The organism is Variovorax sp. 350MFTsu5.1 (assembly GCF_048302515.1).
GTDB lineage: Bacteria > Pseudomonadota > Gammaproteobacteria > Burkholderiales > Burkholderiaceae_C > Variovorax > Variovorax guangxiensis.
Map to the genome: position 1 here is coordinate 2,655,487 of NZ_CP157620.1, position 56,432 is coordinate 2,711,918.

Genomic DNA, 56,432 nt, shown 5'->3' on the forward strand with positions numbered 1-56,432 from the left:
CGGCTTGAGCGACTCGACCGGGCCGTCCTTGCTTTGGTAGATCTTCGAGACGCCGCGCGCTTCGATCAGGTTGACTTGGGACATGGAATGCGTGAGAGGTGACTACTGCGGAAGGCGCGCGGGGTTCAGGACCGAAGGAAGGTCAGGGGAGGAAATCCAGAGTGACGTAGTCCTCGGGCTTGCCGCGCGTGGAGGCATCCATGCCGCCGTACTGCACCAGCAGGTCGAGCGAGTCGTTGACGTTCTTCATCTGCACGCGGAAGGGGCGCTGGTTGGCGGTTTCCTTCGTGTGGTAGAGCGCCACGCTCTGCTTCATGCCCACGATGAGCGTGTCGCGCACGCCGGCCTTGGGGTTGGCCTTGAGCATCGCGTCGACCGCGGCCTCGGGGCTCTTTTCGGCAGCTTCGGCGGCCTTGGTGGAGGCGCGCATGAAGCGCTTCACCAGGTCGGGGTTCTCGGTCAGCAGGTTCTTGTTGGCGATGATCCCGGAGCTGATCTGGTTCACGCCCGAGTCGGCAAAGCGGATCGGCGTCACCGGCTTGCCGGTGGCGTCCTGCAGCTTGATGGCCTGGTCCATCACGTAGCCCAGCAGCAGGTCGGCCTGGCCGTTGGTCACGGCATTGAGCTTGGTCTGCGCGTCGCCCGAGACGGTCTTGATCTGGTCGGGCTTGATGTCGTTGACCTTCAGGAAGAGCGGCCACATCTGCGACATCGAGTCGCCAGGCGTCACCGCCACGGTCTTGCCGATGATGTCCTTCGGCGTCTTGATGTTCTTCTCGGTGAAGCCCATCACCGACATCGGGCTCACCTGGAACAGCACGCCCGTCGACTTCAGCGGCGCGCCCTTGGCGGCGGCCTTGATCATGGTCGTGACGTCGATGTAGCCGAAGGTCGCCGACTTGGCGGCCACCGCCTGCGCGGTGACGGCGGAGCCGCGGCCTTCCTGGATGTCGAGGTCGATGCCCTCCTCGGCGTAGAAGCCCTTTTCCTTGCCGAGGAAGAAGGGCGCGTGCTCGCTGTACAGATACCAGTTGAGCATCAGCGTGACCTTGTCCTTGGGCTTGTCGCCCTGCGCATGGGCAGGTGCGATGGCGAAGGTGGCGAGCGCGGCCGCGGCGAGCAGCGTGGGAAGCAGTTTCTTCATGGTCTTGTCTCCGGGAGTTGTTGGCTTTGCGAAGGAACTCGGTGAAATCAGTGCGTGTGGCGCTGCGAGGCGTGCCAAGGGATCATCACGCGCTCGACCAGGTCGACGGCGACGAAAAGAATGACGCCGATGCTCGAAAGCACCACCAGCGCCGCGAACATCAGCGGCAGGTCGAAGTTGCCGTTGGCCACCTGCAGCACGTAGCCGATGCCCGAGTTGGAGCCGACGAACTCGCCGACCACCGCGCCTACCACCGCCAGCGTGACCGACACCTTCAGGCCGCTGAAGATCTGCGGCAAGGCCTGCGGCAGGCTGATCTTGAAGAAGGTCTGCAGGCGGCTCGCGCCCATGGAGCGCGAGAGGTCGAGCATGTCGGGCTCGACCGACTTGAAGCCCATCACCGTGGACACCACCACCGGGAAGAAGCCCAGCAGGAAGGCGCTGATGACCTTCGGGAAGCTGCCGAAGCCGAACCACACCACGAAGAGGGGCGCGATCGCCACCTTGGGAATGCTCTGCGAGAACACCAGCAGCGGATACACGTACGACTCGATGACGCGCGAGTAGGCGATGACCATCGCGATCGGAATGCCGATGAGGATCGTCAGCCCGAAGCCGCCGAGCGTGGCGAGCGTGGTCTTCCAGCTCTCGGCGAGCAGGCGCGGCCATTCGGCGACGAGCTGCTTCACCACCTCCCACGGCGGGGGAATCAGGTAGGCCGGAATCCTGAACAGGCGGATCGCCAGGTCCCACAGCACCAGCAGCAACAGGATCAGGAGGAAAGGGCGCAGGGCCGGGGAGAGCAGGAGCTTGCGGAACATGGCGGGAGCCGGGGCTTTCGGGAGAGCGAAGGGAGCGTGCTTGCGTTGCTTACTGTTGGACCGAGAGGCCGGCCGCCTTCACGAGCTGGGCGTTGCTCGCGATTTCTTCCTTGATGTAGGCGTCGAACTGCTCGGGCTTGAGCGTCCAGGCGTCGGCGCCCAGCTTGGCGAAGCGCTCCTTCACCTCGGGCGTGGCCAGTGCCTTCGCCACCTCGGCGTTCAGGCGCTCGACGATGTCGCGCGGCGTCTTGGCCGGCGCCATCATTCCGATCCAGAAGTTGAACTCCGAGCCAGGCACGCCGGCTTCGCTGGTGGTGGGCACGTCGGGCAGGGCGGCCGCGCGCTTGGGCGAACCCACGGCCAGTGCCAGCAACTGGCCTTCCTTGATCTGGCCGATGACCGGTGCGATCGGCGAGAAGTAATAGTCGACGCGGCCCGAGAGCACCTCGGTCACGGCCTCGCCCGATCCCTTGAAGGGGATGTTGGTCGCGTCGATCTTCGCGGCCAGCTTGAACTTCTCTGCGTTCAGGTGCGTGGCGCTGCCCTGGCCGGCGGAGGCGAAGTTCATGCTGCCGGGCTTGGCGCGCGCGGCGGCCAGCAGCTGCGGCAGCGTCTTGATGTTCTTGCCCGGCGAGATCACCAGCGCGTTGGGCAGCGACGAGATCGGCGTGACGCCCGCGAAGTCGTGCACCGTGTCGAAGGGCAGCTTGGCGAAGGTGGAGGGGCTCACCGTGTGCGACGACGAATGGATCATCACCGTGTAGCCGTCGGGCGCGGCCGTGGCCACCGCCTGCTGGCCGATGGTGCCGCTCGCGCCGCCGCGGTTGTCGACTACCAGCGTCTGGCCCATGCTGGCGCTCATCTTGTCGGTGATCGCGCGGGCAATGATGTCGGTGGTGCTGCCGGCCGCGAACGGCACGATCACGCGGATCGGCTTGTTCGGATAACCGTTCTGCGCCGCCGCCAGCCCCGGCAGCAGCGCCGCGATGCAGGTCAGCGAGGCAAGGACGGTGGTGCGTACGGCACTGCTGGCAATGAACTTCATGGATGTCTCCGCGCGGTCGGGCCGCATTCTTGAAATCGATCAATTCACCATTGAGTGAATTACTGATTTTAGGAACGGCCGCGCGGGAGCGTCAACGGGCGCTCCCTAGTGAATACCCGCAGGAGGAGGTTCAGTGGTTTTCAGGTGCGACTGCGCAGTGCACGGTCGTCGGAACCGGCACGGGCCAAGGTCGGGAACACCGTGGAACCGGCTTTGCCGGGCCACCGGTGTTGCCCCCGGTAGGGGGTGGCGAAGCGACACGAAGTGCGCGAGCCTGGGGGCGAGCCCAGCCTTACCGCGGAACCGGCTTTGCCGGGCCGCTGGTGTTGCCCCCCGGAAGGGGGTTGGCGTAGCGCACGAAGTGCGCGAAGCCTGGGGGCTATTTCAGTACATAGCCGAGAACCAGGTCGGTCATGTGCGAAAGCCGCTGCGCCATCGCCTTGGGCGCACGCAGGTCGCGACCGAAGATGGCCGATAGCGTGTGGTTGTTCGAGAGGTAGAAGTAGCAGAGCGACGCGATGGAGATGTAGAGCTGCACGGGGTCCACGCCCGCGCGGAACAGGTCGTCGCGGCGGCCGCGCTCCAGCACGGTGTCGAGCAGCTGCACCAGCGGCGAGTTCATCTCCTGGATGCGTTCCGAGCGCTTCAGGTGCGCCGCGCAATGCAGGTTCTCGCTGTTGAGCAGCGTGATGAACTCCGGGTGCTCGAGGTAGTAGTTCCACGTGAACGACACCAGCTGGCGGATCGCCTCCACGGGGTCGATCTCTTCGAGGTGCAGGCGCTGTTCCGCCTCGCGGATGTCCGCGTAGACGCGCTCCAGCACGGCAAGGAAGAGGTCGTCCTTGCTGCCGAAGTAGTAGTAGATGAGGCGCTTGTTGAGGCCCGCGCGCTCGGCGATGCTGTCCATGCGCGCGCCCGCGAGGCCGCGCGCGGAGAACTCGTCGCGGGCCGAGGCGAGGATGGCCAGCTGCGACCTGTCCGCGTCGCGCGAGCGGGGTTCCATGGCCTCGATGGCGATGTCGGGCGTGGGGTCCTTGGAGGCCTTCATGGCGCGAATTTAACCATTTGGGGAATTAACGCAAGGCGTCCGAGGTGGGCGCACATAATTGCCGGAGACATTTGCAGCTGAGGTTCCTACTTCCCATGAGTACATCACAACCCGCAGGCCACCTGATCGTGGAGTGCCTGGTAGAGCAAGGCATGGAGATCGCATTCGGCGTGCCGGGCGAGAGCTTCCTGGCGGTGCTCGACGGCTTCCACACCTACCGCCACCGCGCGCGCTTCATCGTCAACCGGCAGGAGGGCGGCGCCGCCTTCATGGCCGAGGCGCACGGCAAGCTCACCGGGCGACCGGGCGTGTGCTTCGTGACCCGCGGGCCGGGCGCGACCAACGCATCGATCGGCGTGCACAACGCCTTCCAGGATTCGACTCCGATGGTGCTGTTCGTGGGCGATGTCGGCAGCGACTTCCGCGACCGCGAGGCCTTCCAGGAGGTCGACTACGCGAGCTTCTTCGGCCCGAGCACCAAGGGCTTCGCCAAGCGGGTGGAGCGCATCGACGACGCGAACCGCATTCCCGAATACATCGCGCGCGCCTTCGCCACCGCCATGAATGGGCGGCCGGGGCCGGTGGTGCTGGTGCTTCCCGAAGACATGCTGCGCAGCGAGACCGCCGCGCGTCCGCTGGCGCGGGTGGAGGCGGTGGAGCCATGGAGCGACCCGGGCGCGCTGCGCACCCTGCGCGAGTTGCTGCTGAAGTCGCAGCGTCCGCTGGTGATTGCCGGCGGCGGCGGCTGGACGGCGCAGGCCGCGCAGGCGCTGCAGCGCTTCGCCGAGAACTGGCGCCTGCCGGTGGCGAATGCCTTCCGCTTCCAGGACACCTTCGACAACCACCATCCGCAGTACGCGGGCGACGTCGGCATCGCCATCAACCCGAAGCTGGCGCAGCGCGTGAAGGATGCCGACCTGATCCTCGCCATCGGCCCGCGCCTGGGCGAGATGACCACCAGCGGCTACACGCTGCTCGAGGCCCCCAAGGCGAAGCAGACGCTGGTGCATATCCACGCGAGCGCCGAGGAGCTCAACCGCGTCTACCAGGCCGACCTGGCGATCAACGCCGGCATGAGCGCGGCCGCGCGCAGCCTGGAAGTGCTGAGCGCGCCGCCGACGCTGCCCTGGGAAGACTGGACGCTGCAGGCCCATGCCGACTACGAGGCCAACCTCGCGCCGCAGGCGCTGCCCGGCATGCCTGCCGAAATGCCGCGCGGCCCGGTCGACATGGCGCAGGTCGTCGCGCTGCTGCAGAAGTACCTGCCGGCGGATGCGGCCATCACCAACGGCGCGGGCAACTTCGCGAGCTGGGTGCACCGCTACTTCCGCTACCACGGCCTGGCCAAGGGCGCGAAGACGCAACTGGCGCCGACCAGCGGGGCGATGGGCTACGGCGTGCCGGCGGGCATCGCCGCCAACCTGGCGACGGGGCGCGTGGCCTTCACCATCGCGGGCGACGGCGATTTCCTGATGACCGGGCAGGAGCTGGCGACGGCTTCGCAGCACGGAGGCAAGAGCATCATCGTGCTGCTCAACAACGGCATGTTCGGCACGATCCGCATGCACCAGGAGCGCGAGTACCCCGAACGCACAAGCGGCACCGCGCTGCGCAACCCCGACTTCTGCGGACTTGCGCGTGCCTACGGCTACGCGGCCGAGCGGGTGACGGAAACGGCGCAGTTCGAGGCGGCCCTGCTGCGCGCGCTGGAGGCCGACACCGGCACGCTGATCGAGATTCCGCTCGACCCCGAGGTCATCACCACGCGCGGCACGCTGTCGTCGATCACGCGTTCGGCGAAGCAGCAGCAGGCACAGGGCTGATCGCGGCGCGATGGCGGGCCACCTCCTCGCGCAGGAACGGCGAGCGCAGCTCGAAGACGTCGAACAGGCCGAGTGCGTCGAGGGTGGGGATCAGCGAGGCGAAATCCTGTTCGGCGGCCTGCCTGTCGGCGGCGGATGTGCCGGCGTCTTCGAGGATGCGCGCGTTGGCGAGGAAGGCGGCGACCGATCCCTTGCGCAACGTGCGGCCGTTGATGGTGGTGAAGTCTTCGCCGTCGGGGAGTACGTCCTGGGCTTTCATGGAGGCTGTTCCTTGGTTGGAGTCGAGAGGGTTTCGATGCTAGGCAGCGCCGCTTATTCGGGCTTGCGGGGCGGGGCCAATCGATACCTCCGGCGGGCCACCCATGGCTGAACGGACGCCTGCGACGCTGTGGATCAACGCCTACGAGGCGGCGCGCGTCACCGGATATCACTCGCACGAGACCGGGCAACTGTTCGCCTTGCGCGAGGGGTTGCAGGTCATCGAGACGCCGTCCGGCCGCTGGGTGCAGCCGCCGGGGTGGATCGGCTGGATCGCGCCGCGCTGCGCCCATGCGGCGCAGACCTTCGGCGCCACCGCGGGCTGGAGCCTGCACATCGATGCAGCGACGGCACAGGTGCTGCCCGGCGTGCCGCACGTGTTCGCGGCGACGCCGCTGGTGCGTGCGCTGGTGGACCGGCTGACGGGCATGGACGCATCCGAGCCCCTGCTGGAGCCCCGCCGCGGGCGTCTGGTGGGAGTGCTGGTCGACGAGCTTGCGGCGGGCGAGAGGCCGTCCCTTCATCTGCCGATGCCGCAGGACAGCCGGCTGGCAGGCATGGCTGCGGCGTTGGCCGACGACCCGGCGCTGCCGGACGGCATCGACCGATGGGCTGATCGCATCGGCATGGCACGAAGGACGCTCACCCGCCGATTCGCTGCGGAGACGGGACTGAGCTTCGCGCTGTGGCGCCAGCAGGCGCGGCTGCTCAAGGCGGTGGAACTGCTGAGCCTGCAGGAGAGCGTCACCGCGGTCGCGCTGACGGTGGGCTACAGCTCCGTCAGCGCCTTCATCGAGGCCTTCCGAAAGCACTTCGGCTCCACGCCGGCGCGCTTCTTCGAGGAGGGCGGGGCGATGCCGCAGGCGAAAAAAAAGCCCGCGTGAATCGGGCTTTTTGATTCAGGAGCGCGAGGCCCCTGAGGGCTTACTTGACGTGCTTGCCGATCAGCGCTGCCAGTTCGAACATCGACACTTGCGGCTTGCCGAAGATTTCCTTCAGCTTGGCGTCGGCGTTGATGTTGCGCTTGTTGGCCTTGTCCTGAAGGTTGTTCTTCTTGATGTAGTCCCACAGCTTGCTCACGACAGCGGTGCGCGGCAGCGGCGTGGAGCCGACGACGGCGGCCAGTGCCGGGCTGGGGGTCAGTGCCTTCATGAACGCGGCGTTGGGCGTGCGCTTCTTGGCGGGAGCGGCCTTCTTCGCGGGGGCCTTCTTGGCAGGAGCAGCCTTCTTCGCCGGTGCGGCCTTCTTCGCAGGAGCCGCCTTCTTGGCCGGAGCGGCCTTCTTCGCCGGAGCCGCCTTCTTTGCAGGAGCGGCCTTCTTTGCCGGAGCTTTCTTGGCCGGAGCCTTCTTTGCAGTTGCCATGGTTGATTTCCTTTTTTGGTTGAACACTCACCAATGAAAAACTTGCGTCTCCAGTGGCACTGCGGATGCTAAATGAGAAAAAACGCGTTTCCAAGGGAAAAAGCGCTTTTTTCATTGGGAGTTGTTGTTTTTTCAGAGGGGAGAAGCCCCGTTTTTCATGTTCGGCGCCCAGGCCACGTTGCAAGCACCACGCCGATGAGCGCAACGACGAACGCAACCAGCTGTGGGGAAGAGAGGCTTTCGCCGAGCACGAGCACGCCTACGAGGGCCGCGCTCACAGGCAGCAGCACGGCGAAAACACCCGCTTGTGCGGCTGGTACGTGGCGAAGTCCGGTCATCCAGAGCCACACCGTCCAGATGCTCGCGGCCAGTGCATAGGCCACGAGCAGTGCCCAGGTGCCGAAGCGCACGGCAGTGAAGTCGAACTGCAGCGCGAACCAGATGCCGAAGGGCATCGACAGCACGAAGCCCCAGAGGTTGATGAGCGAAGCGATGCGCTTGGGTCCGAGGCGCCCGGTGAGCGACTTGCCGATCACCGCATAGGCCGTCTCGCAGAGCACCGCGCAGAAGACGAGCAGATTGCCGAGCCAAGGCATCGACGTCGACGCAGATGCGGTCGCGGTGGAAGCCGGCGCATGCGATGCCGAAGGCGACAGCGCCAGCAGTCCGATGCCGATTGCCGCGCAGGCGATGGCCAGGCCGATGCGCACTGTGATGCGCTCGCGCAGGAAGAGCCAGCTCGCGACGGCGACGCACGCCGGGATCGACGCCATGATCACGCCCGCCGATACCGCGCTCGTCAGGCTCACGCCGAAGAGCATGCAGATCGAGAACAGGAAGTTGCCGAGGAAGGACTCGAGGAACACCAGCCAGCGCGTGCGCGTAGTCATCGGCGGTTCGTCCGGCGAGCGCTTGAGCCAGTGCGGCATGGCCAATGCCGCAATGCCGAAGCGCAGCCAGGCGAGCAGCAGCACCGGAAAGGCCGCGACGAGGGGTTTGGAGAGGGCGACGTAGCCGCCGACGAGCGACATGCTCAGGGCCAGGCAGCCATAGGCCACGAGGCGGCCTGATGCGGGGGCAGCGGAGTTCAATAGACTGGACGACGTGTTGTTGTGAAGGAAGGAGTGCGCTTTCGATGATGCCCCACGTTTTTGTCTACGGCACGCTGCGCGGCGGCGGACGCAACGACATCGCGCGCTACCGGCCCGCGCCGAAGTTCATCGGCCAGGCGTGCATCGCCGGCACGCTGCTCGATCTGGGCGCCTATCCGGGCATCGTGCTCGGTGGTGAAAGGCGGGTTAAGGGCGAGGTCTACGCCATCGAGCCTGCGGTGGAAGCGGCGCTCGACGTGCTGGAGGAAGTGGCGGACGACGATTCCGGCGAGTACATCAAGCGGCAGGTGCGCGTGGAGGTGAATGGGCAGTGGTTCGATTGCCTGGTCTATGAGATCCACCCGACACGCATCGCAGGGCTCGAAGTGATCGAAAGCGGCGACTGGATCGCCCATGCGGCACGCAGCGACGCCGCATTTTCACAACCGAAAGATTGATTGCGCATTACGGAATGCGCGCCTGCTGCGCCGCAATATTTTTTCTCGATATGGGAAAAATGATTCTGCATTGAGAAATATATCCGTAAGTTGTTGATTTTATTGGTGAAAAAATATGTCTTCTATAAGACATAAGAGTCTGCGGTGGAGTTACAGTAACTCCACGGCCGCAGCGCCAATCCTTCAATCAACCTCACGGAGTGACCATGCCCCAGACCCTCACAGAACAACTGAGCCGCGAACAGCAGATCGCCGCACTCGAGAAAGAATGGGCCACCCACCCCCGCTGGAAGGGCGTCAAGCGCGGCTACAGCGCGGCTGACGTCGTGCGCCTGCGCGGTTCGTTCCCCATCGAGCACACGCTGGCCAAGCGCGGTGCCGAGAAGCTCTGGGACAAGATCAACGGCGGCGCCAAGAAGGGCTATGTGAACGCCTTCGGCGCGATCTCCGCCGGCCAGGCGATGCAGCAGGCCAAGGCCGGCCTCGAGGCCGTGTACCTGTCGGGCTGGCAGGTCGCCGCCGACGGCAATACCTCCGAGACGATGTACCCCGACCAGTCGCTGTATGCCTACGACTCGGTGCCGACGATGGTCCGTCGCATCAACAACACCTTCCGCCGTGCCGACGAGATCCAGTGGGGCCGCGGCATCAACCCGGGCGACAAGGAATTCATCGACTACTTCCTGCCCATCGTGGCCGACGCGGAAGCCGGCTTCGGCGGCGTGCTCAACGCTTTCGAACTGATGAAGAACATGATCACCGCCGGTGCCGCCGGCGTGCACTTCGAAGACCAACTGGCCGCCGTGAAGAAGTGCGGCCACATGGGCGGCAAGGTGCTGGTGCCGACGCAGGAAGCGTGCGAAAAGCTGATCGCCGCGCGCTTCGCAGCAGACGTGCTGGGCGTGCCGACCATCGTCCTGGCCCGCACCGATGCCGAAGCCGCGAACCTGATCACGTCCGACCACGACGCCAACGACAAGCCGTTCCTGACCGGCGAACGTACGCAGGAAGGTTTCTTCCGCGTCAAGAACGGCCTGGAGCAAGCCATCAGCCGCGGCGTGGCCTACGCCCCCTACGCCGACCTGGTGTGGTGCGAGACCGGCGTGCCCGACATCGGCTTCGCCCGCGAATTCGCGCAGGCCGTGCACGCCGCCTGCCCGGGCAAGCTGCTGTCGTACAACTGCTCGCCTTCCTTCAACTGGAAGAAGAACCTCGACGACAAGCAGATCGCCTCGTTCCAGGAAGACCTGTCGGCGCTGGGCTACAAGTACCAGTTCATCACGCTGGCCGGCATCCACGTCAACTGGTTCAACACCTTCCAGTTCGCCCATGCATACGCTCGCGGCGAAGGCATGAAGCACTACGTGAACATGGTCCAGGAACCCGAGTTCGCCGCACGCGACAAGGGCTACACCTTCGTGTCGCACCAGCAGGAAGTGGGCGCTGGTTACTTCGACGACGTGACCACCGTGATCCAGGGCGGTTCCTCCAGCGTGAAGGCGCTGTCGGGTTCGACCGAGGAAGAACAGTTCCACTGATCCGACGGACAGTTTTCGCTGTCACTTTCAGCCCGGCCTCGTGCCGGGCTTTTTTGTTTCCGCTGCAGCGAGGTCAGGCCTCGAGCCGCACTTCGCGTACGCCGCGTCCCAGCCGCTGGCGCAGCAGGGTGCGCAGCGTGACGCCGTCGGCATAGCCGACCATGCCGGCGATCTGCTCCAGGCTCTTGTCGCTGGTCTTGAGCAGGTGCACGGCGCGCTCGACACGCAGGTCCTGCACGTACGAGAGCGGGCTCTTGCCCAGCACCTGCTGCATGCGGCGGGCCAGCGTGCGCTTGCTTGTTCCCGCGGCCAGGGCCGCCTCGTCGAGCGAGAAGCCCTCGGCCAGCCGGCCGCGCGCCCAGCGCTCGAAGCGCTCGACCAGCGGATCGGAGTGCGAGAGATGGTCGGAGATCACGTAGGCCGACTGCGACGGGCGCGAGTCGACGATCAGGTAGCGCGCCACCAGCGTGGCGAGTTCGGGGCTGGCCTGGCGGACGATCCACAGTGCCAGGTCGACATGGCTCAGTGCGGCGCCGGCGGTGACCAGATGGCCCGAGCTGACCAGCATGCGCGAGTCTTCCAGTTGCACGCCGGGGTAGCGCTGGCGGAACAGCGTGGCGAGCCACCAGGTCGTGGTCGCCTTGTGCCGGTCGAGCACGCCCGACTCTGCGAGCACGAAGGTGCCGATGCAGGCGGCGGCCACGTTGGCGCCTCGATCCGAGCGTTCTCGCAGTGCGGCGCAGGCGTCGCGCACGTCGGGGCGGGCTAGGGCGGGCTCCAGCGTTTCGGGCATCTTGCAGCCCAGCGCGGGAACGATCAGCCAGTCGGCCGTGCCGGCGCCGAGCGCGCGCGCGACCGGCACGGCGAAGCCCTGCGAGGTCCGCACGCGCTTGCGGACACCCGTCACCACGACTTCGAAGGGCGTCACGTCGAGCTGCAGCATGGCTGTGAGTTCGTTGGCGGTGGTGAATACATCGAGCACGGTGGACAGGCCGGTGTCGAACACGCCATCCAGGGCGAGTATGTCGAGTTTCATGGCCATAACGATATCAAAGATGTCAAAAACGCCAATGGCTACAGAGGCGGCGGCTGCCTAGAGTTCATGCCAACGCCGCGCAATGTCGCGCGCCGTTCAACACTCAGGAGATTGACCCATGATCAAGTACGCACTGTTCGCCCGCCTCGAAGCCAAGCCGGGCAAGGAAAGCGATGTCGAGAAGTTCCTGGAGGCCGGCCTTGGGATGGCCCGTGACGAGAAGACCACGCCGATCTGGTTTGCGCTGCGCCTGTCGCCGACCACCTTCGGCGTGTTCGATGCTTTCGAGAACGAGGCCGCCCGCCAGGCCCACCTGACCGGTCCGATCGCCCAGGCGCTGATGGCGAAGGCCCCTGAGCTGTTTGCCGCGCCGCCGTCGATCGAACCGATCGAAGTGTTGGGACTGAAGAACACTGCGGCCGCGTCCTGAGCGGGCAGCGGCTAGAATTGCCGGCTCTGCACTCCAACAAGAGCGAGAAAGGCACCTTGGTTATGACACCGCGAACTACCCGGCAAGGTTTCGGCGGCTTTTTCTTCACCGAAGGAAAAGGCCGGTAGCCCCGCGCTCGCTGGTTTTCGCCAGCTACACAACCAAGCAAAGCGCGGTCATCCACCGCGCTTTTTTGTTTTTCTCCCCGAGGTTTTCCCAAAATGATCCAGATCACGCTCCCCGACAACTCGCGCCGCGAGTTCCCTGGCCCGGTCTCGGTGGCCGAAGTCGCCCAGTCCATCGGTCCCGGCCTGGCCAAGATGACGGTGGCCGGCAAGGTCGACGGCAAGCTCGTCGATGCCAGCGACGTCATCGACCATGACGCGAAGCTGCAGATCATCACGCCCAAGGACGAAGAGGGCCTGGAGATCATCCGGCACTCGACGGCCCACCTGGTCGGCCACGCGGTGAAGCAGCTCTACCCGACGGCGAAGATGGTGATCGGGCCCGTGATCGACGAGGGCTTCTACTACGACATCGCCTACGAGCGCCCGTTCACGCCCGAGGACATGGCCGCCATCGAGGCGCGCATGCGCGAGCTGATCGCGCAGGACTACGACGTGATCAAGAAGATGACGCCGCGCGCCGAGGTCATCGAGGTCTTCAAGTCGCGCGGCGAGGACTACAAGCTGCGCCTGGTCGAGGACATGCCCGACGAGCAGGCCATGGGCCTGTACTACCACCAGGAATACGTCGACATGTGCCGCGGCCCACACGTGCCGAACACGCGCTTCCTGAAGGTCTTCAAGCTCACGAAGCTGGCCGGCGCCTACTGGCGCGGCGACGCCAAGAACGAGCAGCTGCAGCGCATCTACGGCACGGCCTGGGCCGACAAGAAGCAGCTCGACCAGTACATCCAGCGCATCGAGGAAGCCGAGAAGCGCGACCACCGCCGGCTCGGCAAGGAGCTCGACCTGTTCCACATCGACGAGGTGGCGCCGGGCGTGGTGTTCTGGCACCCGAAGGGCTGGGCGATCTGGCAGGTGGTGGAGCAGTACATGCGTGCCATCTACCGCGACACGGGCTACTGGGAAGTGAAGGGGCCGCAGATCCTCGACAAGAGCCTGTGGGAGAAAACGGGCCACTGGCAGAACTACCGCGACAACATGTTCACGACGGAGTCGGAGAAGCGCGAGTACGCGCTCAAGCCGATGAACTGCCCGGGCCACGTGCTCATCTTCAAGAGCGACCTGCGCAGCTACCGCGACCTGCCGCTGCGCTACGGCGAGTTCGGCCAGTGCCACCGCAACGAGCCCAGCGGCGCGCTGCACGGCATCATGCGCGTGCGCGGCTTCACGCAGGACGACGGCCACATCTTCTGCACGGAAGACCAGATCCTCGACGAATGCATCGCCTACACGGCCCAACTGCAGAAGGTCTACGCCGACTTCGGCTTCACGGACATCCTCTACAAGGTCGCGACGCGTCCGGAGAACCGCGTCGGTTCCGACGAGCTGTGGGACAAGGCCGAGCATGCGGTGATGGAGTCGCTGCGCCGGTCGGGCGTCGACTTCGTCATCGCGCCGGGCGATGGAGCCTTCTACGGCCCGAAGATCGAGTACACGCTGCGCGATGCCATCGGCCGCCAGTGGCAGTGCGGCACGATGCAGGTCGACTTCAACACGGCCGAGCGTCTTGGCGGCGAATACGTGACGGAATCGAGCGGTCGCGCGCACCCCGTGATGCTGCATCGCGCCATCGTCGGCAGCCTGGAGCGCTTCATCGGCATGCTGATCGAACACCACTCCGGCGCAATGCCCGCATGGCTCGCGCCGGTGCAGGTTGCGGTGCTGAATATCAGCGAAGGGCAGGCGGATTACGCTGCTGAAGTTGCGAAAACGCTGCAAAATCAAGGGCTTAGGGTCCAGCTCGACCTGCACAACGAAAAGATTACGTATAAAATACGGAAGCATTCGTTGCAAAAGCTCCCTTACATCGTTGTCGTGGGCGACAAGGAAAAGGAAGCAGGTGCCGTCGCAGTGCGCGCCCGGGGCAATCAAGACCTCGGTGCAATGTCCCTCGAATCGTTCGTGCAGCGGCTCGTTCAGGATGTTGCCGACAAGCGTTGATTTGTCCTCGAAACACCCCACATGTTTCCCTGCCAAATCGTGCCGCTTGTCCGCGAGGGCTGAGCGGCGTTCGCTACAGATTTTGTAGCAAACTTTGAAGGATTCTGACCATCGCTACTGCATTCCGCGACCGCCGCCACCGCGAGGAACGCCAACACCGCCTGAACCGGGAAATCATGGCCCCGGAAGTCCGCCTGATCGGCCCGGATAACGAGCAATTGGGTGTCGTGAGTCTTGCAGAGGCTCTACGCCTTGCCGGTGAGCAGGACGTGGACCTGGTGGAGGTCGTCGCGGCGGCCAACCCGCCCGTGTGCCGCCTGATCGAGTACGGCAAGTTCAAGTACCACGAGCAGAAGAAGGCGGCCGAGGCGAAGTCGAAGCAGAAGGTCATCGAGGTCAAGGAAATCAAGTTCCGGCCCGGTACCGACGATGGCGACTACAACATCAAGATGCGCAACATCCGGCGCTTTCTTGATGAGGGTGACAAGTGCAAGATCACGCTTCGCTTCCGCGGCCGCGAGATCACGCACCAGGAACTCGGCCTGGCCCTGCTGCAGCGCATCCGCGACGAGCTGGGCGACTCGATCATCGTCGAGCAGTTTCCGAAGCTCGAAGGCCGGCAGATGATCATGATGATCGCGCCGGGCCGCAAGAAGCCCGGCGGCGGTGGGCAGCAGAAGCCGGCAGCCGATGCCGGCGCCGCTCCGGCAGCGACGCCCGCTGCGGCCTGACGGGCCGAAGGCTGGAGCCGCGTTAGAGAGGTTTTGAAGGGATTTCGCCATTGCCCGCATTTCGAAAGAAATGCAGGCGAGGGCGGGATGAAGAAGTGTCTCGGGGCCAACAAGTCCGTGGAGCATCCATGGCGCCTCACGAGCACAAACTAAAGGAGCATTCACATGCCCAAAATGAAGACCAAGAGCAGCGCGAAAAAACGTTTCCGCGTTCGTCCCGGTGGCACCGTCAAGCGCGGTCAAGCCTTCAAGCGTCACATCCTGACGAAGAAGACCACCAAGAACAAGCGTCACCTGCGTGGTGCAGTCGCTGTGCATGAAACCAACATGGTTTCTGTCGCCGCCATGCTGCCCGGCCGTGGCATCTAACTCAGACGAACAAGGAGTACACACATGCCTCGCGTCAAACGTGGTGTAACGGCTCGCGCCCGCCACAAGAAAGTTCTCGCACTCGCCAAGGGTTTCCGCGGTCGCCGCGGCAATGTCTTCCGCGTCGCCAAACAGGCGGTGATGAAGGCAGGCCAATACGCCTACCGTGACCGCCGTACCAAGAAGCGCGTGTTCCGTCAGCTGTGGATTGCGCGTATCAACGCCGCCTCGCGTGAACTGGGCCTGACCTACAGCCAGTTCGCCAACGGCATCCGCAAGGCCGGTATCGAGATCGACCGCAAGATGCTTGCGGACATCGCCGTGCACGACAAGGCCGCTTTTGCCGGCATCGTGGAGCAGGTCAAGGCCAAGCTGGCTGCTTGATTCTGCACAGCGGGGCGCTGCCTTCGGGCAGCTTCCTGCGCCCACGGCTCAAGGGCTGGCGCTTGAAAAGGCTCCAGCTCTTTTTTATTTCCCCTCGAAGATTTTTGTTGCTATGAACGAGTTGGACTCCCTGGTCGACACCGCACGCGCCGCCTTCGCCGAAGCGAAGACACCCGCCGAGCTCGAAAACGCCAAGGCCCAGTTCCTCGGCAAGTCGGGCCGCATCACCGAGCTGATGAAGGGAATGGCCGCGCTGAGTGTCGAAGAGAAGAAGTCCCGCGGCGCCGCCATCAACGTCGCCAAGCAAGCCATCGAAGCCGCGCTGACCGACCGCCGCCAGCAGCTGGCCGACGAAGAACTCTCGCTGCAACTGCGCGCCGAGGCGCTCGACGTGAGCCTGCCCGGCCGCCGCCGCATTTCGGGCGGCCTCCACCCCGTGAGCCGCACCCTGGAGCGCATCGAGGAAATCTTCTCCAGCATGGGCTTCGATGTGGCCGACGGCCCCGAGATCGAGAGCGACTGGCACAGCTTCACCTCGCTCAACAACCCGCCGAACCATCCCGCGCGTTCGATGCAGGACACCTTCTACGTCGACCTGAACGGCGACGACGGCATCCCCTACAACCTGCGCCCGCACACCAGCCCGATGCAGGTGCGCTATGCGCATCAGCACATCAAGAAGTACGCCGCCGAGTTCTCGGCTGCCGCGGCCGACACCACCGGCACCGTGAAGGCGCCCGAGATCCGCGTGATCGCGCCGGGCCGCACCTACCGCGTCGACAGCGACGCCACCCACTCGCCCATGTTCCACCAGTGCGAAGGCCTGTGGCTCGGCGAGAACGTGAGCTTCAAGGACCTGAAGGTCGTCTTCACCGACTTCTGCCGCACCTTCTTCGAGCGCGACGACCTCGTGCTGCGCTTCCGCCCGAGCTTCTTCCCGTTCACCGAGCCGAGCGCCGAGATCGACATCCAGTTCGCGAGCGGCCCGCTGGCCGGCCGCTGGCTCGAGGTGTCGGGCTCGGGCCAGGTGCATCCGAACGTGGTGCGCAACATGGGCCTCGACCCCGAGCGCTACATCGGCTTCGCCTTTGGCATGGGCCCCGACCGGCTCACGATGCTGCGCTATGGCGTGAACGACCTGCGCCTCTTCTTCGACGGCGACCTGCGTTTTCTCTCGCAGTTCCAGTAAGCAGCAGCACCCCATCACAGAAAAAACCAGATCGAGATCGAAGAGATGCAATTCCCGGAATCCTGGCTGCGCGAGTTCTGCAACCCGCCCATCGACAGCGCCGCACTGGCCGAAACGCTCACCATGGGCGGCTTCGAGGTGGAAGAGCGCCGTCCGGTGGCGCCGCCTTTCACGCGCATCGTGGTCGGCGAAATCAAGGAAGCCGTGCAGCACCCGAATGCCGATCGCCTGCGCGTGTGCCAGGTCGATGCGGGGCAGGGTGCCCTGCTGAACATCGTGTGCGGCGCGCCGAATGCGCGTGTCGGCATCAAGGTGCCGTGCGCGCTGGTCGGCGCCGAACTGCCGCCGGGTGAGGACGGCAAGCCCTTTCTCATCAAGCTCGGCAAGCTGCGCGGCGTGGAAAGCCAGGGCATGCTGTGCTCGGCGCGCGAACTGCAGTTGAGTGAAGACCACGGCGGCCTGCTCGAGCTCGACGCCGACGCGCCCATCGGCGCCGACGTGCGCGAGGTGCTCAAGCTCGACGACATGCTGCTCACGCTGAAGCTCACGCCCAACCTGGCGCACGGCCTCAGCGTCTATGGCGTGGCGCGCGAACTGGCCGCGCTCACGGGCGCGCCGCTCAAGACCCCCGAGATCGCACCGGTCGCCACCTCGTTCGCCGACGTGCTGCCGGTGAAGGTCGAGGCGCCCGAGCTCTGCGGCCGCTTCTCGGGCCGCATCATGCGCGGCGTGAACACCAAGGTCGGGACGCCGGCCTGGATGGTCGAGCGCCTCGCGCGCTGCGGCCAGCGCAGCGTGACGCCGCTGGTCGACATCTCCAACTACGTGATGTTCGAGTACGGCCAGCCCAGCCACATCTTCGACCTCGACAAGATCCATGGCGGCCTCACGGTGCGCTGGGGCAAGCCGGGCGAGCAGCTGAAGCTGCTCAATGGCAACACGATCGCCGTCGACGACAAGGTCGGCGTGATCGCCGACGACCGCGAGGTCGAGTCGCTCGCCGGCATCATGGGCGGCGATGCCACCTCGGTGTCCGACGACACGCGCAACATCTACGTCGAAGCCGCCTTCTGGTGGCCCGAGGCCGTGCAGGGGCGTTCGCGCCGCTTCAACTTCTCGACCGACGCGGGACATCGCTACGAGCGCGGCGTCGATCCGAGCCGCACGGTCCAGATCATCGAGCGCATCACGCAGCTGATCGCCGAGATCTGCGGCGGCCAGGCCGGCCGCATGGACGACCAGACGCTGAGCGTGCCCGAAGCCGTGCCCGTCACGCTGCGCGTGGCGCGCGCCTCGCGCGTGATCGGCATGCCGCTGACGCAGGCCCAGTGCGCCGAGGCGCTGAACCGCCTCGGCTTCGCCATCACCGAAGGCGAAGGCACGCTGACCGTGACCCCGCCGCCGCACCGCTTCGACCTGCTGATCGAGGAAGACCTGATCGAGGAGGTCGCGCGCCTGATCGGCTTCAACAACCTGCCGACCACCGCGCCGCTCGCGCCCATCACCGCGCGCGTGCGTCCCGAGGCGCAGCGCAGCCGCTTCGCGGTTCGCCGCAGCATCGCCGCGCTGGGTTACCAGGAAACGATCAACTTCAGCTTCGTCGAAGCGCACTGGGAGCAGGACCTGGCCGGCAACGCCAACCCTGTGAAGCTGCTGAACCCCATCGCCAGCCAGATGAGCGTGATGCGCTCGTCGCTGATGGGGTCGCTGCTGCAGGTGCTCAAGTTCAACCTCGACCGCAAGGCGCCGCGCGTGCGCGTGTTCGAGCTGGGGCGCGTGTTCATGCGCGACGACAGCGTCGTCACCACCGACAGCACCGTGCGCGGCGTGAGCCAGCCGATGCGCGTGGCGGGCCTCGCATGGGGCGACGCCGACGAGGCGCGCTGGGACGGCAAGCCCGAGCGAATCGACTTCTACGACGTGAAAGGCGACGTCGAGGCGCTGCTCGCTCCGCTGCAGCCCGTCTTCGAGGCGGCCGAACATCCGGCCCTGCACCCGGGCCGCTCGGCACGCGTGCTGGTCGACGGCAAGGCCATCGGCTTCGTCGGCGAACTGCATCCGCGCTGGCGCCAGAAGTGGGATTTCTCGCAGGCGCCCGTGCTGTTCGAACTCGACCTCGACGCCGTCACCGCGCGCCTCGTGCCCGTGGCGCAGCCGGTGCCCAGGCACCAGGCCGTCGAGCGCGACATCGCCGTCGTGGTGGCCGAGGCCGTCACGCACGACGCGCTGATGCAGGCCATCCGCTCCACCGCAGCGGCCAAGGGCCTGCTGCGCGACGCCGTGCTGTTCGACATCTACCGTCCGCAGCCGCTGCGCGACGGTGCGGTGGCCGCGGCCGGCGCGCTGGCGCAGGGCGAGAAGAGCATGGCGGTGCGCCTGAGCTTCCAGAGCGACAGCGCCACGCTGACGGACGAGCAGGTCGAGCCCGCTGTCCGCGCGATCGTCGAACAACTGGGCGCCAAGCTCGGCGGCCGCTTGAGGGGGTGATGAGAATGAACGCTGCCGAATTCACGCTCGAGGCTCTGGAAACGCCTGCGCTCACCAAGGCGCATCTCGCCGACCTGCTGTTCGAGCAGATCGGCCTGAACAAGCGTGAGTCCAAGGACATGGTCGAGGCGTTCTTCGAGCTCGTGGCCAACAGCCTCATCGAAGGCACGGACGTGAAGATCTCGGGCTTCGGCAACTTCCAGATCCGCGTGAAGGCGCCCCGGCCCGGGCGCAATCCGCGCACCGGCGAAGCCATTCCGATCGGCGAGCGCCGCGTGGCGACGTTCCATGCGAGCGCCAAGCTCAAGGAACAGATTCACGGAAGCATCGATCAGGGCGGGACATCCGAAGTCGAGTGGAGCCTCGGCTCCGAATAAGTGCTTGGTGCTGCGCGGCCGCGTAGAGTAATCTCTGAGGTTTCCCGCGCACAGTCTTGATTTCAATGGAGAAAACGCTCCCTCCGATCCCCGTCAAACGCTACTTCACCATCGGTGAGGTTGGCGAGCTGTGCGGCGTCAAGCCGCATGTGCTGCGTTATTGGGAGCAGGAGTTCACGCAGCTGCGCCCGATGAAGCGGCGTGGCAACCGCCGCTACTACCAGCACCACGAGGTGCTCATGATCCGCCGCATCCGCGATCTGCTCTACGACCAGGGCTTCACGATCAGCGGCGCGCGCAACAAGCTGCAGGAACTGGTGCAGGGCGAGCGCGACCGCCGCAAGGCGGGCGAAGTGCCGCTCGAAGGCGTGGAGGCCATCGAGATCGACCAGGAAGAGTTCGACGCCGCCATCGTCGAGGATTCGCCCGCGTCCGCAGCCGTGCAGACGGCCGATCTTTCGCAGCTGCTTCACCTTCGTCGCGAACTATTTGAAATTCGTGAGCTGCTGACCGTCGGGCGCTGAATTTCCAAGGCTATAATCGAGAGCTTCGGTGTGTGGCGCAGCCTGGTAGCGCACTTGCATGGGGTGCAAGGGGTCGAAGGTTCGAATCCTTTCACACCGACCAACAAAACGTCCAAGGGCGTCCGGTTTTATCCACCGGACGCCCTTTTTCATTGGGGAAACGGCTAACACGTGTCCGGAGACGTACACTGAAATCCAGTGACTGCCAGCGCCAAGCGGGGGTACAGGTGGGGGTTCAAACCCTGCGAATCCCCAGGGCGGTAGTTTTTGTACCCCCAATTTCCTCGACGCTCCCATGCCATTGACTGATGCCGCGTGCCGCAATGCCACCTGCCCGCCTGACCGAAAGCAGGCTCGGTATGCCGACTCGGGTGGCCTCTATCTTGAGGTGTCGGCCTCAGGTTCTCGCCGATGGTTCTGGAAGTTCAGAATCGAAGGCGTCGAGAAGAAATTTGCCTTGGGCACCTATCCCGGCGTGACCCTTGCCGCAGCTCGAAAGGCACGCGACGCTGCCAAGGCGCAGAAAGCCTCCGGGATCAACCCGATACAGGCTCGCCAGGTCGTCAAGCTCAAAGCCGCCGTGACCACCGGCGACACCTTCCGTGAGACGGCCCTCGAGTGGTACCAGAAGCACCATACGCGCTGGAGCGGCCATTACAGCATCCGCGAAAAGCGCAACCTGGAAAAGGATCTGTTTCCGCACTTCGCTGCTCGTCGCATCAGCGAGATCGAACCCATCGAGTTGTTGGCGGCACTACGTCGCGTTGAGGAGCGCGGCGCCCTCGACGTGGCCGGCCGCGTGCTTATGACGTCACGTGCGGTCTGGCGCTACGCCGTGGCGACTGCGCGAGCGCCACGTGACATTACGGCCGACCTCAAGGGCGCGCTGACGCCCCACAAGAAGCGGCACTTTGCAGCGATCACGGAGCCCACCAAGCTGGGCGAACTGATGCGCGTCATCCGAGCTTACCAAGGCGGTCACATCGTGCGTACCGCCTTGCAGTTGGCCCCCATGCTCTTTCAGCGCCCCAACGAACTGAGGGGCGCAGCCTGGTCGGAAATCGACCTGGACAACGCGTTATGGACGGTGCCAGCCGCGCGCATGAAGCGGCGCATCGAGGGCAAGGAAAACGGCGATCCCCATCTGGTCCCGCTCCCGACACAAGCCGTAGAACTGCTGCGCAAGCTGTATCCCCTCACGGGGCACGGCACGCTTGTCTTCCCTGGCGAGCGCAGTCATGACAGGCCCATCTCGGACAACACCCTGCGCGCAGCGCTTCTGACGCTTGGATACGGCCCCACCGTGCAGACCGTTCACGGCTTCAGGGCGACGGCACGAACTCTGCTGGCCGAGGTCTTGGAGGTCGATCCCTTGGTGATTGAGGCCCAACTGGCGCATGCCGTCAAAGACGCCAATGGGCGCGCCTACAACCGCACGCAGTATTTCAAGCAACGTGTGCAGATGATGCAGCGGTGGGCGGATTACCTCGACGGGTTGCGGGGGCCGAAACTTGCACCCGCTGAAGCGCTCGCGCCACGCCCCCCAAAGGCGGAAAACCGCGAGAGTATGGCGAGTCTGATGCGTGATTTCTTGAGCGATGCAGATGGGGTGGATCGCTCGCCTGAGGGGGCCAGGAGGGCTGTGCAACCGATCAAGAAACGCGAAGGTGGAGAAAGCATGGCGGAACTCTTCGTCTCTCGCACAAGTCAGACGAGGTAGATTTTTCCAGGCAATCACGGAGAGCCGCTCACTAACCGTGGTGGGCCAAGCCATGTAGAACTATGCTGTATTTGTTCATTTGTGCAGGACGGCTTTAGCCGTCTTTATGCCGTCCTTCGGATAGGGAGGTTGGCGGGTGATTGCTTGGCGTACGCAAGAGGCTAAGACCAGCAGCAGAGCCGTGCACCCGTAATTCGTGCACAAACAGGACGTTCTCGGATAGAATCTCTTCACAACGAGATCTTGTCCAGCTCACGCAGCTGGGGTTAGACGACAAGGGTAACGACGGCCCTTGTTGATATCTCTCCTTACTACAGTCCCCGCACTCTTTTCAGAGTTGCCAGGGACGGGGAACTCTAAGGCGACTCAGCCTGAGTTCTCTTATACACAGGTAGCGCGGTGTGCATATCGAGCAAGCACCACGCGGTGGCAGCGGGCCGTTCGCAGCCTTCTCGGCTGATTGCAACGGTTCAATTGCTTGGTTCGTCCTGAAGTTTTTCGAAAACTTCGGGTCCATGCGGTCCAACCTGGAAATTTAAATGTTAACTTCCGAGAAATTCGGCTCGGCTTGTCGAGCTGTGAATCATGAGCTTCTTCCAAGCTCCGGCAATACCAACCACCTGTCGCTCGTTGGCGTCGACTTCAGTCGACTCCTGGAGAAGGTGGAAAAGCCGCAGATCTTTCTGCTGCCCATCAAAGGGGTGTCGCAAAAAATTGCGCGCAGCCGCGCGGGAATCTACGACATGCTCAATCCGAAGAGCGGTTCGTACGAGCCGCTGATGCCCAAGCCTATCCGTATTGGCCGTCGTGTTTACTGGTTGCGTCATGAGATCGATGCGTTCCTCGAAGTCATGATCGCCGCCAACCGCCAGCCACCATTAGCGGAGCGCTAGACACCTGTAAAAGGATATGCGCCTCGTGGACCTCGGAAGGGGTGTGCAAGGCGCAAGTAAGGCGATCTGAACACAAGTTCGGTGAATAGCTCGCGTAGTTAGGTGTTCGTTGATTCGCTGGACGCGTTGAGACAACGACACTGCCTTCGTTGAGCGCACACGCGTCAGGAATGACCTTTTCCGACGCATTACTTCGTATGTTGGAATGATGGCGAGATTGCCTCATTTCGCCGCGATCACCGGCATTCAGATTTCATTGATGCCGGCAGTCGCCGGATCGAGGATTTAGGTTATTAATATTATTGCAATTGCATTGCGATAGTGCGGTTCGATGGCAGTGAGGTAAAGAATCGCCATAAGCATTCGACCTTTGCAGTCGCAACCATGATGGCCTGAACTCCGATCGCCAAGCTTTTCACCAGTTCGGAGAACTGCAAATCCCTCATCAGAAACTATCGGAACATCATGTACCCCAAACTCAAAACCAAACCGGAAATCCCACATACGCATCTCTCGTCAAAGGAGATGTACAACCAGCTGCTAATCGATTCGAAAATCCATCGCACGACCCTCGAGGGACAGAACATCACTCATGTTGGTCAGCCGATCTCGGTGCATATCGCTGCGATTGACGAATTCGTCGGCATAGTTGCCCAGACCGACGGCTCGGCCTTTGCTTTCGTCACGCAGGTCAATGGTGACGTCCAAGTCCTCGAAGGCGAGTTTGCTCAGTTCTTCTACAAGCTCCCCGGCTTCCTTTCTGCCCGATCCGAGCACTTCATTTACAGCGACAATGCGATGCTGTTCTTCGAGTGCATCGACGAGTTGGGCTGGGGGCAAGGCCAGCTGGGGGGTGATCCGGGACGGTTCTTCCTCGAGACCGGCAAGCACGCCGGGCAGCACTTCGACGAGTTCTTGGAGCTGCTTCGGCGCAAGAGTCGCTCGGCCTTCTTCCGCAAGCGCGTGAGCCGCCGCAAGCAGAACTCGCGTCGCAACTTCGAAAGCCTGAAGAAATATATCGATGCGCTCTTTGAGGTGTACAGCAAGCTGCTGGTCATCCGCATCGACGTGGGCTACCGCATGAAGGATGCCAAGTCGATGAGCCTGGAGGAAGTCCAGGCTCATCTGCAGCGCTTCCTGAACAATCGCCGCAGCAACGAGCTCTTCAAGCACGTGGTCGGCTACATCTGGAAGCTGGAGGAAGGCGTGCACCGCGGCCCGCACTACCACCTGTGCCTCTTGCTTGACGGCAACCAAGTCGAGAAGGACGAGTACTACGCTGACCAGTTCTGCAAGTACTGGGTCGACGACATTGCCGATGGCCGTGGCACGGGCTTCAACTGCAACCGCGACAAATTCAATCGCTACAAGAACTGCGGCATCGGCATGGTGCGCCATGATGACCACGCCAAGCGTGCCATCCTCATGGACGCGATCAGCTACTTGACGAAGGTCGAGCAATACTTGATGTCGAGGATCCTGCTGAAGACGCGTACGCTGGGTCGCGGGGAGATGCCGAAGGTGGCTGCGGTTCGCCGCGGTCGTCCGCGCAATACTGTCGCTGCGCTGGCGCTGAACAAGGGCGCGAACCCCGCAGGCTAAGGGGCAAGGAGCCCGAGGGCATTAACAGTTGAGTCTGTTGATGCCCTCGGGGTCGTTGACCGGCCGCACGATGAGCCGCTCTGAGCATGCACCGCATCGAGCCGGTTGGCGGCGTTGGCAGAGCCATCGGCCATCTGCGAACGGTTGATAAGTTGGCTTGAATTGTGATCCGCGGCGAGGGGGCGACTGCACCAGTATCATGAGCATGTTTGCAACTCCAAGGAAATCAAACATGTTGTCGCCCAAGCAAATGGATGAAGCAGTGGAAGCCGCCCAAGCAGACACGGATCGTGCAGTCAGGGAGTACTTCCGCCGTCAACAAGAAAAAGAGAAGAAAAATCCGCCTTCAACCGGCGGTGCCGTGGTTCCCACGAAGTAACAAAAGGCCTCCTCACACAAGGCGGTTGCTTCTCCCTTGCAAGGCATCGGCTCGATGCTCTGCATATCTTCTGCAAACACTGCACAGCGACCGCAATACACGCATCACACAACAAAAAAAAGAGGACCCCGCGGTCCTCTTTTTTATTTCGCCTTGACCGCGCAGCCGGTGGTCGGGTCGGACCAGCGGTAGTAGCACTCGATCGGAAAGGCCTCTTGGTATCGGCCTCGAGCATCGATCGAGACCTTGTCCTTGAAAATATCCCGAAGCGAAGCTTCCATTGCCTTCGGGTCATAGAGAAACGAAGGCATCAGGATGCTAGCGGCAACGGGGCGGTCGTCCAGAAGCCACTCGATTGCCGACGGCGTGATGGCCGACTTGTTCGGGACGGCAAACTGGATCCGCAATTTGAATGTGTGAGCTCGCCCATAGTGGTCGCCGATCTCCTTCTCGACACTGCTCCGGGTCGTCTTCACCGCGTCGACGTACTTCTTCTCCCAGGAGAGGGCGCTATCCAGTTCCTGCTGGGCCTTGGCGATCGCGCCTTCGGCCTGTAGCTGGTTGGTCGGCGCTTCTTTTTCGATCTGGGCTTTCAGCTCCTCGTACCGCTGCTGCATCTGAGCCAATTGTTGTTGGGCCGTGCGTTTCCAGTACGCATTGTCGATGGGACTTTTCAACACCTCATCGACCTCCGCCTGATAGGCCTGCAAGGCTTTGGCTGCCGCCTCGAGCTTTTGCTTCTGCTCCAGGCTCACGCCATCGCCTGAGGCCTTGGCGGCCGTCAGCTTTTGCTCAAGCGCGGTGATCATTTCCGGGTATGCGCTTGCCTTTTCCCGGGTGACGATCTCCAGGTCGGCCAGGCTCTTCTTCCTGGCTTCCTGCGTGATGTCATCGAAGACTTGCGCCGTGCAGATGTAGGTCACCACGGGTCGGCCGTTCCCGTCGTCGTGGCGCTCCCACGCGGTGTCCTTGCAGCCCTTGGCGTCGTCCAGCGCTTCACCGAAAGTGAAGTCACTGCGAGCCAGTGAGCCATTCTTGACGGCCGTGATGTTGGAGTCGGTGCAAGCCGACAGTGCGGCGCAAAGGACGCCGAGAAGAATGAGCGTTGCTGCTCTGATCGATTTCATGTGAGTAAAAAGATGTGGGTGTCGTTGGTATGAGTCCGGGCGCTCGCGGGGCTGCGCGCCCCCGGTGCGCCTAGCAGCGGTGCTTGAGATTTCGTGGGCGACGCGGGTCGGTGCCGAGCACGGCCCCCTCCTTGGTCATGCACACGCCGTCAGCGCAGGCGTAGCCGGGGGTCTTCAGTACCGCGCGATCGGCATCACCGATTTCGCAGCGCAGTTCGTCGAAGTCGAACTCCTTGTATGGCTGCACGCGTTCAGTGGTCGTGTAGTACACGCCGCCGGCACCGGCTTGGACCCGGATGGGGTAGACCGGGTACTTGAGATCGCGGCTCCAGCCCTGGATCTGGATTTCCATGGCGGAGCGATCGATCTGATGCCTCACAGCATCGGGGTTGATGAGCGGATCGATCCCGTTGGCAAGAGCCAAGGGGGTCAGGACGATGGCGGTGAGCATCGCAAAGGCGGCGCCGAGCATGGTTTTCATATCAAGCCTTGTGAAAGGTGGGTATGGGATGGAAGCAGGCCGGGCTGAGCCGGCCGTGGTCACTCAGCCGAGCTTGGTGTCGGTGGCGTTGGGCGGAATCAGCTGCGGGGTGTTCCAGTCGGCCGGAAAGTCAGCGACAGGCTTCCAGCCATTCTTCACGTAGCTGCGCGCGGAGAAGCGGTTCCCGAAGTAGCCCACGAGACTGCATGCGGCCGCGATTGCGAGCACGCGCGCAACCTCATCGCTCAGGTCGAAGACCACGATGGTGATGAAGCCCGTGAGCATGTAGGCGGCATACATGGCCCCCGCGCATGCAGCGGCCAGTAGGAACTGGCTGCGCATGGCGAACGCGATCGGACCGAAAAAGAAAATCTGCCACGAAAAGCCGTGCTTGACGAAGCGGGTCTGGTTGTTCTTGGTGAAGTGGATATTCATGGTTGAGGTTTGAAAACTGAGAGGGCATCTCGCCCAACTGAGGCTAAGGAATCCTTAGCATAAGAATACGCCAAAACTCAGACTATCTGAGGATGCCGCGTGCCAGCCGTGCTCAGATTGACCCTGCGTTGCCCCTGTTCGCCCGGCGGCTCAAAGCTGCACGACTGCGCAGCAACTTGTCCCAGGAGCGACTGGGCATAGAGGCTGGTGTGGAGGAGTTTTCTGCCAGTGCCCGCATCAATCAGTACGAGCGCGGCAAGCACACACCGGACGCCCTGACGTCCACGCATTTGGCAAAAGTCCTTGATGTGCCGCTGTCGTATTTTTGGGCTGCAGACGAGGATGAGGCGGAGCTTTTGCGGCTTTATCACCGCCTGGAGGTGCGGCTGCGTGAGCAGGTTCTGCGCTCGGTACAGGACCTGGTGAACCCAAAGTAAGCGTGTGCTGGTGTCGATGGCCCGGTTTGCCCATCGCATCGATTCGATCACTGCACTGCCTCACAAGGAGGAAGCGCATTGGCGCATCTACACAGACTGGGGGACTTGGGACTTCTGCTTCAGCTTGGTGGCCAAGTCCATCTTCTCATCCGTACCGGATGGACGCTTGAACGATCCCACCCCGGTGCTGTCAGGGTAAAACTCCTCGACGACAGCAACTCCGTCTTCTTCGGATTCCTCGAATGCCCCCTGCGCGAAGCCCTGCCGTGCAGCTTCGTCCAGGGCGGCCTGATCGAAGCCAGATGCCTTGCGGGCGTCTTGCTCCGCTCGTGCAGCATTTCCGGCCTCGGCCAGCGACATTCCCTCGCGCACGGTCAAATCCACGTAGTAGATCGGCGCGCGGTGCGATTGCGTGGTCGACTTCCCGCGCAGCCGAAGCTCCAGCGGCAAGGTGGACAACAGCCCACCGGACACGGCATGGAAGTACCGCAACCGCGCCGATAGAGTGCGGATGCTGTTGAAACCGGTCGTGCGGAACAGGAAGCTGCCGAGTTCGTCGCCCGCTGCCGCATGATCAATGCGCACGTTCAGCCGCCCGCAGGGCTTGCATTGCCCGCCTCGGGCCAACTCACATCCCTCCGGCGCCGGGCAAGGCAGGTGCTGGATGCCTTCCGGCGTCGAGCGCCGGCATGTCTCGCCGTTGCCCACGCACAATGGCCGTCCCGTCTTTCGGTCGAACAAGCTGTAGTTGGCGCGCAGGCTCAGCTCCGGATCGTCGAAAAGCAGCCGAACGGGGATGCTGCGCAGCTTGGCGCCGGGCGTCTTGCGCAACACCTCGTCCAGCGGATGGTTGATCCAGCCGTCGCGTCCTTGTACCTGGCTGGTGATGGTGAACCCATCGTCCTTCTCAGGCAGGCGCCGCCCGTCCTTCTCGACAACCTTTCCAATCGAAATCCGTCCGATTACCGGTGGCGTGAGCGCCAGTCCTTTGAGCATGCTGCTCTCCTTGAAAAATGAATGGATGAGTGCGCGGCGGTCAGTCGAGCCATCGCGCGAGCTTTGTCTGCACTTCGATCGCGCAGCCGTGCCAGGCGTGACCGCTCACAAGGCTGGTGTCCAGCCCCTGTGGGCTCGCAGCCGCAACCGTCTTCGCGTACTGACCGAGCGCCTGGAGCACGAAGGCCTGAATCAGCGCTCCGTACGCCGAGTGCTCCATCAAGTCGGTGACGAACTCGACGTTGGTCAGTCGTTGGGAATGAAGGTCCATGACAAGGCCTCCGAAAATCTCTGTGACAAGCCCACCCCTTCAATCCGCATGGGGCGGGCCGCCGTGAAACCCCTGCGGACACGGGGCGGGGCCATCAAGCCGGCCGACTCGATGGCGATGTGAGGAACCGGCGGTGCGGGCGCCGATCGGCGTCAGTGACGTGCGCGCGAATACGCGTGGAAGTAGCCCCGGAAGTGCCACCCGAGGCCGAAGCCAAAGAGGATCCCCGTGGCGAGCACCAGCGCGAAGGCCGTGAGGTACTCGATCGGGCCGAAGAAGATGTTCATGGCCGCACCTTCCCTATTCATCGGCCGCCGCCGCCGATTCGTGCGTCTTGACCGTGAACCGCCGCGATCCAGGGCGGGGTATGCCGTATGCACTCGCAAGCTCGGGCTGAGCCGCCAGAAGGCGATCGATGTCCACGGCCGTGGAATCCTTGCTGCGCTTCCAGCGCACTTCGCCCGCATCGAAAAGTGCGGCGGTCGCCTCGCCCATGCGCTGCTGAATGCGTTGCTTGACTTGCGCTTCGCGGGCCGTTGCGTCGGCCAGCACCTGGCGCAGCGCCAGCAGATCGGAAAACGCCGACGACATCGCCATGTCGCCCGTGAGATCCAGCACCTCTCCGTTATCCCGGGGCCAGAGCGCGCGCAAAGCCACATTAGCCGACTCCGAGCCGTCGGCCGGCGGTGCCGTATCGGTTTCCACGAAATGCCAGAACCGCCGCTCCAGCTCGATGAGCTGGGCAATCATGGTCTCGTCTCGCTCGATCCGGTAGATGCGCAACTCCTGGCCGCAGACCAGCACCGCCACATCCGCCGCGCGCTTGCCCGTGACGGCGAGCTGGTGCATGACCTGCAGCTGGGCGTATTCGGGCACGCCGTCCTCCCACAGCCGGGCGCCGTGGTAGCCGGCCGTCTTGCATTCCAGGATCTGCACATCCGGCGCGCCGACGACTTCCCGATCGATGTTCGCCAGCATCCAGGGATGTCGGGAGTGCTGTAGCACCGCGTTGATGCGGCGCACCCGCAACCCTGTGCGCCGGGTGTAGTGCGCCGCCACGATGGGTTCGAGCAGCGTGCCCCAGTACATCGGGCTGGTCTCGTCGTTCGGATCGGTCTGGGGCAGATTGGCATCCCGCCCGGTCTTTTCCATCCAGAGCTGCAGGGGCGACTTGTAGGGGTGAAGACCGACGGCTGCACCCGCGTCCGAGCTGCCGATGCCGCCCTGGCGCACGGCCAGCCATTGATCGCGGCTGAGGTCCTGCGTCTTGACCAGCTTCAACGCTGGCCGGTGTTTGGCGGGGGAAGCCCCCGCCGCCTGAGGTTCCGCCATGGCGGTGTCCTTTCTTTGTTATTGGTCAGTGAGGCTCCTGGGGCACCCCAGAAGCACAAAGCCCCGGTCCCTTGAGGGGAGCCGGGGCTTTGTGCCGTCGGGGTGAGAGGATGAGGGTGGGAACGACGGGGTGAAGGTCGGTGTCGGAGTGGCTTCACGAAGCCAGCAGCAGCGCCGCGTCCAACGCCCGCTGCTTGAGCCCGGCCCCTTGACCGAACCAGGCGCTGTCGAGGCGGTATTCCTGATTGCGCGCACGGCGCTCGTGATCGACGAACTCGGTCACCGCGCACAGCAGCCCCCAGGCCGTGCCCTTGGCGGCGCCGAGTTCCGCACCGCGGCCCCGGCCTTCGTAGAGTTCCTGCACCTTCTTCAGCGCCCGCTCGTTGGTCAGGGCCTGACTGGCTGCATGCTCGTCGGTCTGGCACATGACGCGCAAGAAGAAATTCAAGGCCTCGTGGGTCTTGACCTTGCGCTCCGCCAGCGTCTTCATCCGGTACATGAAGGTGTCCCAGCCGGAGACGGCGATGCCGAGCTGCCTCTTGACCGCCTGTGCATCGAAGGTGGTGCTGTGCGGTACTCGCACGGCGCTGCTCGCGCCGTTGAGTGCGATCGACAGCGTGTTGTTGCACACGACCCTCACGGTCGTCGGCGTGGCAGTGGTGGCCAGGGTGCCGTCGCAGGAGGTTGCCAGCAGGATGTAGCCCTTGACGGTGTCATTGCCCTTGAGTGCTGTTTCCTTGCCGGTGCGCGCGAGCGCCCAGAACTTCCGGCCAGCCTTGAGGACGCCGGCGGTCTCCAGTTCGAAGCCGGAGACCTCGGTGAGGTCCCGGTAGAACTCCAGCACGTCCCGGGGCTGCACGATCTGGTAGCGGCTGCCGACGACTGACAGCGGTGCCTTGGTGTCGCTGCGGTAGAGCACCTTCTGGTCCTCGAAGGTGCGGATGGAGCCTAATGCGCCGGCTTGCTCGGCCATGTAGCGCACGGGCGTCTCGCAGATGCGCCAGTCCATGCCGGCTTGGCGGGCCCAGACTTCAAGGGGCTGCTTGGGCGGCAACTGGTTGCCCAGTTCGTGCCATGGGGTCTGGCCGACGTAGGCCATTTGCTGGAGGAGGTGTGCCATGGGAGATTCCTTTGTGGGGTGAGGGATGAAGGAAGGAGAAAAAGAGAAAAGCCCGCACGGGGCGGGCTTCGGATGGAGAGATGCCGTTCTGCGGCGGAATCGACGAGTTCAGCTGACGATGCGGCCGGCGGCCTGGGCTATGCGCACATAGGCGCTCAGGGGCTTGTCGGTGCGCCAGTTCAGGTCGCGCTCGATGCCCAGGGCGCCGCGCATCAGCCGGATGGAAGTCAACTCCCGAACCGACACGTGGCCGGTCTCGGGGCAGCCCATGCCCAGGTCCGCGAGGCCGTAGGCGATGTCTTCGTCGTTGGGGTCGAGTTCAGTGATCAGCCAGGTGGCGGCCCCACAGGGGTTGAACCACTTGAGCACAGGCCAAGGATCGAGGTGTGGGTTATCACGCGCGGCGTGACCGTTGGCCAGCAACTGGATGCGCAGTTCGGGGGTGATGAGGTCCAAGGGAAGTCTGAGAGAAAAAGGGAAAGAAGGGGGAGGGGGTACGAAGGAATGACGATCAGCGGCGCGGGACCGAGAAGGTGTGCCCGCAGGCCAGGCAGCGGCGGTTGCGCAGGATCGCGTCGTCGACGGCTTCGCCGAGCGCTGCACCGACGGCACAGCCGGCGATGCCGCCGCTCAAGGCCCCGAGGACGGCGCCGGCGATGACGCCGAATGGCGTCGCCACCGTGCCTGCGACAGCGCCCACGGCCATGCCGAACTCGGCGCCGGTGATCGCGCTCGAGAGCGCTCCGGAGATGCCACCGGCAGCGCCGGCGAGAGTGCCGATGGCGGCACCGGCGTTTTTACCGGTCGTGCGCGGCGTGGTTCGCTGCGACTGGCAGGCTGGACAGCCGAAGTTCGGCTGCGTTGCGAATGTCTCGTGCTGCTGAAAAGCTGCATCGTCAAAAGTGGTGGATGGGAAATCGTGGTCCATGACGGGATGTCGGTGGGGCGCGGACGAGCGCCTTGGAGGGGATGGAAAGCACGCCTGGCGAAAGCCAGACGGCACAAAGCCCAGCCTGGCGGTGAGACCGGGCTGGGCTTTGTTGATGAGGAGGACGTTCTAGCGTCAGTCCAATGCGGTCATATGTGGCTGAGAATTCCTGGAATCGGCTAGCTTCCTTTGCGCGTGGCCGTAGCTTCAGTTGTATATAAACGTCATCGGAAATCTTCAGGATTTGCATTAGAAATCAATTTGATCTCTAATGGAAATCCAGAAGAGTCTTTTTGAATTTCTTGACCATGACTGGCTTGGCTTCAATGTCGCTAGCGCAGCGCGATAGGCTTGCGCATGTCGATCTGCGACTGCAGTTTTTCGGGGAGATCCGTCGCGGCGACCTGGTGAACCGGTTCGAGATTCAAACCGCTGCCGCAACTCGCGACCTCGCTGCATACCGCGAACTTGCTCCCGAAAACATGCTGCTTGATGGCTCGACCCGGGCGTACGTCCGGACAGACCGCTTCCACCCCCTCTTTGACCACAGCGCCCCACGTGTGCTCGCTTGGCTCGTCGAGGGCGTTGGCGATGCCACGCCGGCCAGACGTCGTGCTCCGGTGCCGAATGCCAGTGCCGTGGCTTCGCAAGCGATCCGACTGGACGTGTTGGGCACTTTGACTCGTGGCATACACCACGCGCGGATCGTGGGGATCACCTATCGGTCGCTCACCAGTGGACTGACGACACGCGAAATCGCGCCCCTGGCCCTTGCCAACGATGGGCACCGTTGGCATATCCGGGCTTTCGATCGCCGTTCCGACTCGTTCCGCGACTTCGTCATCGCGCGCATCGCCGACGTAGAGACTTCGAGTTCGCAACGCACCCACGACGAAGCCCTGGACCAGGACGCGCAATGGCAGCGCCTCGTCGATCTCGAGTTTGTGCCGCATCCCGCCAACGTGCAGCACCCCGACACGATCGAGGCGGAATTCGGCATGTTGAGCGGGGTGCTGACCATCCGCACGAGGGCCGCCGTAGCAGGCTACCTGCTCAGGCGCATGAACGTCGATTGTTCCGTGGACCACCGTCTGCGCGGGCCGGAGTTTCACCTGTGGCTGCGCAACCGGCCAATGCTGGCAGGCGTCGAGAACCTGGCTCTCGCGCCGGGCTACAGCGCGGACTGACCGCCGCACGAAACGCCAAAGGGAGAGAACGTTGCTGAAGCTCGAAGACATCAAGAAAAACGCAGCCGTGGCCGGCCTGGAGCCGGGCCAAGTGGTGCGTATCGTGATCACCGAGCCCATTGGTGACAACGCGCTGACGGTCTACTACAAGACGCCGGACGGCACGCTGCATGAGCGCATGCTCTTTCGTCAGGACGAGGCAGCGCTGGGTCTGGCTGACGCAGGCCGTCCCTGGGCGTTCGATGCGGATGGCGAGTGCTTCAAACTCGGCGTTGAAGCGTTGCGTATCGACCTGGCTCACCTGTTCGACCCGATGATGGCGGTGCACACGTCCAACGTCGAACCGCTGCCGCACCAGATCACGGCCGTCTATGAATCCATGTTGCCGCGTCAGCCTTTGCGCTACGTGTTGGCAGACGATCCAGGTGCGGGTAAGACGATCATGGCCGGCTTGCTGATTCGCGAGCTTCTGATGCGGGCGGATGCCAAGCGCATCTTGATCGTGGCGCCCGGCAGCTTGGTCGAGCAGTGGCAGGATGAACTCCACGAGAAGTTCGGCCTGGCCTTCAACATCTTCAGCCGCGAGCAGATCGAACAATCGCGATCCGGCAATCCGTTTGACGATCTAGACCTCCTGATTGCGCGTGTCGATCAGTTGGCGCGCAGCGATGAATTGCTCGACAAGCTGCGCCTGTCGCAATGGGACCTGGTGGTCTGCGACGAAGCCCACAAGTTGTCGGCCAACTACTTTGGCCAGAAGATCAACAAGACTAGGCGTTTTCAACTGGGTGAGCTGCTGGGTTCCATCACCCGCCACTTCCTGTTGATGACGGCCACGCCGCACAACGGCAAGGAGGAAGACTTCCAGTTGTTCATGTCGCTGCTGGACAGCGACCGCTTCTACGGCAAGTTCCGTGACGGAGCCCACAAGGTGGAAGTCACCGATCTGATGAGGCGCATGGTAAAGGAGGAGCTTCTCAAGTTTGACGGCACGCAGCTCTTTCCCGAGCGACGTGCCTACACCATCAACTACAAGCTTTCGGAGCGGGAAGCCGCACTCTACAACACCGTCACGACCTATGTTCGCGAGGAGATGAACCGCGCCGACAAGCTGGATGGCGCGCGAAAGGGTACGGTCGGTTTTGCACTCACCTCATTGCAGCGGCGCTTGGCTTCCAGTCCGCAGGCCATCCACCAGTCGCTGCGCCGCAGGCGGCTGAAGCTGACGCGACGCGTCGAAGACGAAAAGCTTCGGCAGCGAGGGCCAGTCCTCGCCGACGTGGTTACGCCTGCGATGGCGGCTGATGACGTTTGGGACGCGTCGGAGGCCATGTCTGCCGAGGCCTACGAAACATTCGAAGAAGAAGTGGTCGATCAGGCGACCGCGTCGCAGACCGTTCAGGAACTGGAGGCCGAAATCATCAGCCTGCAGGGGCTGGAGGACCAGGCACACCAAGTCGTGCACTCCGGGCTAGACAAGAAGTGGGAAGAACTGTCCTCGCTGCTCCAGAATACGCCCGAGATGCACGATGCGTCGGGCCGTCAACGCAAGCTCATCCTATTCACTGAGCACAAGGATACGCTGGACTACCTGGCCGGCAAGATCCGCGGTTTGCTGGGTAGCGAGGAGGCTGTCGTCGTCATCCACGGCGGCGTCAAGCGCGAGGACCGGCGCAAGGTGCAGGAGCTGTTCCGCAATGACTTGGCCACCCGCGTGCTGGTGGCCACAGACGCGGCCGGCGAAGGCGTGAATCTGCAGAACGCCAACCTGATGGTCAACTACGATCTGCCCTGGAATCCGAACCGGCTTGAGCAGCGCTTTGGCCGCATCCACCGGATCGGTCAGACCGAGGTGTGCCATCTCTGGAACCTGGTGGCCAACGAAACCCGCGAGGGTGACGTGTTCCACAAGCTCTTCGAGAAGATGGAGGTCGCCCGGGCGACGCTCAAGGGCAAGGTTTTCGACGTGCTCGGCGAGATCTTCGAGGACATGAGCTTGCGTGACCTGTTGATCGAAGCTATCCGCTACGGCGACGATCCACAGGTTCAAGCCCGGCTGCGAAAGAAGGTCGAAGGCGCGCTCGACACCCGGCACCTCGAAGACCTCCTCCAGCGTAACGCGTTGTGCAAGGAGGTGATGGACCCCAAGCGCCTGTTTGCCGTCCGCGAAGAGATGGAAAAGGCCGAAGCCCGTCGCCTGCAGCCCTACTTCGTGCGCGCGTTCTTCACCCAGGCGTTTCAACAGATCGGTGGTGAGCTGCGTCAGCGCGAGACCGGCCGCTGGGAGATCAGCCACGTCCCGGCCAGCATTCGCGAGCGTGATCGCCTGCTGTCCGGCCGCGACCGCCGCAACGTGGACCCCGTGCTGCGCCGCTACGAGCGCATCTGCTTTGAGAAGCAGCACCTGCGCGTTGCGGAGCGCGCCAGCTCGCCCATGGCAAGCCTGATCCACCCGGGTCACCCGCTGATGCAGGCCGTGACGGACATGGTGCTGGAGCAGCACCGCAACAAACTCAAGCAGGGCGCCGTGCTTGTGGCGCCAGCCGACATGGGCGTCACGCCGCGGGTGATGTTCATCCTGGACCACAGCGTGCGTGAGGGCGCTGACGCGGGGCGGGTGGTTTCCCGCCGGCTTCAATTCGTCGAGATCGACCCGCTGGGCCAGGCACGCCATGCTGGGTGGGCCCCCCACCTCGACCTGACGCAGCTGGGTGCAGACGATCTGTCCCTGGTGAGCGATGTCATGGCCGCACCCTGGATCGCCCGTGACCTAGAGGCGCAGGCGCTTGCGCACGCCAGTTCTCACCTGGCGCCGGAGCACTTCGACGAGATCAAGAGGCGTCGCGAGACGGCCGCCGATAAGACCCTCGCCGCTGTTCACGAGCGCCTGGTCAAGGAGATCAACTTCTGGCAAGACCGGGCCATCAAGCTCAAGGACGATGTCGCGGCAGGCAAGCAGCCGCGGTTGAACTACGACAATGCGCTGCGCACACTCGACGATCTCACTGCCCGCTTGCAGTCGCGCACGGCCGAACTACAGACCATGCGGCATGTCATTTCGTCCACGCCCGTGGTGCTAGGCGGCGCACTGGTCATTCCGGCAGGGCTGCTGGCCCAGCGTCGCGGCGAATCCGGCTGGTCGGCCGACGCAGCCGCGCGTGCCCGTGTGGAGCGCATGGCCATGGAAGCCGTCATGGCCGCCGAGCGAGCGCTTGGGCATGAGGTCGTCGACGTGTCTGCGCAAAAGTGCGGCTGGGACATCACCGCGCTGCGCCAGGCTGTCGATGGCCGGCTGCTGCCGCCACGTCATGTTGAAGTCAAGGGACGCGTGAAAGGCGCTAGCTCGGTCACAGTGACACGCAATGAGATCCTGTACGGGCTGAACCAGCAGGACAAGTTCCTGCTGGCTGTGGTGAGCGTGGACGGCGACAGCGTCGACGGGCCGCACTACATCCGGTGCCCCTTCACCCAAGAGCCGGACTGGGCCGTTACCAGCGTCAATCTCGATCTGCAGCAGCTGCTGAAGCGCGCGGTGTCGGCGGAGGGGTCGCTGTGAAGTTCACAAACAACAGAAACGGCGCCCTCAAAGAGAAACGCCTCCACGAGGGAGGCGTCGAACCGGAGATGCGATCTCCGGTGGGCTTGTTCGCCATGTTACCCGGAGCCAGAAAATGAAACTCGAACGCCTGCACCTCCGCAACTTCCGATGCTTCGACGACCTGACTATCGATTTCGGCAAGCGGCTCACGGTGATCATTGCCGAGAACGGCGCCGGCAAGACGGCGGTTCTCGATGCCATCGCGATCGGCTTTGGCCGCTATCTCACCAAGCTGCCCGGCATCACCGGCCTCACCACCAAAGATACCGATCTGCGGGTTGTAGACGGCGAGCGCCGCGAGCCGTTCATGATGCTGGGCTGGGAAGCCCGCACGCGTGAGGATGCGCCCGTCGTCTGGGCCAGCAGTCGCAAGCGCGACGGCGCAGTGAGTGCTGCTGCCATCAAAGACGTGCTGTCCGATGAGCATGAGGCCTTGCTCAGCCGCGGCGTGAAGGAACTGGACGACTTCACGCTCGGCCTCGTTCAGGCCGATAGCGACAAGCAATCCTATTTCCTTCCCGTCATTGCCTACTATGGCACCAACCGGGCCATTCGCGAAGAGGTACAGCGCCGTCGTGGCTTCAAGAAAAGTTTCTCGCGCTTCGATGCACTGACCGGCGCGCTGGAGCCGAATTCGCGCTTCCGCGCCGCGTTCGAGTGGTTCAACGCGATGGAGGATGCCGAACGCCGCGAGCGCGAGACACGGCGCGACTTCGACTACCAGCATGCCGAACTGAGCGCCGTGCGCACTGCTATCGTGCGCCTGCTGCCGGTTGGCTTCAGCAAGCCGCGCACCGAGATTGGCCCGCTGCGCTTCGTGATCGACCGGCTGATGCCGGACGGCAGCACCCGGACCCTGCGCATCAGCCAACTCAGCGACGGCTATCGCGTGGTGCTGGGCCTGACCATGGACCTCGCAAGGCGCATGGCCCAGGCCAACAGCCGCATGCACTCCGACGGCATGCAAATCATCAGTCCGCTCGATCTGCCAGCCATCGCGCTGATCGACGAGGTGGACCTGCACCTGCACCCCTCTTGGCAGCAGCGCGTGCTAACGGACCTGATGCAGACCTTTCGCAACACTCAGTTCATCGTGACCACGCACAGCCCGCAGGTGCTCAGCACGGTGAAGCGCGAGAACATCCGTGTGATCGGGCAGGACAGCAGCGGGAAGGTGGTCGCGGCGCCGCCGCTGGCCATGACCTATGGCGAGCCGAGTGGTGACGTGCTTCACAGCGTGATGCTGGTCGATCCTCAGCCGCCTGTGGCGGAGAAAGCCGACCTGCAGCGCCTCACCGAGTGGGTGGACCAGGGGCGTTACCAGGATGCGGACGCCCGTGGCCTCATGCAGCGCTTGACCAACACCTTGGGTGCACAGCATCCGCAGTTGCAGCGCTTGCAACGCAGCATCCAGCGTCAAGAGGCGCTGAAGCAATGAGGAGCATCCAGAAGCAGGGCGGCGGCGGATACCACCTGGGGCAAGCCCATGCAAACCCGCCCCAAACGCATCAGCAGGCCACCAGCCGCTGGGGCTCGTTCGCGCACAAGCAGGCTGTCATGCAGAACCTGCTCGACGAACAATTTCAGCTTTGCTGCTACAGCGAGCTGCGTGCTGATGAAGAGGGTCTGGGTTATCACATCGAGCATGTCGAAAACAAGAGTCAGAACCCGCCGCGCACCTTTGACTACGCCAACCTGGCGGCTAGCGCGCTCGACAGTGCCCAGGACTTGCAGGTCTTCAAGGCGCAGGGCGATGTAGTGTTCGGCGGTCACGCGCCTGGCAAGCAGGCTGCCTGCGACATGCTGCGCTTCGTCTCATGCCATCGGCCTGATTGCCGTCGGTTCTTCGCCTTTTTGTCCGATGGGCGCATCGTTCCCGCTGCGGGCTTGAACCCTGGCGAGCAGGACCAGGCGCAATACACCATCGACATCCTCAACCTGAACAGCCCGTTCCTGCTGACGCGCCGTCGCCAATGGTGGGATGAACTGGACGTGCTGTACGAGGAGCATCTTCTGAAGAACTGGAGCCTCGCTGACTTGGCGGCGGTGGACCTTGTTCCCGTAAACAGCAAGCTCAGCCGGTTCTTCTCGCTGACCCGTCAGTTCTTCGGCCCGGTTGCTGAAGCAGCGCTGCAGCAACACGCCCCTGCCCTCATATGACCGCCATCAAGTCTCCAAAAAAACTCATCGAGGTGGCGTTGCCGCTCGACGCCATCAATGCAGAAGCATCGCTACGCAAGCGAAAAGCGCCCGGCGGATACCCCACGACTTTGCACAAGTGGTGGGCACAACGACCAGTTGCCGCGGCGCGGGCGGTCATATTTGCACAGATGGTGAACGACCCAGGTGGAGAGCGCGGTTATTTCTCTGGTATGACGAAGGCTCAGGCACAGGCCAAGCGCGAAGAGCTGTTCTCCATCATCGAAGATCTTGTGAAATGGGAAAACACAAACAACGAATCCGTGCTGGCTCGTGCACGAGAGGCAATCCGCGAGAGCTGGGTTGAGTCTTGCCGACTGAACAAAGGTCACCCCCAGGCTGCTGAACTTTTCGACCCAGACAAGCCTCCCGCATTTCATGATCCATTTGCAGGGAGTGGTGCTCTACCGCTTGAAGCACAGCGTCTTGGTTTGCAGAGTTGGGCCAGTGATCTGAATCCAGTGGCTGTGACGATCAACAAGGGGATGATTGAGATCCCACCCCGCTTCGCAGGGCGAACTCCCGTCGGTCCACGCCTGTCAGATGACAGGCAGCGGAAGTTCGACGAGAACTGGTCGGGTGCGCGAGGCTTGGCAGAAGATGTCCGCCGCTACGGTGCTTGGATGCGTGCAGAGGCTGAGAAGCGCATCGGCCATCTATATCCCAAGATTGAAGTGACAGCGGACATGGTCGCAGAGCGGCCTGATCTGAAACCCTATCTAGGTGAATCGCTGACAGTCATCGCGTGGCTGTGGGCGCGCACGGTCAAGAGTCCGAATCCAGCGTTTTCAGAAGTGGACGTGCCGTTGGCGACTACCTTCGTTTTGTCTAGCAAGGAAGGCAAGCAGGCTTATGTGCAGCCAGTTGTCCATGGCGGCGGCACTTACTCCTTCACCGTGCGCGTTGGCTCGCCGGACGATGCTGCTTCAGCCGGCACCAAAGCCTCAGGGCGCGGATCGAGCTTTCGGTGCTTGCTTTCTGATGCACCCATCAGCGGGGATTACATCAAGGCTGAGGGGCAGGCCGGCCGCATGGGCGCCCGGCTAATGGCCGTGGTCGCAGAAGGTGCGCGGGGACGGTTGTACCTGGCGCCCACCACCCAGCAAGAAGCTATCGCGATGGCTGCAGAGCCCACCTGGCGTCCCACCGGCGATGTACCCGCGCGGTTGACAGGTGGTACTTGCGTGCCATACGGACTAAAAGAGTGGGGTGATCTATTCACCAAGCGTCAACTGGTTTCTTTGACCACACTCTCAGAATTGGTGCCGGCTGCCATCGCCCGGTGCAGTCAGGACGCGATTTCTGCTGGCATGGCTGATGACGGACAAGGGCTTGAGGCGGGTGGAAACGGAGCTGTCGCCTATGCGGAAGCCGTTGGGGTTTATCTGGCTTTCGCGATATCGCGACTAGCTGACTACGGTTGCTCGCTTGCAACTTGGCGACCCAAAGACAACGCAATGCGTTCGGGTATGCCCAAACAGGCAATCCAGATGTCCTGGGATTTCGCCGAAGGTTCGCCGTTTGCGAGTTCGAGCTCTGGATTCACAGAGTGTGCTCATGTCGTTTCGAAGGTATTGGACGTCGCGCTGAACAACTCTGCGAAGGGACAAGCATTTCAGGCTTCTGCGGCTGGTGGCGAATTCCCCTTGCCGACCAGCTCCTGCGTCGTCAGCACCGACCCACCTTACTTTGACAACATCGGCTACGCCGATCTTTCCGACTTCTTATACGTCTGGCTGCGCAGAACACTTCGTCCCGTTTTTCCATCGATATTCTCCACAGTCGCGGTCCCCAAGAAGGAGGAGCTCGTCGCCTCTACCTATCGGCACGGCGGTCGTGATGGCGCCGAGCAGTTCTTCCTTGGGGGAATGCGAGTGGCTCTGCATTCGCTCGCATTGCGTGCGCATCCGGCCGTACCGGTCACGATCTACTACGCTTTCAAGCAGAGCGAGACTTCAGACGATCAAGGCACCTCAAGTTCGGGTTGGGAGACGTTTCTTCAGGCGGTCCTGGATGCTGGCTTTGTAATAACGGGCACCTGGCCTATGCGGACAGAGGGCGACAACCGCCAAGTTGGCGTTGGCAACAACGCTTTGGCCTCCAGCATCGTTTTGGTTTGCCGTCAACGAGCCGAAAACGCTCCAACCATTGGTAGGCGTGCTTTCATAAGAGAGCTGAATGAGGCGCTCCCTGACGCATTGGATGAAATGACCCGCGGTGGCATCAACTCGCCGGTAGCCGCGGTGGATCTGAGCCAGGCCATTCTCGGTCCGGGCATGGCGATATTCAGCCAGTACGGTGCGGTATTGGAGGCTGACGGCAGCAGGATGAGCGTGAAGACAGCTCTCCAGTTGATTAATCGCTTCCTGGCCGAAGATGACTTCGACCACGACACCCAGTTCTGTTTGGCTTGGTTCGAGCATCGGGGCTGGGCGGCCGGCAAGTTTGGTGAGGCCGATGTCCTCGCGCGCGCCAAGGGAACCAGCGTAGACGGTCTGCGAGGCTCCGGCGTCGTTGAAAGCTCGGGAGGCGAACTGCGCCTGCTGCGCTGGGCCGAGATGCCGGCGGACTGGTCGCCAGAATCCGACACTCGCACGCCCATCTGGGAAGCGCTGCACCAGCTGATCGGCGCGCTTAGCAAGGGCGGCGAGTCGGCCGCCGGCGCGTTGCTGGCGCGCATGCCCGCACGGGCAGAGCCCATCCGTGCTTTGGCTTACCGCCTCTACACCCTGTGCGAGCGCCTGGGCCAGGCCGAGGATGCCCGCGCCTACAACGAGCTGATCGGCGCGTGGGCGGGCGTCGAATCCGCAGCCCAGGACGCTGGGCCGGTGGGCACGCAGACCTCGTTCGAACTTTGAAGGAGTGCGCATGGCGACCACCACTCCCAACAGCCCAGAAGCTGCTGTCGCACTGGCCAAGTTCGCGGATGCGGCCACCTCGCCGGAGGACCGCCGCGAGGCGCTGTCCACACTGAGCGCGGCCAAGGTGCTGCCCAAGCAGGCCGATGATCCCGCCATCGAGGCGGGCCGCCGCCACCTGGTGGACCAAGCCAGGTCAGCCGGGGAGCCCGGGTATCGGCTGCTGGCGATTGCCGAGTGCATCCGTCTGACGCAGATCGTCAAACGGTGGGCCCCGGAGATGCTGGATCAGCTACGGCCGGTGTTTGCCGAGCCGCTGCCCGACATGCAGTTGTTGACCAATGGGGACGATAAGTTGAATCTGGCGCGTGCCTGTGCCCAGATGTCGGATCCCTGGCTGCCGGACTATCTGGCGCGGTCCATCGTCGAAGAGCCGACGGCCGACAAGGCGCGTGCCGCAATGGTGACGGCCCTGCTGGAAAGGTCTGACTCCCTGGCGAAGGCCCTTCAGCGCCTAGCCATTGCGTTCGAGGCCTTTCGCCCGGACACGCAGGCGCCTGGCGACACGATGGCACGGCGGCTGGCGCGGGCACTGGAAGTGCTGCGTGAAGCGCTGCTCGACAGCGAAATTGAGGCCGGCGACGACCTTGGCTTGGCTTTGCATGAGTGCGTGAGCGCGCCGTTGGCTGTCGTCGGCAAACCGCAGGAAGACAAGGCCCAGGTCGACCTGTGCAGGCAGGTGCTGCTGCTGGTGCACGACATCGTGCGCACGCGCATCTCGGTCGTGGCCGACCCGACCATGTACCGCGTGGTGGACTACTGCCGCAGGCTGAGTGGTGGGCGGTCATGGCCCGATGAGCTGAAGAAGCCTTTGGAGCGGCTGATCACCGACGTCACTGAGGCCTTGCTGCTGCTCGGCCGCCAGGGGCAGCGTGACCAAGCGTTGCTGGCCCAGCTGGACGTGCTCTGCAATCACTCGGACCGTGCTCGTGCCGTAGCCCGCGAACTGGCCGCCCGGCACCCTGAGCTGAACGAAGATGTGCGCGACTGGTTGGAACATGGGCGGGTGCGCACCGTGCGGCGCGCCAGCGAATCTGCCATTGAGGCGGCCGCCAGCAGCGCCGACGAGAGCATCGGCCTTGCGCTACAGGCCGCACGCAAGGCCCGCCTGCTGCGCGACACCCTGCGCGAGCCGTTGATCTCCAATCTCGAAATCTACGACCCTGGCCTGGCCCCAGCAGCGCAGGAACTGCTCGACGGCGTGCAAGCCCTGGCCGTGCAGGTGGAGCAGGCCGCAGGCCTGCGGGGGCTGGAGCTCTACGGCACGCCGGGCGAGGAAATTGAAATGTCGACCAAGTTTTTCACTATCGTCGGCGGTGCACCGAGGCAACGCATGCTGGTCAAACAGCCAGCCATCGTGCGCAAGCGCGCGGACGGCGGTATCGGTGACGTGGTGACCAAGGGGCTCGTGGAGTGAGGGGCACTGGGCCGGATCCGATTGCTGATCGATCGTCGAGGAGGACGCTTTGGACAAGAAAACTGCCGCCATATTGATTGCCAGCCTGATGGAACGCATTGAGCGTGACCAGACCATCGGCACCGTTTCATCGCTGGAGCGCAGGGCGCTGCAGATCGCGCTGGCGTCCCTGGACGGGGGCAACGAAGTCGAAGCCGCGTTGACGAACGGGCCGCAGCCTCCGGCGCTGATCCCTGCTTCGGGAATGGTGGCCAACGAGAGCGAAGCCGCTCCGGTTTCGAATGCTGCGCTGGCGACAAATCACGTTGCCGAAGCCCCTTCGACACCGAAGAAGCCGGCGCTGCCGGAGGTCGCGCTCTCGTTGGGCTCCGTCGAGCGCGATGAGATCACCGATGCTGATGTGATGCTGTGCCTCGATTTCGGGACTGCGATGTCGAAGGCTTTCGCCACCGTGTTGCCTGATGGGTATCTGGACCTCGAGCTGGGCAGCGAGGCCGGCAAGCAGGGCTACACGCTGCCGTCGTCGGTTTTTATCGGGGACGATGGCAAGGCTTACTTTGGTTTTGAAGCCATCGAGATGAGTCAGGACCTGGTCGATTCAGGCCGCGAGCGGCTGGACTCGATCAAGGGCTGGCTGAGCCTGCGACGGGAAGGAAACCTCGACGGCGAGGCCTGCCTGCTGCAGAAGCCCATGAACCCGACCGACTTCCGGCTCACACAGGGCGACCTGATCCGCGTCTATCTGGCCTACCTGACCGACATGGCCGAGAAGTCGCTGGCGTACCAAGGCGTCAAGACGCCTCGGTATGCCAAGCGTCGGTTTGCCCGACCATGCTGGGATGCGGAGCAGGCCCTGTGGGCTGACCGGCAGATGCGAACGATGCTTGCGGAGGCACAAATCCTGGCCGACACGTTCAGTGACCGGTGGGCAGGTGGCATCCCTGTTGGGGAGCTGAAGTCGGCCGTGGAGCAGATCAAGGCACTGGGCAAGCGGCCTGAGTATTTGATCGACGATGGCATTCCCGAACCTGTGGCGGTGGCTGCAGGCGCGATCGCAGACAGTGAAAACCTGCGTGATGCGTTCATGGTCGTCGACGTGGGCGCGGGCACGACAGACTTTGGTTTGTTCATCTCGACGCATCGGCCTGATGACGGTGAACTCCGGGTGTTCCAAGTGCCGGCATCGATTCAAGGCTTGAAGTGGGCCGGCGACAGGGTGGACGGTCTGCTTCGGGGCTTCATTGCACAGAGGGAGTCCATCGATCAGAGCGACAACGCTGGCCGGATGGTGCTGGCCGAGTTGTCGCGCCGGATTCGCAGCCTGAAGGAGACCCTGTTCAAGACGGGCAGGGTGGAATACGTGCTGGCTGACAGCACCGTCGGGGTTGTGACGCTTGATGAGTTTCTCGCTGACGACAAGGCGGTGCGTTTTGCGCAGGCAGTGGAGGATGGCTTCAAAAAAGCGTTGGATGCCGTGGACGAGACCTGGCTGCGCTGGCTGGCGATGGATGGTGTGCGCCTGCATGTGGTGCTGACGGGCGGCAGCTCGCCACTGCCAATGATGCAGGCGCTGGGCAAGGGCCCGATCGACGTCAAGGGGCATCGGATCTTGCGCCAGGCGGTTGATCCGAAACCTCAATGGATGAAGGACATGCCGGACGAACTGCTGACTGTGTACCCGCAGTTGGCCGTCGCAATTGGCGGGTCGGCAGAAACGATGCCGGAGACGCTGACGGCGCCGCCGACTTTTGGTGGTGGTGGCCCACGTCGGCATGGCTATGTGGCCGGTAGCTCGCAAGCTTCTGGGAGTTGAGAAGATGACATTGAAACCGTGGCGAGAAGTCGCCGTTCCGCACTCGGACGTGCTCAAGGGCACGTTCCAGCAGGCCGAGTTTGCGGCCGATCTGTCGCGCGTTCATGACAAGACCGCTGCAGCTGAGTACCAGGACGCGGCTCTGTTCTTCCAGCGCACCTTCATTACCGAGGGCATGCGCTTGCTGCTGGACTCGGTGGTCAAGCGTCTCGCCGGCAAGGGTGGCGACCCTGTCATTCAGCTGCAGACGGCCTTTGGTGGTGGCAAGACCCACACCATGCTGGCGGTGTATCACCTGGCCAAGGGCACGGTGCCGGCGTCGAGCCTGCAGGGTGTTCCTGCCATCTTGGAGAGTGCGGGGATCGTTGACCTTCAACCGGCCCGTCTGGTCGTGCTCGATGGCATCCGGCAATCGCCGAACCAGCCGGCGGTCTATGACGGCGTTGCCGTGAAGACACTGTGGGGCGAACTGGCCTGGCAGCTGGGCAAGGCTGAGGGCTATGACCTGGTGCGTGATGCCGACCAGTCGGGTACATCGCCGGGCAAGGCGGTTTTGGAACAGCTGCTGTCGAAGTACGCCCCCTGCGTGATCCTGATCGACGAGCTGGTGGCCTATGTGCGCCAGTTCGAGGAAGGCAAGGCCCTCAGCGGTGGAAGCTTCGACTCGAACCTGAGTTTCATCCAGGCGCTCACGGAAGCGCTGAAGGCAGTGCCGACGGCCATCCTGCTGGCGTCGTTGCCCGAGTCCGACAAGGAAGCAGGCAGCCAGCGGGGCGTGAAGGCGCTTGGCGCGCTGGCGCACTACTTCGGCCGTGTGCAGGCGTTGTGGAAGCCGGTTTCGTCATCTGAGGCCTTTGAGATCGTGCGGCGTCGGCTCTTCACCTCGATCGGCGACCAGCTTGTGGCCGAAGACGTGTGTCGGGCGTTTACGAACTTGTACGTGGCCAATGCGCACGACTTCCCGCACGAGACGCAGGAGGCGCGATATCACGACCGGCTGCTGTCGGCCTACCCCATCCATCCGGAAGTGTTCGACCGCCTGTACGAGGACTGGTCGTCGCTGGACAACTTCCAGCGCACGCGCGGCGTGCTCAAGCTGATGGCCAAGGTGATCCACCGGCTCTGGAACGCTAACAACACCGATCTGCTGATCATGCCCGGCAGCCTACCGCTGTACGACGCAGACGTTCGCAACGAGGCGATCTACTACCTGCCGCAAGGCTGGGACCCGGTACTTGAGAAGGACATCGATGGTGAGCGAGCCGAGACGACCGAAATTGAGCGCAGGGATCCGCGCTTGGGCAGCGTTCAGGCCTGCCGCCGAGCTGCGCGCGCCATCTTCCTGGGCAGTGCGCCTACCAATGGCGGGCAGGTGGTGCGAGGCATCGAGCTTGAGAGGGTGGTGCTGGGCGTGGCGCAGCCTGGCCAGCAGCCCAGCCTGTTCAAGGATGCGCTGCGCCGCCTTGGTGACAGGCTGCAGTACCTGAACAGCGGCAACAACCGTTTCTGGTTCGACGTGCGCGCCAACCTGCGCCGTGAGATGGAGGATCGCAAGCGCCGGTTCCAGGACAAAGAGGACGTCTTCCCCGCCATCCGCGACCGGCTGCAACGCAGCATCACGACTGCGGCATTCGATGCCGTGCATGTGTTCACACCCAGCGCCGACGTGCCCGACGATTGGATGCTTCGACTGGTGGTGCTGCCCGCAGACGCTGCGTTCAGCCGCAGCGGCCAGAGCCTGGCCATCGACCGCGCCACGGAGATCTTGAAGGGGCGGGGCGACCAGCCGCGTTTCAAGCAAAACCGCCTGCTCTTCGTGGCGGCGGATTTCGAGACGGTCTCACGACTCAAGGACCAAGTGCGGTCGATGCTTGCGTGGCAGTCGATCGTCAGCGACGTCAGGGAGTTGCGGCTAAACCTCGACCAACTGCAGGCGCGCCAGGCTGAACGTAGCTTGGGCGAGGCAGTCGATACCGTTCGACGGACGATCCGGGAGGCCTACAAATGGCTGTTGGCGCCGGCTCAGGAGGCGCGCCCGGGCAAGGGGGTGTCAGAAGTACGCTGGGAGCACTTCGCGCTCAATCCGGGGGCTCAGAACTTCGGCGACGAACTGGATCGCGTGCTGAAAGAGAACGAACTGGTGATCAATGCCTGGGCGCCCATCCACTTGGCCGGCGTGCTGCGGAGCTGGTTCTGGAAGCCTGAGCAGTCGGACGTAGGGGCGCTGGCGGTGTGGCAGCAGACCTGCCACCAGCTGTACTTGCCGCGGCTGCGGGATGATCGCGTCTTTCAGAACACCGTAGCAGCCGGTGCCGAGAGTCGCGACTTCTTCGGCCTTGCGCAAGGCAAGGACGACGACGGATTCGTTGGCTTCGTATTCGGAGCCAGAACGACGCCAGTGCTGGACGGCTCCTTGCTGTTGATTGATCCAGTGGCGTCGGCTTCGTTCGCGAATTCGGTTCGGGAGCGAGGCCCCGGCGCACCGGCGCCGTCTGTTGGTGGCGGATTGGATGGGCCGCCGACGTCGGCGCCCACAAGTACCCCAGGGTCCGATGCGCCGCAGCCCGGGCCATCGTCGTCGAAGCGCCGCTTCTATGCGTCGACTACGCTGGATCCAGTGCTGGGCAAGAAGTCCTTCAATGACCTGTACGACGAACTGGTGATGTTGTTCACAACCAAGCCCGGCGTGCGTGTCAGCCTGCGCGTGGAGATCGAGGCCGATGCGGGCAGCGGCGTATTCGACGACGCGACGCAGCGCGCAGCCAAGGAGAACGCTTCGGTGTTGAAGTTCTCGTCGGCAGAGTTCGAGGAATGAGCGGAGTACATCGTCCGAGATCGATGCTGCCACTCTTCAGGCCTATGAGGAGACGGAGTTCCGGGCCTTCGGCTCCTGCCCAACCCTGCTGCTGATCATCGATCGACAGTTATCGACCTTGCACAGCTTCACGCGACTCAGGCGTTTCGGCTGCCGATTCAGGCTACGCTGAAGTAGCCCTCGTTCTCGACATTGAGCGTGCAGGACTATTTCTTCTTTACGTCATAGGTCTTCACGAAGTCCATGAAGGCACCATACAGGTCTTTCGATGAAGCAGACGGCTGTGATCCGCCGAGCGACGCGAAAATTTTGTAGTAGCCACTGAAACGCGGTTGGTCAGCAGCCCAGTCCAGTTGCCACGCCTCTTGGTATAGCTTCTCCTTTTCTCTGCCGGTTGGACCAGCTGTGTAAGTCCTCTTTAGGATGTCGGCGAAGCAGTAGGAATTGACACCCCGGATCAATGCGTCGAGGGCCTCCGCGATGTCCTGCAGATGCTGAACGGTCAGCGTGAGTGGCTTTTCCAGCAGTGGCTTGTGCCGCGCCATGCCCAGTCGAAACGCCTGCTGGCTGCCGAGTTTCCCGAAGCGATGGATGCCGCAATGACGTACTTGGCAGATCGCTTCGAAGTTGTGAAACAACTGCTGGAGCGCGGCCGGCACTCCACCGTCCTTGCTCATCTGCGAGATGTTGCACAGGGTCTTCAGCTCGCTCGCCACGTTTCTGGTCGACGCTAGAGAAAGCCCCTCCAGCAGTGCCTCGGGCAAGAGATCTGGCTCGTGGTGCACCGCTGCCGCGTAGGTCACAGTGCGGCTCGAGGCGTTGTGATGGCACGCCGGGTCGACAAGGATGAGGCGCCGCAGCAGCGATCTGAAGTAGCCCTCGGCTGCCGACACCATGCCCAAGTAGACCAGCGATCCGAGCATCGGCGTGTACTCGTTGCGCTGATCGGCCTGCAGGTATAGGACGTTGATCTGAGAAAGATTGGATCGGAACTCGTCGACCGGCGACTGAACGGTGGTCACATGGTTGGGGTTGAACCAGTTCTCGGTATCCAGCGTTGTCTTGCTGGGTGCGGAGAACGGCGTGATCGTTTCCAGGAGGCTGCTGACGGCCGTGCTCATATCGGTCAGGAAAGGTACTCGTCGAGGAAGGCCTGAACGGCATCGATGATCGTCTTAGCTCGGATCTTTCCGACGCGAGGAATCGTGCGCAAAGCCGTGCCGGGGTCCTGCAGAGCGATGAACTCACCCACCGTCTTGGGTACCGACTCCCAGTTGCTCAGTTTGTCGCGTTGCCATTGGGTCAGGCCCGGCACATTGGACAGCGCGGTCAGCATCAGACGATCGTACGTGGACTCATCAGTGAGCTTCTCGCCGCACTTGAAGCAGTACTTGGCGCCTTCGACCCGCTTAGTCTGGCAGTTCAGGCAGTTCGGCAGGTCTAGGCTCAGCCCCTCCAATGTCGGCGTGTCCAATAGCGTCGACATCGATCGGCGTACGGGATGCTTCTCATCCGGGCGGGACAGCATCTCGATGGCGCCCCTCGGCGAGAAGCCGCCTTTGCGCGCGAACGCCCGCTCGGCCTGGACGGCAGCAAGGTGGGGCACATAGCGCAGGTAGTCCCGGTCGCCGTGGGAGACAGCAGAGCCGCTATAGACCATGCCTACCTCTTCCAGTAGCAGAAGCATTCGCCTGACATACGGCTTGTCGGTCACACCCGACGCATCAATGCCAATGTAGAGTTGGCGGGTCTTTTCTTCTAGAAGCGCCTGGTTGGCCTCCACGACAGCGCCGACCATGCCGTTGAACAGGCGCTTGCCGACTTCCACGATACTCGACAACTGCGGCTTCTTGTCCTGCAGCGTCATGTACTCCCGAAAGCGGTCCGCGAGGAAATCCTCGATCGTGACGTTGAAGGTGCTCTGGGAAGTACCTTGGCGTTTCTGATTCTTGAGGTAACTCCGCACCAGAGTCATGAACGCACGCGGCACCCCGAAAGCCGAGTACGCGAGCAACTGCCGGATTTCCTCCGGGATCTGGAGCATGTCGGGGAAGCGCTTCTCCCCGATGTCTTCCATGAACGGCAGGTAATTGCTATCCGTGACCCGCTTCCATACGAAGACCGTATCAGCCTCGTGCCCGGCATGGAAGTTCGGGCCGTATTCCGTTGTACCCGGATAAACCGAGGCCTTGGGGGCGATGCGGGGCGCCTTCAAGGCGCGGTAGATATCGAAGAAGTGAGACAGGTACTCCGGCGTGAGGGTTAGTGCCGCGTCGTCGAGTAAGAGTACAACGCGCCGACGCTGAAATGCATCGGCACTCCGAACGAGCAACTGCTTGAGGCGGTCGATGGTGAGCCGGTTCGCCACAGCGTCTAGTTCCGAACTGAGCGGGAGGTTCTTCTCGTAGGCACCAATCAGGTCGCGGACTTGGGTTTCATCCGATTCCAAAAGGTTGTCGACATCGACCGACTGATCTGGCGCGGCCGCCTTAAATGTCAGAACAGACTCGTAGAGTCCGACAACGATGTTCGCGAGCACCCAAACGTAGAAGGTCGTCATCGCGTCCGGACGTCGACGCAGCAGAGGTTCCAGCGTGTAGTAACGATTGAGGTTGATGTACACCGCCAGCGGTAGATCCGGGTCGGCAATGCACTTTGTGAACGCAAATCGCATCAGGTGCGTCTTGCCGCAGCCGCGTGGTCCGACCAGCAGTTTGGCACCCGGCCCGGTGAGTGACTTGATCCATTCTTCCGAATCGTCAGTCAGCGCTGTATTAATGGGAAACGTGTCGAGTTCGAGGTGGTCTGCGCGCTCTTCGTATTGCTGCGCCACCTCGATCTGTTCGTCAGCGGTCAGCGACGGCGCGTTGTCCAAGCCGGGAGAACTCATGAAAGCACCAGAGTTAGGTTGAGCAGATTCGATGGGCGAGGGGCGTCGCAGGCCACCAGCTCTAAAAAGGCCGAGCGAACTAACCGGGTGAGTCGCATGTCACGACGACGCCTGGCGGATTGAGGGGCCGACAAAACGAGGAGTCGCAGTGCCACCGCGAGTTTCGGTGCCGTCCAATGAGTGTATCTGAGCGAGGTGGCTGGACTGGGTGCAGACCGAGGGCACTGACAAGTTGCTTTTGCCGTCTGGCCGGACGCAGTAGAGTCCGAACAAAGCCCAAAACCCATGTGCCCTCGGGCGTTGATGGAGAAGAAATGAGTGCCCCATCCTTTGCCAAACGCATCGCCTTAATGAACGCGATGTACAAGCTTCCGGCGCAAGACACCCCCGTGCTACCCGCCGACCCAGCCGACCGCCTGCGCAAATTCAAGGCGACGCTTCTGGATGAGGTCAACGAGATTGACGAGATCGTAGCCGCCTGCGAGAGCAACGCTGAGTCGTTAGACGTATTGGTAGCGGTGGCTGACCTCTTGGGCGACGTCATCGTCTACTGCCGCTCCGAGGCGCTTAAGTTCGGCCTGCCGCTCGAAGAGGTGCTGGACATCATCATGGACAGCAACGAAAGCAAGCTGGGCACAGATGGCAAGCCCATCTACGATGCCAACGGCAAGTTTCTCAAAGGACCGAACTACTGGAAGCCCGAGCCCAAGATTAAGGTGCTGTTGCAGGCGGCCATGGCCAAGGATTGAACTGTCTCAGGGCGTTGCGGCCGGCCTTCCGTCGCCGCGATCAACAGTCACCGTGAATCGGTGCCAGAGGTCGATGCCCGAGGAACGCTTCTTCTTGCGACGCGGGTGGTCGAACAGAAGGCCAACCTGCTCGGGATAGACGCTCGCGAAGATCGCCGACGCGATGCCGCACGGCTTCGGGCCGATGGGCGCAACAAACATCCGCTTGTCTGCGCCGAGCGTGTCGCGCGTTCGTTCGAGGCATTCGAACGCAGCCTCAGGGTCGTTGGCGGAGCAGTAGTCGAGCTGCAGCTTGTGGCTTTCCAGGGCCGTGAGGTGCGGAATGATAGCGTCGAGCTCCCAGCCAGGGTGGTATGCGGGAATCCCGAACACCACCTTCACGTACTTCGACGCGATCATCTGGTATTCCTCGAGCGCGCGATCGAGCCGCTCAGGCTCAAAGCCCAGGAAGAAGACACCGGCCTCGACCTCCTCGCTGGCCAAATCGACAATGGCGTTCGGGATGGCCACGTAGCCGCGGGTCGGCTCGGACAACGCGAACAACTCGGCGCCTTTGCCGTCGCGCGTGTACTCGGCCGGCTCTACGTAGATGATATTGATTGAGGTGGCGCCGTTTGCTAGCAGCGCGTTGATGGCACAGAAAAGCTCAGCAAAGCCTAGAGTGGTGGCTTCTAGTACCACGTTGCGCCAGTTATATGCGCTTAGCAGCTCCATAGCCGAGTCGCTGGAATTCTTCCGCGTTCCGACGGTCAGCGACATGTCGTCCACACCAAAGGTCAACTGGACTCGGGCGTTTTCAGGGGCGCTCTGACAGGCCGATTCACCCCGATCGTCTAGTTCTTGGCCATGCAGCAGGACCATGTCTTCGGGCAATTGCAGGTCTACCGCGCTTTTACCGGATGCCGAGAAAAACTTCACCTTCATCACAGTTGCAGGCCAAGCTGCTGAGCGTCGGTGTCCGATAGATGCCGGGCGAGGCCACGTGCCAACTCCTTGTACTCGTTCTCGTTGCCCATCACCAGTGTATGGAACTGCTCCACCGAGATTTCGAGCTTGCGCTTGCGCCTGTAGCTAATCTGGAAGTAGGGCGCGTAGATGGGATTCAACTGGTAGTCGACGATGTCCTGGCCAACGCCGGACTTCGATTTGGTTTCCAGCTGCTCGACCAGGATGCCGTAGCGTAGCGCCTCCGCGATGAAGTCGAGCTCCGTTTCATTGAGCGAGCGACTACCAGAGTTGATCGTGAACTGGTTCTGCTCGGGCTCACTCATCGTCGGGCTAGCCTGCAATGCACGGAAGATATTGCCCAGCCTCAGTACGAACATCCGCAGTGGCTCGCCAAACCGCCCGAACGTCCGGATTTCCTTGATCAATTGCTCCGACGCGTCGTAGGCCGCGCGACATTGGATCGACACCGCGTACGGCGCCTCTGGCTGATCCCGCAGTTCCGCGACCTCAAGAGTCTTATAGCAAAGGATGAGGAAGTTCCGTAGGTTGTTGTTCGACATCGTGCACAGGGTTTCGAAGCCGCTGTACAGAGGGCATTCGCGCCCGAACGGTCGATACAACTCCAAGAGCGCGCCAAACTGGTTGTTGTGCACCCAGCTGCTGCTGAATTGCCCCTTCTGATCGATGGCGAAGCGCTTCAACTCGGCCAACACCTTGTCGGGGTGAAGTGTTTCCCGGTTCAGCAGGGCGGGTAGTGTCACGACTGCTTCTGCGGGTGCGCCCTCAAACAGGAATTCATCAACGGTCAGGCTGCTCCTGCGGTCCTTCAGGGCCTTGCGAATTCGCTCATAGACGCTTTTGCGCAGCGGCGCCTGCTGCAGCGCATGAACGGCAATCTGCTTATCCGTCATGCTTGGGAACCGCTGGCGCATGTCGGTCAGCACCGCCTTTTGATATGTCGGCGTCTGGCGTTCGGCTAGCCTGGCGTGCGACCTGACGATCTCCAACCGTTCGCTCTCCGGTCGGCCTGCGGCTATATCCAAGTTGCCGAGAAACACCTCCGCGAAAAACGGCATCGCGGCTTGGCTGAGCGCCAATAAATAGTCCAGGTCCACCAAACGGTAGTCGTGAGTCGCATTAATCGACTCGGCGCCAGACGTGTCGTTGTCTGCCGGTTGTTCCTTCGACGTAAAGCTGACGATCAAGGGGCGCTGGCTGTGCTTCAGGAACGAGTTCAGCACATGGCGCTGATAGGGCACCAGATTCTCGACTTCGTCGACGTAAACGAAGATGGCGAGCGTCGAGAGCGCCAAGTTGGCCTGCAGGTCTGCGATCAAGGACAGGATGAACTCCCGCCCCGGGGGCAGGACAGGGCAGGCTATGGCCTTGACGTTGGACACCCAGGTTGTGAATCGGCGCCGCAACGACTCCAGGTACTTGGCCAGCTCGCGCGCTCCAGTGGGTGCCTCAGGGAGGTAGTCCGCAGCGCTGGGCAGGCGCAGCGCGGCCAAGTCCTCACGGCTAAACCCTGGGAAGGCGCTCTCGGCGACGGTCTCGACGGCATGCAGGAGTTCGGTGGCGATTACTAGGCCGAAGTAGCTCTCGAACACCACGCTCCATTCGTTATCCTCAATACCCCGAGACTTCAGCGAGCTGCAAAACTGGGTATCGACGCGCCAGTAGATGCCGACATGGCTTATGGCATCGGATGGGATTTCCTTGCGTCGCCTGGAAAACGCGGTGTGGTAGTCGAAGTACTTCAGCAGCATGGTCTTGCCGCAGCCGCGCTTGCCGGTGATGTAGACCGAACGCGTGGCTGACGTGAGAGCCAATCGGTCGAAGTAGGGGGGAATGAAGAACTCGCCCCAGACGTCGGCGCTGTGTTCCTCTGCGCGGGTGCGCGCAAGCATGGAAGCGTCAATATGCATGATCAAGCCTACCGTTCGACCAGAGGTTTCCAGGTCTTGGAAACGCCCCAGAGCAACTGAATCGAGTCATCCGGCACGCCGTGACTGAACGCAACCAACGCCCCGACGTCGCCGTACCCATTTCCTCCATCTCCATCCTCGAACGGCTGGGCGCGTTTGTGAACCTCAGCGTAGACCTCGACAGGCGTTTTGTCGTATTTCCATTGCTGGGTTTCTATCCACTTCTGCGACAACGCGGCGAAGCAGGTTTCTGGCGTCAGCAGCTCACCGTGAAACAGCGGCACCTGCGGAAACTGGGCGCCTAGATGGTGGCAAGCCGTCTGATGCGCCATGCCGACGGCGAGGGCCACGCGGCCGCTGGAGTAGTCCAGTTCCCAGTTGCGAAGGAAGGTTTCGAGCTGCACGCCGGTGTATGTGCCATCGTCCACGACGATAAACCGCTCCTTCTCGCTCAGTACGTTGACGCCTGACGGAAATTGCTTTTTGATGCCGAACCGCTGGTTGATCGCCCGAGCGATCACGTCCCCGCTTTTGCCGGGCTGCCCCATGCCGTATTGGATGAGCGACGGCGGTCCGCAGTAGAAGTCCAGACCAGCGGCGCCCTTCAGGGCGTCGGTCCAAGCGACGGTGTCTCGCTGGCCACCCTGGTCGAGAAAGTGCAAGGCGGCCTGCTTCAGGGCCTGACGCATTGAAGACTGCAGTTGCTCGCTGGTCCGGAAGATCAAGTTGCGCAGGATCAGCCAGGCCAGCGTCTTTTCCTCGTCCGATAAGAACTGCTTGACCCACACCTTGATGCGTTCGACGGAAAGGGGGTTGCGCACATTCGAGCGGCTGAGGGCGTGCACCGCCCGTTCCACGCCAAGTTGATCGAAGCCGCCGAATTGTGGAATTTGCGACATCGCCGGCCAGTTTAGAGCTGGATTTCAAAAAGGTTGGTTTTCGACAAGAACCGGGCCGCCACGCCGTGGGCCGATGTCGCCAGGGCACGTCGGCCAGCTTCGCTTTCAAAGAACCGGTAGAGCCTTTCCCGGTGCTCGTCGGTTGAACGCAGGGCGAAGATGCAGTCGCTGATAACGCAAGGGCCGTGAACAACCAGCGCAAGCCGATCCTCCAGGCAACGGCCCACGCGCGCCAGCAGGATGTCGCCCGGCAGCGCCAGGCGGGCGTCCGCAGCAGCCAGCCGGGCCGCACGATCGGATAGCGAGAAGCGCTTGGGAACGACGCGTACCGCATGGTCGCCCGAGCGGACATCAAAATCGCCCAGATGAAACACGGGCGTTCGGAAACTCGCGATAGCGGACGAACAAACGGTTCCCCGCACGACGTCAGTCAAGGCCTCGCGCACGGTCATCTGGCGGTGACCGTTTGGGGCGCGCTTGGACGCGTGGATCCGTGCGTGGAATGCGTAGTCGAGGCGTTTCTCGGCAGCGTCCTGAGGCACCTCGATGGCGGTACTGAGCCGCCCGTTGTGCCCCATTTGCCTGAGCATGACCTGGTCGGTCTCGCCCGCCGCCTTGGAGAGCACCGCGAGGTACGTCTGCGCCTCGGTACCCTTGAAGACGCCACGTGGCAGTTGGACTACTTGCTCGATTAGGTGCTGACGCAAAAGCGCGCGACGTACTCGGCCGAACTTCTCGGCGGTGACCAGCCCGTCAGGCAGGATCAGGCCCAGCTTGCCGTTCCGGCGCAGCAGCCGCAGATTCTGCGCCAGAAAGAGTAGATCGGCGCCGGCGTCGTGCAGCGAGGCGAGAGTACCGGACAATCCCGCACCTTCGAGGATCTTGCCGAAATCGGAGCGCCACTTGGGTCGGATGTAGGGTGGGTTGCACACCGCCACATCCACTGTTCCAAGCGTGAGACCGATCTTGTCCGACAGCGCCTCATCCAGCACGTCTTGGACGAAGTGGCTGTGCTGATGCTTGCGGAGCCCATGGCCGGCACCTAAGCGCCTGGGCACCTGGCGATCCACGTCGACGGTCACCAACTTGGCGTCCTGCCAACGTGT

Annotated in this window: 52 protein-coding genes and 1 tRNA gene (2 of these 53 only partly in view); 28 read left to right on the forward strand and 25 right to left on the reverse strand. The window is 63.0% G+C overall.

Translation table 11 applies throughout. The features are described 5' to 3' along the window. The 5 genes from ABL843_RS11905 to ABL843_RS11925 all read right to left on the reverse strand — a co-directional run. Positions 1–84: the beginning of an ABC transporter ATP-binding protein gene (locus ABL843_RS11905; RefSeq protein ID WP_369658604.1), read on the reverse strand. Its footprint begins 696 nt before the window's first position; the window shows 84 of its 780 coding nt (coding positions 1–84); the start codon lies at positions 82–84; its stop codon lies beyond the left edge, outside the window. Positions 85–142: 58 nt separating this feature from the next. Further along, on the reverse strand, positions 143–1,144 hold the full coding sequence (locus tag ABL843_RS11910; RefSeq protein WP_184641884.1) for an ABC transporter substrate-binding protein: 1,002 nt from the start codon (positions 1,142–1,144) through the stop codon (positions 143–145). 47 nt (positions 1,145–1,191) lie between these two features. Further along, on the reverse strand, positions 1,192–1,965 hold the full coding sequence (locus tag ABL843_RS11915) for an ABC transporter permease (RefSeq protein ID WP_418119992.1): 774 nt from the start codon (positions 1,963–1,965) through the stop codon (positions 1,192–1,194). Positions 1,966–2,014: 49 nt separating this feature from the next. Continuing rightward, entirely contained in the window at positions 2,015–3,010 is a 996-nt protein-coding gene (locus ABL843_RS11920) for a tripartite tricarboxylate transporter substrate binding protein (protein ID WP_184641886.1), read from the reverse strand. A 379-nt stretch (positions 3,011–3,389) separates the two neighbouring features. Next, on the reverse strand, positions 3,390–4,058 hold the full coding sequence (locus tag ABL843_RS11925) for a TetR/AcrR family transcriptional regulator (protein ID WP_184641887.1): 669 nt from the start codon (positions 4,056–4,058) through the stop codon (positions 3,390–3,392). Between the two features lie 95 nt (positions 4,059–4,153). Here ABL843_RS11925 and ABL843_RS11930 point away from each other — a divergent pair, with 95 nt between their 5' ends. Further along, positions 4,154–5,881 (forward strand): thiamine pyrophosphate-binding protein, encoded by a 1,728-nt coding sequence (locus tag ABL843_RS11930; protein ID WP_418119993.1) that lies wholly within the window; start codon positions 4,154–4,156, stop codon positions 5,879–5,881. Here the strand turns inward: ABL843_RS11930 and ABL843_RS11935 are convergent. Further along, positions 5,844–6,140, reverse strand: a complete 297-nt coding sequence (locus tag ABL843_RS11935; RefSeq protein ID WP_418119994.1) for a hypothetical protein — start codon at positions 6,138–6,140, stop codon at positions 5,844–5,846. The genes ABL843_RS11930 and ABL843_RS11935 overlap by 38 nt on opposite strands. Positions 6,141–6,243: 103 nt before the next feature. Between ABL843_RS11935 and ABL843_RS11940 the strand changes: the two genes are divergently transcribed. After that, the gene (locus tag ABL843_RS11940) at positions 6,244–7,023 is read left to right on the forward strand and encodes an AraC family transcriptional regulator (RefSeq protein ID WP_184641890.1); all 780 of its coding nucleotides are present in this window, start codon (positions 6,244–6,246) and stop codon (positions 7,021–7,023) included. Positions 7,024–7,063: 40 nt separating this feature from the next. Here ABL843_RS11940 and ABL843_RS11945 read toward each other — a convergent pair whose 3' ends face one another. Both ABL843_RS11945 and ABL843_RS11950 read right to left on the reverse strand, forming a co-directional pair. After that, positions 7,064–7,501: an SWIB/MDM2 domain-containing protein gene (locus tag ABL843_RS11945; protein WP_126018423.1), complete on the reverse strand. Its 438-nt coding sequence runs from the start codon at positions 7,499–7,501 to the stop codon at positions 7,064–7,066. 155 nt (positions 7,502–7,656) lie between these two features. Continuing rightward, positions 7,657–8,592: a DMT family transporter gene (locus ABL843_RS11950; protein WP_418119995.1), complete on the reverse strand. Its 936-nt coding sequence runs from the start codon at positions 8,590–8,592 to the stop codon at positions 7,657–7,659. Between the two features lie 44 nt (positions 8,593–8,636). Here ABL843_RS11950 and ABL843_RS11955 point away from each other — a divergent pair, with 44 nt between their 5' ends. Further along, positions 8,637–9,050 (forward strand): gamma-glutamylcyclotransferase family protein, encoded by a 414-nt coding sequence (locus ABL843_RS11955; RefSeq protein WP_418119996.1) that lies wholly within the window; start codon positions 8,637–8,639, stop codon positions 9,048–9,050. Between the two features lie 206 nt (positions 9,051–9,256). Further along, positions 9,257–10,588, forward strand: coding sequence for an isocitrate lyase (gene aceA / locus ABL843_RS11960; RefSeq protein ID WP_418119997.1), 1,332 nt, complete (start codon positions 9,257–9,259; stop codon positions 10,586–10,588). Between the two features lie 73 nt (positions 10,589–10,661). Here the strand turns inward: aceA and ABL843_RS11965 are convergent, their stop codons facing one another. Next, complete coding sequence (locus tag ABL843_RS11965) at positions 10,662–11,624, reverse strand: GlxA family transcriptional regulator (protein ID WP_418119998.1); 963 nt, start codon at positions 11,622–11,624, stop codon at positions 10,662–10,664. Positions 11,625–11,742: 118 nt separating this feature from the next. Between ABL843_RS11965 and ABL843_RS11970 the strand changes: the two genes are divergently transcribed. The 14 genes from ABL843_RS11970 to ABL843_RS12035 all read left to right on the forward strand — a co-directional run bounded on the left by ABL843_RS11970 (position 11,743) and on the right by ABL843_RS12035 (position 24,838). Then, positions 11,743–12,054: a putative quinol monooxygenase gene (locus ABL843_RS11970; RefSeq protein WP_369658595.1), complete on the forward strand. Its 312-nt coding sequence runs from the start codon at positions 11,743–11,745 to the stop codon at positions 12,052–12,054. A 221-nt stretch (positions 12,055–12,275) separates the two neighbouring features. Continuing rightward, complete coding sequence (gene thrS / locus ABL843_RS11975; RefSeq protein WP_418119999.1) at positions 12,276–14,183, forward strand: threonine--tRNA ligase; 1,908 nt, start codon at positions 12,276–12,278, stop codon at positions 14,181–14,183. Positions 14,184–14,284: 101 nt separating this feature from the next. After that, a complete protein-coding gene (gene infC / locus ABL843_RS11980; protein WP_126018435.1) occupies positions 14,285–14,914 on the forward strand; it encodes a translation initiation factor IF-3 in 630 nt (209 codons plus the stop codon). Positions 14,915–15,079: 165 nt separating this feature from the next. After that, positions 15,080–15,283, forward strand: coding sequence for a 50S ribosomal protein L35 (gene rpmI, locus ABL843_RS11985; protein ID WP_007832497.1), 204 nt, complete (start codon positions 15,080–15,082; stop codon positions 15,281–15,283). Between the two features lie 24 nt (positions 15,284–15,307). Continuing rightward, positions 15,308–15,667, forward strand: coding sequence for a 50S ribosomal protein L20 (gene rplT / locus ABL843_RS11990; protein ID WP_007832499.1), 360 nt, complete (start codon positions 15,308–15,310; stop codon positions 15,665–15,667). Positions 15,668–15,779: 112 nt separating this feature from the next. Next, entirely contained in the window at positions 15,780–16,856 is a 1,077-nt protein-coding gene (pheS, locus tag ABL843_RS11995) for a phenylalanine--tRNA ligase subunit alpha (protein WP_418120000.1), read from the forward strand. Between the two features lie 45 nt (positions 16,857–16,901). Then, positions 16,902–19,343 (forward strand): phenylalanine--tRNA ligase subunit beta, encoded by a 2,442-nt coding sequence (gene pheT, locus ABL843_RS12000; RefSeq protein WP_418120001.1) that lies wholly within the window; start codon positions 16,902–16,904, stop codon positions 19,341–19,343. A gap of 5 nt (positions 19,344–19,348) precedes the next feature. After that, positions 19,349–19,720 (forward strand): integration host factor subunit alpha, encoded by a 372-nt coding sequence (locus tag ABL843_RS12005; protein ID WP_126018443.1) that lies wholly within the window; start codon positions 19,349–19,351, stop codon positions 19,718–19,720. Between the two features lie 65 nt (positions 19,721–19,785). Further along, entirely contained in the window at positions 19,786–20,244 is a 459-nt protein-coding gene (locus tag ABL843_RS12010) for a MerR family transcriptional regulator (RefSeq protein WP_184641898.1), read from the forward strand. A gap of 26 nt (positions 20,245–20,270) precedes the next feature. Continuing rightward, a tRNA-Pro gene (locus tag ABL843_RS12015) sits at positions 20,271–20,347 on the forward strand. A 192-nt stretch (positions 20,348–20,539) separates the two neighbouring features. Further along, positions 20,540–21,964, forward strand: a complete 1,425-nt coding sequence (locus tag ABL843_RS12020) for a tyrosine-type recombinase/integrase (RefSeq protein WP_418120002.1) — start codon at positions 20,540–20,542, stop codon at positions 21,962–21,964. A gap of 539 nt (positions 21,965–22,503) precedes the next feature. Next, positions 22,504–22,857 (forward strand): helix-turn-helix transcriptional regulator, encoded by a 354-nt coding sequence (locus ABL843_RS12025; RefSeq protein ID WP_418120003.1) that lies wholly within the window; start codon positions 22,504–22,506, stop codon positions 22,855–22,857. Between the two features lie 465 nt (positions 22,858–23,322). Next, a complete protein-coding gene (locus ABL843_RS12030) occupies positions 23,323–24,459 on the forward strand; it encodes a YagK/YfjJ domain-containing protein (RefSeq protein ID WP_418120004.1) in 1,137 nt (378 codons plus the stop codon). A gap of 232 nt (positions 24,460–24,691) precedes the next feature. After that, on the forward strand, positions 24,692–24,838 hold the full coding sequence (locus ABL843_RS12035; protein WP_418120005.1) for a hypothetical protein: 147 nt from the start codon (positions 24,692–24,694) through the stop codon (positions 24,836–24,838). 143 nt (positions 24,839–24,981) lie between these two features. Here ABL843_RS12035 and ABL843_RS12040 read toward each other — a convergent pair whose 3' ends face one another. From ABL843_RS12040 to ABL843_RS12050, 3 genes are all read right to left on the reverse strand, one after another. Beyond that, entirely contained in the window at positions 24,982–25,965 is a 984-nt protein-coding gene (locus tag ABL843_RS12040) for a hypothetical protein (RefSeq protein WP_418120006.1), read from the reverse strand. Positions 25,966–26,035: 70 nt separating this feature from the next. Further along, positions 26,036–26,446: a hypothetical protein gene (locus ABL843_RS12045; protein WP_418120007.1), complete on the reverse strand. Its 411-nt coding sequence runs from the start codon at positions 26,444–26,446 to the stop codon at positions 26,036–26,038. A 63-nt stretch (positions 26,447–26,509) separates the two neighbouring features. After that, complete coding sequence (locus ABL843_RS12050) at positions 26,510–26,881, reverse strand: hypothetical protein (protein WP_418120008.1); 372 nt, start codon at positions 26,879–26,881, stop codon at positions 26,510–26,512. Between the two features lie 128 nt (positions 26,882–27,009). Here ABL843_RS12050 and ABL843_RS12055 point away from each other — a divergent pair, with 128 nt between their 5' ends. Continuing rightward, on the forward strand, positions 27,010–27,318 hold the full coding sequence (locus ABL843_RS12055; RefSeq protein ID WP_418120009.1) for a helix-turn-helix domain-containing protein: 309 nt from the start codon (positions 27,010–27,012) through the stop codon (positions 27,316–27,318). A gap of 87 nt (positions 27,319–27,405) precedes the next feature. On the opposite strand, the gene ABL843_RS12060 is transcribed toward ABL843_RS12055, so the two are convergent. From ABL843_RS12060 to ABL843_RS12090, 7 genes are all read right to left on the reverse strand, one after another. Then, positions 27,406–28,314 carry a hydrolase or metal-binding protein gene (locus tag ABL843_RS12060; RefSeq protein WP_418120010.1) on the reverse strand — a complete coding sequence of 303 codons (909 nt, stop codon included), beginning with the start codon at positions 28,312–28,314 and terminating at the stop codon, positions 27,406–27,408. 40 nt (positions 28,315–28,354) lie between these two features. After that, on the reverse strand, positions 28,355–28,585 hold the full coding sequence (locus tag ABL843_RS12065; protein WP_418120011.1) for a hypothetical protein: 231 nt from the start codon (positions 28,583–28,585) through the stop codon (positions 28,355–28,357). Between the two features lie 152 nt (positions 28,586–28,737). Beyond that, complete coding sequence (locus ABL843_RS12070) at positions 28,738–28,872, reverse strand: hypothetical protein (protein WP_418120012.1); 135 nt, start codon at positions 28,870–28,872, stop codon at positions 28,738–28,740. A gap of 13 nt (positions 28,873–28,885) precedes the next feature. Then, complete coding sequence (locus ABL843_RS12075) at positions 28,886–29,917, reverse strand: YqaJ viral recombinase family protein (RefSeq protein ID WP_418120013.1); 1,032 nt, start codon at positions 29,915–29,917, stop codon at positions 28,886–28,888. A gap of 154 nt (positions 29,918–30,071) precedes the next feature. Beyond that, the gene (locus tag ABL843_RS12080) at positions 30,072–31,037 is read right to left on the reverse strand and encodes a DUF932 domain-containing protein (RefSeq protein WP_418120014.1); all 966 of its coding nucleotides are present in this window, start codon (positions 31,035–31,037) and stop codon (positions 30,072–30,074) included. A gap of 108 nt (positions 31,038–31,145) precedes the next feature. After that, positions 31,146–31,493: a DUF2958 domain-containing protein gene (locus ABL843_RS12085; RefSeq protein ID WP_418120015.1), complete on the reverse strand. Its 348-nt coding sequence runs from the start codon at positions 31,491–31,493 to the stop codon at positions 31,146–31,148. 55 nt (positions 31,494–31,548) lie between these two features. After that, positions 31,549–31,965, reverse strand: a complete 417-nt coding sequence (locus tag ABL843_RS12090; protein WP_418120016.1) for a hypothetical protein — start codon at positions 31,963–31,965, stop codon at positions 31,549–31,551. A gap of 308 nt (positions 31,966–32,273) precedes the next feature. On the opposite strand from ABL843_RS12090, the gene ABL843_RS12095 reads away from it, so the two are divergent. From ABL843_RS12095 to ABL843_RS12130, 8 genes are all read left to right on the forward strand, one after another. Next, on the forward strand, positions 32,274–33,152 hold the full coding sequence (locus tag ABL843_RS12095; RefSeq protein WP_418120460.1) for a WYL domain-containing protein: 879 nt from the start codon (positions 32,274–32,276) through the stop codon (positions 33,150–33,152). A gap of 31 nt (positions 33,153–33,183) precedes the next feature. Beyond that, a complete protein-coding gene (locus tag ABL843_RS12100) occupies positions 33,184–36,708 on the forward strand; it encodes a helicase-related protein (RefSeq protein ID WP_418120017.1) in 3,525 nt (1,174 codons plus the stop codon). Positions 36,709–36,823: 115 nt separating this feature from the next. Further along, positions 36,824–38,188: an AAA family ATPase gene (locus ABL843_RS12105; RefSeq protein WP_418120018.1), complete on the forward strand. Its 1,365-nt coding sequence runs from the start codon at positions 36,824–36,826 to the stop codon at positions 38,186–38,188. After that, on the forward strand, positions 38,185–38,910 hold the full coding sequence (locus ABL843_RS12110; protein ID WP_418120019.1) for a retron system putative HNH endonuclease: 726 nt from the start codon (positions 38,185–38,187) through the stop codon (positions 38,908–38,910). Before ABL843_RS12105 ends, ABL843_RS12110 begins: the two co-directional genes overlap by 4 nt. Further along, entirely contained in the window at positions 38,907–41,807 is a 2,901-nt protein-coding gene (locus tag ABL843_RS12115; RefSeq protein WP_418120020.1) for a DUF1156 domain-containing protein, read from the forward strand. Before ABL843_RS12110 ends, ABL843_RS12115 begins: the two co-directional genes overlap by 4 nt. Positions 41,808–41,817: 10 nt before the next feature. Next, a complete protein-coding gene (locus ABL843_RS12120) occupies positions 41,818–43,284 on the forward strand; it encodes a hypothetical protein (protein ID WP_418120021.1) in 1,467 nt (488 codons plus the stop codon). A 49-nt stretch (positions 43,285–43,333) separates the two neighbouring features. Continuing rightward, positions 43,334–45,097, forward strand: a complete 1,764-nt coding sequence (locus ABL843_RS12125) for a hypothetical protein (protein ID WP_418120022.1) — start codon at positions 43,334–43,336, stop codon at positions 45,095–45,097. Positions 45,098–45,101: 4 nt separating this feature from the next. Continuing rightward, complete coding sequence (locus ABL843_RS12130) at positions 45,102–47,912, forward strand: ATP-binding protein (RefSeq protein ID WP_418120023.1); 2,811 nt, start codon at positions 45,102–45,104, stop codon at positions 47,910–47,912. Positions 47,913–48,118: 206 nt separating this feature from the next. On the opposite strand, the gene ABL843_RS12135 is transcribed toward ABL843_RS12130, so the two are convergent. Both ABL843_RS12135 and ABL843_RS12140 read right to left on the reverse strand, forming a co-directional pair. Further along, positions 48,119–49,033 (reverse strand): hypothetical protein, encoded by a 915-nt coding sequence (locus ABL843_RS12135; protein WP_418120024.1) that lies wholly within the window; start codon positions 49,031–49,033, stop codon positions 48,119–48,121. A gap of 5 nt (positions 49,034–49,038) precedes the next feature. Continuing rightward, positions 49,039–50,802, reverse strand: a complete 1,764-nt coding sequence (locus tag ABL843_RS12140; protein ID WP_418120025.1) for a zinc ribbon domain-containing protein — start codon at positions 50,800–50,802, stop codon at positions 49,039–49,041. Between the two features lie 314 nt (positions 50,803–51,116). Here ABL843_RS12140 and ABL843_RS12145 point away from each other — a divergent pair, with 314 nt between their 5' ends. Beyond that, positions 51,117–51,551 carry a pyrophosphatase gene (locus tag ABL843_RS12145; protein ID WP_418120026.1) on the forward strand — a complete coding sequence of 145 codons (435 nt, stop codon included), beginning with the start codon at positions 51,117–51,119 and terminating at the stop codon, positions 51,549–51,551. A gap of 6 nt (positions 51,552–51,557) precedes the next feature. On the opposite strand, the gene ABL843_RS12150 is transcribed toward ABL843_RS12145, so the two are convergent. The 4 genes in view from ABL843_RS12150 to ABL843_RS12165 are tightly spaced (at most 26 nt apart) and all read right to left on the reverse strand, a layout consistent with a single transcriptional unit that may run on beyond the window. Continuing rightward, on the reverse strand, positions 51,558–52,475 hold the full coding sequence (locus ABL843_RS12150; protein ID WP_418120027.1) for a hypothetical protein: 918 nt from the start codon (positions 52,473–52,475) through the stop codon (positions 51,558–51,560). Then, a complete protein-coding gene (locus ABL843_RS12155) occupies positions 52,475–54,409 on the reverse strand; it encodes a hypothetical protein (protein ID WP_418120028.1) in 1,935 nt (644 codons plus the stop codon). Before ABL843_RS12155 ends, ABL843_RS12150 begins: the two co-directional genes overlap by 1 nt. Positions 54,410–54,435: 26 nt before the next feature. Beyond that, the gene (locus ABL843_RS12160; protein WP_418120029.1) at positions 54,436–55,326 is read right to left on the reverse strand and encodes a hypothetical protein; all 891 of its coding nucleotides are present in this window, start codon (positions 55,324–55,326) and stop codon (positions 54,436–54,438) included. Positions 55,327–55,337: 11 nt separating this feature from the next. Further along, positions 55,338–56,432, reverse strand: the 3' portion of a protein-coding gene (locus ABL843_RS12165) for an N-6 DNA methylase (RefSeq protein WP_418120030.1). The gene runs 84 nt beyond the window's last position; the window shows 1,095 of its 1,179 coding nt (coding positions 85–1,179); the start codon falls outside the window, past its right edge — the gene reads right to left on this strand; its stop codon occupies positions 55,338–55,340.

Bases quoted from the DNA above. Each gene is read 5' to 3' on its own strand.
- ABL843_RS11910 (WP_184641884.1), bottom strand. From the start codon at position 1,144: ATGAAGAAACTGCTTCCCACGCTGCTCGCCGCGGCCGCGCTCGCCACC.
- ABL843_RS11915 (WP_418119992.1), bottom strand. From the start codon at position 1,965: ATGTTCCGCAAGCTCCTGCTCTCCCCGGCCCTGCGCCCTTTCCTCCTG.
- ABL843_RS11920 (WP_184641886.1), bottom strand. From the start codon at position 3,010: ATGAAGTTCATTGCCAGCAGTGCCGTACGCACCACCGTCCTTGCCTCG.
- ABL843_RS11925 (WP_184641887.1), bottom strand. From the start codon at position 4,058: ATGAAGGCCTCCAAGGACCCCACGCCCGACATCGCCATCGAGGCCATG.
- ABL843_RS11930 (WP_418119993.1), top strand. From the start codon at position 4,154: ATGAGTACATCACAACCCGCAGGCCACCTGATCGTGGAGTGCCTGGTA.
- ABL843_RS11935 (WP_418119994.1), bottom strand. From the start codon at position 6,140: ATGAAAGCCCAGGACGTACTCCCCGACGGCGAAGACTTCACCACCATC.
- ABL843_RS11940 (WP_184641890.1), top strand. From the start codon at position 6,244: ATGGCTGAACGGACGCCTGCGACGCTGTGGATCAACGCCTACGAGGCG.
- ABL843_RS11945 (WP_126018423.1), bottom strand. From the start codon at position 7,501: ATGGCAACTGCAAAGAAGGCTCCGGCCAAGAAAGCTCCGGCAAAGAAG.
- ABL843_RS11955 (WP_418119996.1), top strand. From the start codon at position 8,637: ATGATGCCCCACGTTTTTGTCTACGGCACGCTGCGCGGCGGCGGACGC.
- aceA (WP_418119997.1), top strand. From the start codon at position 9,257: ATGCCCCAGACCCTCACAGAACAACTGAGCCGCGAACAGCAGATCGCC.
- ABL843_RS11965 (WP_418119998.1), bottom strand. From the start codon at position 11,624: ATGAAACTCGACATACTCGCCCTGGATGGCGTGTTCGACACCGGCCTG.
- ABL843_RS11970 (WP_369658595.1), top strand. From the start codon at position 11,743: ATGATCAAGTACGCACTGTTCGCCCGCCTCGAAGCCAAGCCGGGCAAG.
- thrS (WP_418119999.1), top strand. From the start codon at position 12,276: ATGATCCAGATCACGCTCCCCGACAACTCGCGCCGCGAGTTCCCTGGC.
- rpmI (WP_007832497.1), top strand. From the start codon at position 15,080: ATGCCCAAAATGAAGACCAAGAGCAGCGCGAAAAAACGTTTCCGCGTT.
- rplT (WP_007832499.1), top strand. From the start codon at position 15,308: ATGCCTCGCGTCAAACGTGGTGTAACGGCTCGCGCCCGCCACAAGAAA.
- pheS (WP_418120000.1), top strand. From the start codon at position 15,780: ATGAACGAGTTGGACTCCCTGGTCGACACCGCACGCGCCGCCTTCGCC.
- pheT (WP_418120001.1), top strand. From the start codon at position 16,902: ATGCAATTCCCGGAATCCTGGCTGCGCGAGTTCTGCAACCCGCCCATC.
- ABL843_RS12005 (WP_126018443.1), top strand. From the start codon at position 19,349: ATGAACGCTGCCGAATTCACGCTCGAGGCTCTGGAAACGCCTGCGCTC.
- ABL843_RS12010 (WP_184641898.1), top strand. From the start codon at position 19,786: ATGGAGAAAACGCTCCCTCCGATCCCCGTCAAACGCTACTTCACCATC.
- ABL843_RS12020 (WP_418120002.1), top strand. From the start codon at position 20,540: ATGCCATTGACTGATGCCGCGTGCCGCAATGCCACCTGCCCGCCTGAC.
- ABL843_RS12025 (WP_418120003.1), top strand. From the start codon at position 22,504: ATGTTAACTTCCGAGAAATTCGGCTCGGCTTGTCGAGCTGTGAATCAT.
- ABL843_RS12030 (WP_418120004.1), top strand. From the start codon at position 23,323: ATGTACCCCAAACTCAAAACCAAACCGGAAATCCCACATACGCATCTC.
- ABL843_RS12035 (WP_418120005.1), top strand. From the start codon at position 24,692: ATGTTGTCGCCCAAGCAAATGGATGAAGCAGTGGAAGCCGCCCAAGCA.
- ABL843_RS12040 (WP_418120006.1), bottom strand. From the start codon at position 25,965: ATGAAATCGATCAGAGCAGCAACGCTCATTCTTCTCGGCGTCCTTTGC.
- ABL843_RS12045 (WP_418120007.1), bottom strand. From the start codon at position 26,446: ATGAAAACCATGCTCGGCGCCGCCTTTGCGATGCTCACCGCCATCGTC.
- ABL843_RS12050 (WP_418120008.1), bottom strand. From the start codon at position 26,881: ATGAATATCCACTTCACCAAGAACAACCAGACCCGCTTCGTCAAGCAC.
- ABL843_RS12060 (WP_418120010.1), bottom strand. From the start codon at position 28,314: ATGCTCAAAGGACTGGCGCTCACGCCACCGGTAATCGGACGGATTTCG.
- ABL843_RS12065 (WP_418120011.1), bottom strand. From the start codon at position 28,585: ATGGACCTTCATTCCCAACGACTGACCAACGTCGAGTTCGTCACCGAC.
- ABL843_RS12070 (WP_418120012.1), bottom strand. From the start codon at position 28,872: ATGAACATCTTCTTCGGCCCGATCGAGTACCTCACGGCCTTCGCGCTG.
- ABL843_RS12075 (WP_418120013.1), bottom strand. From the start codon at position 29,917: ATGGCGGAACCTCAGGCGGCGGGGGCTTCCCCCGCCAAACACCGGCCA.
- ABL843_RS12080 (WP_418120014.1), bottom strand. From the start codon at position 31,037: ATGGCACACCTCCTCCAGCAAATGGCCTACGTCGGCCAGACCCCATGG.
- ABL843_RS12090 (WP_418120016.1), bottom strand. From the start codon at position 31,965: ATGGACCACGATTTCCCATCCACCACTTTTGACGATGCAGCTTTTCAG.
- ABL843_RS12095 (WP_418120460.1), top strand. From the start codon at position 32,274: ATGACTGGCTTGGCTTCAATGTCGCTAGCGCAGCGCGATAGGCTTGCG.
- ABL843_RS12105 (WP_418120018.1), top strand. From the start codon at position 36,824: ATGAAACTCGAACGCCTGCACCTCCGCAACTTCCGATGCTTCGACGAC.
- ABL843_RS12110 (WP_418120019.1), top strand. From the start codon at position 38,185: ATGAGGAGCATCCAGAAGCAGGGCGGCGGCGGATACCACCTGGGGCAA.
- ABL843_RS12115 (WP_418120020.1), top strand. From the start codon at position 38,907: ATGACCGCCATCAAGTCTCCAAAAAAACTCATCGAGGTGGCGTTGCCG.
- ABL843_RS12120 (WP_418120021.1), top strand. From the start codon at position 41,818: ATGGCGACCACCACTCCCAACAGCCCAGAAGCTGCTGTCGCACTGGCC.
- ABL843_RS12130 (WP_418120023.1), top strand. From the start codon at position 45,102: ATGACATTGAAACCGTGGCGAGAAGTCGCCGTTCCGCACTCGGACGTG.
- ABL843_RS12135 (WP_418120024.1), bottom strand. From the start codon at position 49,033: ATGAGCACGGCCGTCAGCAGCCTCCTGGAAACGATCACGCCGTTCTCC.
- ABL843_RS12140 (WP_418120025.1), bottom strand. From the start codon at position 50,802: ATGAGTTCTCCCGGCTTGGACAACGCGCCGTCGCTGACCGCTGACGAA.
- ABL843_RS12145 (WP_418120026.1), top strand. From the start codon at position 51,117: ATGAGTGCCCCATCCTTTGCCAAACGCATCGCCTTAATGAACGCGATG.
- ABL843_RS12150 (WP_418120027.1), bottom strand. From the start codon at position 52,475: ATGAAGGTGAAGTTTTTCTCGGCATCCGGTAAAAGCGCGGTAGACCTG.
- ABL843_RS12155 (WP_418120028.1), bottom strand. From the start codon at position 54,409: ATGCTTGCGCGCACCCGCGCAGAGGAACACAGCGCCGACGTCTGGGGC.
- ABL843_RS12160 (WP_418120029.1), bottom strand. From the start codon at position 55,326: ATGTCGCAAATTCCACAATTCGGCGGCTTCGATCAACTTGGCGTGGAA.